Genomic DNA, 57,671 nt, shown 5'->3' with positions numbered 1-57,671 from the left:
CATTTAGGTGTTACCGAAGCAGGTACTATTAAACAAGGTACTATTAAATCTGCTATGGGTATTGGTTCTTTACTGCTTGATGGTATTGGCGATACGTTACGGGTATCTTTAACAGGAGATCCAATTCATGAAATCGAAGTAGGTCGTAGTATTCTAAGTAGCTTAGGATTACGAAACTTTGGTGCCACTATGATATCTTGTCCTACCTGTGGTCGTTGCCAAGTAAATTTATTTGATATGGCTGGCATTGTAGAAGAGCGATTAGCATCCATTAAAGCTCCAATAAAGGTTGCTGTAATGGGCTGTGTTGTAAATGGACCAGGGGAAGCTCGCGAAGCTGACTTTGGTATCGCTGGTGGCGATGGACAAGGTATCGTATTCCGTAAAGGAGAAGTTATTAAGACTGTGCCAGAAGCCGAATTAGTAGATACATTATTTAGAGAAATTGATCAATATTTAGAAAGTTTAGATGAGGAGTCTTTATGTTAGCCACTAAATTATATGCACCTACATTGCGTGAGGTTCCATCCGACGCTGATGTAGTAAGCCAACAGCTCATGCTTCGCGCTGGTTTTATGCGTAAAACTGCAAATGGTTTATATAGCTTTTTACCATTAGGTTGGAGAAGTATTAAAAAAATTGAAGCTATCGTACGTGAAGAAATGGATCGTGCTAGCGCTCAAGAAATTATGATGCCTATTTTACAACCTGCAGAGATTTGGAAAGAGTCTGGCCGTTGGAATGCATATGGCGCAGAAATGATGCGTATTAATGATCGTCATGACAATGAGTTCTGCTTAGGACCAACTCATGAAGAAATGATTACGACCCTCGTAAAAAATGAAATTAATTCCTACCGTCAATTGCCGGTAAATTTATATCAAATTCAAAGTAAATTCCGCGATGAACGTCGCCCTCGTTATGGTTTGATGCGTAGCCGCGAATTTATCATGAAAGATGCTTATTCCTTTGATGTTGATGAAGCCGGCTTAGAAGAATCCTACAAATCTATGTATGATGCTTATACGCGTATCTTTAATCGTTGTGGCCTTACATTCCGTCCTGTAGAGGCTGATAGTGGTGCTATCGGTGGTAGCGGTACTCATGAGTTTATGGCTATCGCTGAAGCTGGTGAAGCGGATATCGTATATTGCACTAAATGCGACTACGCTGCGAATATTGAAATCGGCAAGCCTGGCATCATGAAACAAGCAGAAGAAGCTCTTCAAGAGTTATCTGTTGTAGACACGCCTAATGCTAGCTCTATTGAAGCTGTTGCAGAAATGTTAAACTTACCACTACATAAAACTATTAAAGCTGTAGTGTTCTCTATCGATGGTAAAGTAGTATTAGCTATCGTTCGTGGCGATCATGAAGTCAATGAGGTTGCTGTACAACATGCCGTACTTGGTTCTGTAGAGCCAGAAATGGCTACACCTGAAGAATTGGAAAAAGTAGGTTTAACAGCTGGATTTATCAGTCCTGTAGGCTTAGAACAAACAGAAGAATTTGCTATTGTTGTAGATGAATCTGTTATGGAAACATACAATGTTTGTGGTGGGGCTAACAAAAAAGATGCTCACTATGTAAACATTAATCCTAAACGTGACTTTAATGTAGAAGATATTATTGTTGCTCCCATACGCTTGATCACGAAGGATGATGTGTGTCCTACATGTGGTGGTTCTTTAGAACATGCTAAAGGTATTGAAGTAGGTCAAGTATTTAAATTGGGTACTAAATATTCTGAAGCATTACAAGCTACATTCTTAGATCAAAATGGTCGTCCTAATCCAATGATTATGGGGTGCTATGGTATCGGTGTATCTCGTACATTAGCTGCTGCTATTGAGCAATATCATGATGAAAATGGTATCATATGGCCACGTTCTATTGCTCCATTTGAAGCTGTTATCGTACCGATTAATGCAAAAGATGAAGCTTTGATGTCTACAAGTGCAACTATTTACACTGCATTACAAGAGGCTGGTGTAGATGTATTGCTCGATGATCGTAAAGATCGTGCAGGCGTTAAGTTTAAGGATGCTGATTTAATTGGCTATCCTCTTCGCATTACAGTAAGTAAAAATACGCTTGAAAATAATGAAGTAGAAATTCAAATCCGTAAAACTGGAGAGGCACTTTCCTGTGCTATTGATTCTGTAGCTACAAAAGTAACAGAATTACTTCAAAACTTATAATAAAATTGCGATTCTAGTGAATGCTCATTAGGGTCGCAATTTTTCTTTCTAAACTTGAATTAATAGACTAAATCAGTCATAATTAAAGGATAGAATATTTGTAATGGGAGGTACTATATGCATGTAGATTTTCATATGCATTCCGTTTATTCCGATGGCATTGAAACACCAAAGGAATTATTGCGTCATGCCTTAGATTGCAATGTATCTATGATGGCTTTAACTGATCATGATGAAATTGATGGAATTAAAGCATTGCGTACCGCTCAGCAAGAATTAGATCCTAATGAAACGATTAAAATTATAAACGGCTGTGAATTTAGTGCTGATTATAAAGATAAGTCTATCCACATTTTAGGATATTGTTTTGATGAAAATAATAATGAGTTAAATGAATTTATTTCGTTCTTTAAAAGAAAACGTGAAGAACGCGTCGATGAAATGATAAGACGCTGTAATATCGAAGGTTATCACATTACAAAAGAAGATTTAATCAAACAATTTCCTGATACGAAAGCTTATGGACGTCCACATATTGGTAAGCTTTTAATTGATGGTGGATATGCTAAGGATGTTAATGAAGTCTTTAGAGGGATTCTTCGCAAGGACAGCCGTTGCTATGTGCCTAAGGTAAAAGTTGAGGTTCAATATATTATTGACATTATTCATAAAGCTGGTGGTTTTGCTGTTATGGCACATCCTAAATTAGTATCTAGTGATGAATATGTATTAGAAATGTTAGATTTTGATTTTGATGGTATAGAGGTATATCATTCCAAACATAATGATATAGATGTGGAGAGATATAAAGCATTAGCTAAAAAACATAAATTGTTTATTACTGGTGGTTCTGATTATCATGGAATTCCAGGAAAGGAACCAGATAATTTTGGTGATTACTTAGTAGCTGGTAATGATGTATCAGAATTTATTAGTTTGTTATAAATAATGAGGTAGACTATGGAAGTCATTGCATTTGTTGGTAGTAGTGGCACTGGTAAAAGTCATCGTGCGCTTGTACTGGCTCACGAAAATAAAATTGAATGTATCATCGATGATGGCATTTTAATCCATGATAATAAAATTGTTGCTGGTTTTTCTGCTAAAAAAGAGTCTAGTCGCTTAAAAGCTGTTCGCCGAGCTATTTTCCAAGATGAAGTACAAGTAAAATCAGTACGAGAACAACTTGATAAAATTAATCCTAATAAACTTATGATTATTGGTACTTCCGATAACATGGTTAAGAAAATTACAAAAGCCTTAGGCCTACAAAATCCAGATCGATATATACGTATTGAGGATGTTGCTACGCCTAAAGAAATTGAAAGGGCACAGCATGCTCGTCTTAAAGAAGGCAAGCATATTATTCCGGTCCCAACTATGGAATTAAAGCCTCATTTTAGAGGTTATTTGATTGATCCTATTAAAACAATGTGGCGTCGTACCTTGAAAAAACAAGATCAAGATACATTGGGACAAATAGGTTCTGAAGGCTTTGAACGCTCTGTAGTACGCCCTGCTTTCAGTTATTATGGACGTCTTACCTTTGATGATGATGTAATCATCAAATTAATTCGTAATGGCCTAAAAAAAGTAGCTGGTGTTGATGAGTCTAGTGATATTTCCTTTAAAAAAGGTGATAAAGGTCAAAATGGTCTCATTGTAGATATGGCTGTTGTTATTGAACATGGTTATCCTGTAAAAACATTGATGCAGCAAGTACAAAAATCTGTACGTAATGAAATTGAATACATTACAGGTATGTCGATTGAGCGCATGTCTATTAAAGTTAAAAATATTATTGAAACTAAACGTAAGATTGTTAAAGTGTAGGAGTTAGAATGAAGTCTTATTATATTTACACCTATGGTTGTCAAATGAATACTGCCGATTCTGAGCGCTTATCGCATCAGCTAGAATCTGTTGGGTATACGCCAACAGAGGACGTGGAAACTGCAGATTTAATTTTATTAAATACTTGTGCAGTGCGTGAGAATGCAGAAACTAAAGTCTATGGCCGCATAGGTGAGCTAATGAGACTTAAGCGTAAAAATAAAAACTTGATTCTTGCTGTTACGGGATGTATGGCACAAAAGAATCAAGCTGAAATGTTTAAGCGCGCTCCCCATATCGATATTGTCTTAGGTACTCATAATATTCAACACATTAATGAAATGATTGAAGAAGTACAACGGGGACATACACATCAAATTAGTGTAGATATGGATAACACGGTACTTCCTGAACTAGAAGCCAAGCCAAATGGTACATTCTATGCTTGGGTACCTATTATGAATGGTTGTAACAAGTTTTGTACGTATTGTATCGTTCCGCACGTTCGTGGTAGAGAAATCAGCCGTCCTGTAGAGGCCATCGTAAAAGAGGTGACTGACCTAGGTGCAAAAGGGTTTAAAGAAATTACCTTATTAGGCCAAAATGTAAACTCTTATGGATTAGATTTTAAAGATGGCACTGATTTTGGTACACTCATAGATGCTTTGGATGGCATTCCTGGCATAGAGCGTATCCGTTATATGACAAGTCATCCTCAAGATATGACTAAATCTATGATTGATGCTCTTGGCCGTTCTTCCAACATTGTTACACATTTACATTTACCAATTCAATCAGGATCAGATCGTATTCTTAAAAAGATGAATCGACACTATACAGTAGAGCATTATAAAGAATTACTGTCGTACTGTCGTGAGAAAATTAAAGATGTAGTGGTTACTACAGATATTATTGTCGGCTTCCCAGGGGAAACAGAGGAAGATTTCCAAGCTACATTACAATTATTGAAAGACGTACGTTATGATATGGCGTATACTTTCATCTATTCCAAACGCTCTGGTACGCCAGCAGCGACTATGGATGATCAAATTCCTGAAGAGGTTAAGCGTGTGCGATTGCAAACATTGATGGATGTACAAAACGAAATCTCTTATGAATTGAACAAACCTATGGAAGGACAAGTGTTTGATATTATTGTTGAGGGGCCAAGTCCTCGCGATGAAGATATGTGGTTTGGTCGTACTTCGGGGAATAAAATGGTGTTATTCCCAAAAGACGATTCCTTATCAATTGGTGAAACAGTACCTGCCTATATTGATAAAGCACAAACTTGGGTTTGCTACGGTACAATACAAAAGGGGTAAGTATGGCGAAAAAGCAAACACCTATGATGGAGCAGTATTTAGATATTAAAACTAGATATTCTGATGAATTACTGTTCTTTCGTTTAGGTGACTTTTATGAATTATTTAATGATGATGCATTAGTTGCATCTCGTGAACTAAATATTACCTTAACAGGACGCCCTACAGGAGATGAGGAACGCACACCGATGTGTGGCGTTCCTTTTCATGCTGCTGAAAGTTATATTGAAACACTTGTTAAAAAGGGCTATAAGGTTGCTATTTGTGAGCAATTAGAAGATCCTAAAGCTGTTAAGGGCATCGTTAAACGCGATGTTGTAAAGGTCATTACACCTGGGACGGTAATGACTGAAAATGGTAATGATGCAAGGTCTAATAACTTTTTATCATTGTTTTATATGGTAAAAGACGCATGGATACTCGTGTTTTCTGATGTATCTACAGGGGAGGTTATTTGGCATCGCATTACTAACAGTGACAAACGAAGTGATATGTACGATGCACTCAGTATGTATAGACCAAGTGAAATCATATTGCCTGAAGGGACAACTTTACCGCAAGATATAAAAGATTTCATTGAAAATCAATTTAGTAATGTTGTTTTATCACCATTCACTACGTACTATACACAGCGTGAGGTAGCTGAGAAGGCTGTGAATCACTTTGGTGATTTAGGTCTTATGGAAGAGGATGTATGGGAAGCATTAGGATATATGCTTCTATATTTAGAAGAAATTATTAAGTCTGAAATTTCCCATATTAACTATGTACATCAATTAAGTGTAGGTAATCGTCTGATCTTAGATACATCTTCTTTACGACATTTAGAAATTACCCATAATCTACGTGATGGCGGTCAAAAAGGGACGTTACTCGATGTGCTAGATCGTACATTGACACCTATGGGAGCGCGCCTATTAAAGCAATGGCTTGAAAGTCCGTTGACTGATGTAAATCAAATTCAACGACGTCAAGCGGCCGTGGCAGAACTTATTACACGTGGTGCTGAACGCTCTCATATGCGTAGTTTATTAGATTGTATTTATGATTTTGAGCGCATCGTAGGTCGTGTAGAAACAGGTTCTGTATCGCCTAGAGATTTAACGGCTCTTCGTGAATCTTTGGCGGTATTACCAGATATGAAAGATGTATTAGGTACATGCTCAAGTTTAGCATTAACATCCATTAATGATCGCATCCAAGATCATAAAGACATTTATGATTTATTATGCCATGCTATTGCTGACCAACCAGCATTGACATTAAAAGAAGGCCGCGTCATTAAAGATGGTTTTAATCCGGATTTAGATGAACTACGTTCTTTAGCTACTAATAGCGAGCAGTGGCTAGCTAAGATGGAAGCTGATATTAAAGAGGCTACTGGTTTATCTAAAATTAAAACTGGTTATAATAAGGTATTTGGATATTACTTTGAAGTATCCCATAGTAAATCTGAACAAGTACCTGATTACTTTATTCGAAAACAAACTTTAGCTAATGCAGAGCGTTATATTACGCCTGAGTTAAAGGAGTTTGAAATCAAAATTCTTAGCGCTAAAGACAAGATTATCGCTTTAGAGCATGAATTATATCAACAATTACGAAATGATATAAAACTCGTTATTAAAGATGTACAAGAAACAGCTCGTGCTCTTGCTGAGCTTGATGTATTGTGTTCTTTGGCACTAGTAGGTTACGAAGAGAATTATATTTGCCCTACCATTGTAATGAATGGCCAAATCAATATTCGAGATGGTCGTCATCCTATTATTGAAAAATTCTTGAAGCGTGAAGTTTTTGTACCAAATGATATCGTTCTAAATCACGATGATGAGGAATTCTTGCTCATTACAGGCCCTAATATGGCCGGCAAATCAACATATATGCGTCAAGCTGCTATTTTGATGATTATGGCTCAAATAGGCTCCTTTATTCCTGCCCGTGAAGCATCTATTTCTCCAGTGGATCGCATCTTTACACGCGTAGGTGCTAGTGATGATATTTCTACTGGTCAAAGTACTTTTATGGTGGAAATGAAAGAGGTAGCCTATATCTTAGAAAATGCTACCCATAATAGCTTGATTATTCTAGACGAAATTGGTCGTGGCACTAGTACATTTGATGGTTTAAGTATTGCCCAAGCCGTAGTTGAGCATATTTGTAAGCATATTCACGGCAAGACATTATTTGCTACCCATTATCATGAGCTAATTTGTTTAGAAGAAAGCTATAGTAAATTAAAGAATTACACTGTAGCTGTAAAAGAAAAAGGTAAGGATGTTGCATTCTTGCGCCGTATCATCAGAGGTGGTGCAGACCGTAGCTATGGTATTCATGTAGCGAGATTGGCAGGCTTACCAAATTCTGTGTTAAAACGTGCAGAGGTAATTTTGGAATCATTGGAAGATCAAAGTCATGATACTAGTGATTTAAATAACCGTGTAATTGGTGGACAATCTACTAATGTGGTTAAAACGACTACAAAACAAGCCAGTGATTCACCACTAGGTAACTTATTTACTCATTCTGTAGTCGATAGCTTACTCGAAGTGGATGTAATGAGTATGACACCGATTGAAGCATTAAATAAATTATATGAACTACAAGAGGAGGCTCGTAAAGGAGGCGGGAAATAATGGCAACCATTCATGTATTGGATGAAACCACAATCAATAAAATAGCTGCTGGCGAAGTTGTGGAACGTCCCGCATCAGTTATTAAAGAGCTCATTGAAAACTCCATTGATGCGTCCGCCACTAATATTGAGGTTGAAATCGGCGATGGCGGTGTAGCTTATATGCGGATTACCGATAATGGTATCGGTATGACAGAGGAAGATGCACGCCTGGCAATTTTGCGTCATGCTACCTCTAAAATACAACAGGTAGAAGATTTATTTGATATTGCTTCTCTAGGCTTTCGTGGGGAGGCATTGGCTAGTATTGCCTCTGTATCTCATTTCTCTTTAACTACACGAAAAGCAGACTCCGATTTAGGAACTCGCATTACTGTTGACGGTGGTACATTTACCGATTGTATTCCTTATGGTGCTGCACCGGGTACGACTATTGAAATAAGAGATTTGTTCTACAATACGCCAGCCCGTCGCAAATTCTTGAAATCAGAGCGTACAGAATCTTCTAAAATTCAAGATATTGTAGGCAAACTTGCCCTTAGCAATCCACATATTTCTTTTAAACTCATCGTAGATGATCGGGTAGCTATAGTTACACCTGGCAATGGTAATATTGGTGATACAGTAGCTGCATTATATGGCTATAAAACAAAGGATGACATTTTCACTGTTGCTTATGAAAGTGACTCTATTTATATCGATGGTGTAGTGAGTAAACCTACCCTTCTTAAAAGTACTAGAATTTGGCAAACTATTATCGTTAATAACCGTGTTATTTCCGATAAAACAATAATGAAGGCTATCGATAATGCTTACCATGCATTGTTACCTAAAAACGGTCATCCTTTAGTAGTACTTAATATTACTGTACCTGCTGGTATGGTAGATATTAACGTACATCCTCGTAAGAGTGAAGTTAAATTCTCTGATGATAAGATTATATTTAAAGCAGTTTACCACGGTATTTTAAATGCTTTAAATAATCCACTTCATGAGCGATATGAACGGGAGTCATCTGCCTATATGGGCATAAGTGAGTCATTGTCAAAAGATAGTAGTAATACCCACAATACGGCTATCAACCAAGGAGATGACAATACTAATATCTCTCATGGCAATAGTACATATGATTCGTATAGAACACCTTCTGTTGTACAAGATGAGATGCAGTCTGCTGAGCATATAGCTACTGCGGTAGATTATGACAAAGTATTTGGTAGTCGCCGTACTAAAGGTTACGAAGTCATGCGCGGTGAGACTACACAGTTTGTAGAGAGTCTTAAAACTAAGGGTTTTACACCACCTCCGCCAAAGGCTACTTATGAACAGTCGTCCTTTACAGACGAAAGCTTCGATGCTGTTCCTACTGAATATACTAGTTATACGAAGGAAGACGTTGAGAAATTTAAGTCTTTAGCTCAAGATATTCGTGAAGAAAATATAGAGGAGCGTACCATTCAAAATTCTGGATTCTTACCTATGGGCCAAGTAGCTTCTTGTTATATTTTGGCTAAAAAAGGTGATGATCTCTATATTATAGATCAACATGCAGCACATGAACGTGTACGTTATGATAAGCTTTGTAAGTCTTCTGAATCCATTCCTATGCAATCTATCCTTGTGCCTCAATATAGTGAGGCTACTGACGATGAAATGAATTTGGTAGAGGAAGAGCGAGAAACCTTACTAGATCTTGGATTTGATGTAGAGTTAGGTGGTCCTACGAAAATAAAATTAGTAGGGGCGCCTGTAGATTTAGTAGAGTCAAAGGCTTTTGAAATTCTCCAATATGTATTTTCTTACTTACACGAACATCAACAGCCTACTAAGGCTCAGTTACGTCATGAAATGCTAGCCTATGCATCTTGTAGAGGGGCCATTAAGGCAGGTCATAATTTAAATATGTATCAAATGACTACCTTAATTGAGGATTTATTTAGTACTGAAAAACCGTACGTTTGTCCACATGGTCGCCCAACGATTATAAAATTTACGCCTGATGAATTAGGTAAGTTATTCTTACGGTCTTAACATGAATATTTTAACTACAGCTCAAAAATCTAATGAGGCCATTCAAGAGGAAGCCAAAGTTTTGGCTTCCTCTATGCATATGACCTATATAAAACGAGGCAAAACATCGATACTAGCCTTATTCGGTAAGTATCAATGCGAATATATTGCGGTTCTTGCTGGTTCTGGATTAACGATTCATTTTCCAGAAAATCAACAACATACCTTTCATTTGTCTATGGCTCAATTACGTATATTACGTTTACAACGTGGTGAAGGCGATCATCTAGTTAATGCGGTACAAGTCATATTAGATAAAAAAGGATTATCTAATAAAGCTAGATTTACGTTTTTAGATTGTACAATTGGCCTTGGTAGTGACAGTATTATAGTGAGTTATGGTTACCCACAGGCTCAAATAACTGGCCTAGAAGGGTCTTTACCTATATGGCTTGCTACTAGTCATGGTTTAGCTCATTATATTCATAGTGAGGATAGTGTAACGAATGCATTGCGACGTATTAAAGTAAATCATGATACCTTTGAACACTATTTACCAAATCTATCTGACAATAGTATTGATATTATTTATTTTGATCCTATGTTTGAAGTTCCTGTAGAGGAAAGTCCTCAATTCAAACCTCTTCGAGGACATACTGTGGAAAGTCATATAGATGATAAAATCATGGCACAGGCTATGCGTGTTGCCACGTATGGTGTTATTATTAAAGAACGACCATTTAGTTCGGTCTTTCAAAACTATCCACCCCATCAATGGGTGGGCGGAAAATATAGTCGTATAGGCTATGGTGTATATATGAAGGAGTTAATGTGAATCCCTTAATTACCATCGTTGGACCAACGGCGGTAGGTAAAACAGATCTTACCTTGGACTTAGCAGAACAGCTACATGCTGAGGTTATTTCTGGTGATGCTTACCAAGTATATAAACAACTCAATATTGGTACTGCTAAACCATCAGCGGATGAACTTAAGCGGGTAAAACATCATCTTATCGATATATTAGAACCAAATGATTCATATTCAGTGTCTATTTTCCAAAATCAAGCTAAAGAGATAATTGGTAGATTAAATGACAGGAATATTCTACCTATTTTATCTGGTGGTACCGGGTTATATGTTCAATCGTTATTAGAGAACTATAACTTTAATGACGTTAAGCCTGATGAAAATTTACGATTAGAACTAGATGAGCTATTTAATACTAAAGGTATTGATGGTTTACGAGAATATGCTTTCACATTAGGAACAAAACACAATATAGAAATTCAATATAATGATAAGCATCGTTTATATCGAGCTATTGAAATATTGCATCATGGCGATGTAGATTCGTTACGTAATCAGACTAAAGATGGCATATCTTATAAAGGGCCTGTTATTGGTCTTATGAGAAATCGTGATCAGTTATATGAACGCATTAATTTACGCGTCGATATGATGTTTGCTGCAGGCTTAATTGAAGAGGTTGAGCAACTTGTTAAGTCCGGTGTAAATCCTGATTGCCAAGCCTTTAAGGGGATTGGTTATAAAGAGGTTGTAGACTATATAAATGGCACTATTAATCTTGATGAATGTAGAGATTTGATCAAGAAAAATACTCGTCACTTCGCAAAGCGACAAATCACTTGGTATAAGCGCATGCCATATATTGAATGGATTCATATTGATAATAATACATCTAAAGATTTTATATTTAATAAAGCTATGGAATTAATTCGTAGAGAAGGATTAGCATGACATTAGAAGAAATACGTAGTAAAGCCCTTGAGATGGCTGAACCTGAATTTAAAAAGTTTGAACCTATTGCATTAGCCAATACAAAAAAGGTATTAGAAGCCTTTAAAGAGTGCCAAGTATCTGACTATCATTTTACAGGTACTACTGGTTATGGTTATAACGATGTGGGCCGTGAGAAGTTAGACGAAGTATTCGCTTATGTATTTAAAGGTGAAAAAGCCATCGTTCGTCCCCATTTTGTATCTGGTACTCATGCACTAGCAACAACGTTGATTTCTTTAATGGGGAATGGTTCAAAAGGGACTGAGTTTATCTATGCAGTAGGGGCTCCATACGACACGATGCAGTCTGTTATCGGTGCATCTCGTGAGGTGCGTGGCTCTCTAATAGAAAAGGGGTTTACCTATACTGAGGTACCGTTAAAGGACAATACCTATGATGTAGAAGCCATTGCTAATGCTGTTAATGACAATACGCGAGTAGTAGTGATTCAACGCTCTCGTGGTTATAGTACGCGTGAACCATTATCTATTGCAGATATTAAGATTATTGTAGATGCTGTAAAAGCTAAAAACTCGAATACGATTTGTTTTGTAGATAATTGTTATGGTGAGTTTACAGAACTGCAAGAACCTTTAGAAGCTGGTGCAGATATTATGGCTGGTTCACTCATTAAGAATGCAGGGGGCGGCTTAGCACCAACAGGTGGCTATATCGTAGGTCGTGAAGACTTAGTAGAAGATGCAGCGTACCAACTCACTGCTCCAGGACTTGGTGATCATATGGGCTCATATGCGCCTGGTTACCGTTTATTCTTCCAAGGCTTGTTTATGGCTCCTCACGTAGTATTACAAGCTCTTAAAGGGGCTGTATATACAGCTGCAGTAGGTGAATTGTTAGGGTATGATGTATTCCCTAAGGTAAATGCTGATCGCTATGATTTAATTCAAGCTATTAATCTAAAAAATGGAGAAGAAATGGAGCACTTCTGTGTAGGTATGCAAGCATATTCTCCTGTAGATGCTCACGTACATCCTATTCCTGGTGATATGCCTGGGTACGAAGATAAAATCATCATGGCTGGTGGTACCTTTGTACAAGGCTCTTCTATTGAATTAAGTGCAGATGGTCCTGTTCGTCCTCCGTATACAATTTTCATGCAAGGTGGACTTGTATTTGAACATTCCATGCTAGGTATTTTAGGTGCTGCAGAAGAATTACTAAAACATAGATAATAATTAGAATCTCTTTCTTTTGATGAAAGGGATTCTTTTTATTTCAAATCTTTTCAATGTACCTAATTCTAGGCTATAATATAAGTTGCTATAATTTCATAGCAATACTACTCGGACTTTTACACCGAACTAGTGTTTTACACGTCAGGCTTTCACCCTGATTAGTTTTATGATCAAGAGATCATTAAAAGGAGAAAGTATGGAAAAAGTTATCGCTGTAGCTATGAGTGGCGGCGTAGATAGTTCTTTAACTGCTGCAATGCTACTAAAACAAGGCTATAAAGTATTTGGTATTACCCTATGGTTGTGGGTGAGTGGTACACCTTATGATTCAGTACCTCTCGCTGTAACAGATGCTAAGAAGATGTGTGATTTTCTTGGTATTGAGCATCATGTTATTGATGCTCGCGATGTATTCTACGAGAATGTAGTAGATTACTTTGTAAAAGAATATGCCTATGGTCGTACACCAAATCCTTGTGTATTCTGTAATAAAAATATCAAATTTGATTTGATGCTCAACCGTGCTCTTGAACTTGGAGCCACTCATATGGTTACAGGTCATTATGCACAAGTTAATTTCAATGAAGAAACAGGTTTATATGAATTACATAAAGGCGTTGATCCTACCAAAGACCAAAGCTATGTCATGTACAATATGAACCAACGCATTTTGAGTCACCTCATGTTCCCACTAGGTGGACAATGTAAGACTGAAACACGTAAACTAGCTGCTGAATATGATTTACCAGTAGCGAAGAAACCAGATAGCGTAGATATTTGTTTTTTGCCTCATGGTAACTATCAAAAGCTGGTAGTAGAAGAAATGAAGGCAAAACCAAAAACTGGTAATATTGTTACTGAAGATGGTGAGGTATTAGGTAAGCATAATGGCTTATTTAATTACACTATTGGTCAACGTAAAGGTCTTGGTATTGCATATAAGCACCCATTATACGTTATTGGCTTTAACGGTGATCGCAACGAGGTTATCGTAGGTCCTAATGAACGACTCTTTACAAATCGTATGATTTGTAAGTTCTATAATTTCCTGGATGATACAATTCATAAAGAATTAAAAGCAGAAGGTAAAATTCGCTATGCAGCAAATCCTTCACCTTGTACTGCACGTATCTTAGATGATGATACGATGGAAGTTATCTTCGAAGAACCACAACGGGCTATAACCCCAGGTCAGTCCGTAGCCTTTTATAATGGCACTCAACTATTAGGAGGTGCTGTTATCGATCGCGTATGTTAGAAAGGAGAATACAAGTTCCTTGAACTTGTTTACATAGTATGTCAACGAAAAAGATTCGAAACTTCTGTATTATAGCTCATATTGACCATGGTAAATCTACCATAGCCGATAGATTAATTGAATATACTGGCACATTACAAAAGCGTGAAATGGAGGCTCAAGTTTTGGACTCCATGGATTTAGAACGAGAACGTGGTATTACTATTAAAGCGCAATCTGTTCGAATTTTGTATAAAGCACAAGATGGAGAAGAGTATACTTTGAATCTCATCGATACTCCGGGTCATGTGGATTTCAGCTATGAAGTTTCTCGTTCTCTTGCAGCTTGTGAAGGTGCATTACTAGTAGTAGATGCTGCACAAGGTGTAGAGGCTCAAACGTTGGCAAATGTGTATCTCGCTTTAGAACATGATCTTGAAATTATTCCTGTTATCAACAAAATTGACTTGCCTTCTGCAGATCCTGATCGAGTAAAACATGAAATTGAAGATATCATTGGTTTAGACGCATCTGATGCTGTATTATGTTCTGCTAAATCTGGTATCGGTATCCCTGATATTTTAGAAGCTATTGTAAATAAGGTGCCTGCGCCACCAGATAAATCCGATCAACCTACGAGAGCTTTGATTTTTGATAGCCGCTTTGATTCCTATAAAGGTGCTATTGCGTATGTACGCGTAAAAGAAGGCACTATCAAGGCAAAAGATACCATTCGCATGATGCATGATAATAAGGATTTTGATGTAACTGAGCTCGGTATCTTTACACCAAATCTTGTGCCTGTTCAGGAATTACCATGTGGTTCTGTAGGTTGTATTGCGGCAAGTATTAAGAATGTAGCAGACTGTCATGTAGGTGATACGGTAACATTGGCAAACAATCCTGCAACAGAACCATTGCCAGGTTATCGCAAAGCTGTATCTATGGTATACTGTGGTCTCTATCCGACAGAGTCTAAAGATTACGAAAATCTTCGTGATGCATTAGAAAAATTACAGCTTAATGATGCTGCCTTAGAATATGAAGCCGAAACATCCTTGGCATTGGGTTTTGGTTTCCGTTGTGGCTTCCTTGGACTTTTACATATGGACGTTATTCAAGAACGGTTAGAGCGAGAATATAATTTAACGCTCATTACGACCGCTCCATCTGTAAACTACAAGGTATATAAAACAAATGGAGAAATGCTAGAAGTAGATAATCCTGCTAAATTGCCACCTCCTACAGAAATCGACTACATTGAAGAACCTTATGTAAAAGCTACTACTATTGTACCTAAAGACTTTGTTGGTACTATTATGGAGTTATCTCAAGATAAACGTGGTGAATATCAATCTATGGAATATTTGGATGAAACACGTGTATCTGTTGTATATCACTTGCCATTGAGTGAAATTATTTACGACTACTTTGATAAATTGAAATCTGCTACCAAGGGTTATGCTTCTCTTGACTATGAATTGATTGGCTATAAACAGTCTCCAATGGTTAAGATGGATATTCTGTTAAATGGTGATCCAGTAGATGCGTTATCCATTATCGTACATAAGGATCGTGCTGCAACACGTGGTCGTGCATTAGCAGAAAAATTAAAAGAACTCATTCCTCGTCAAATGTTTGAAATTCCTATTCAAGCAGCAGTAGGTACAAAAATTGTGGCTCGTGAGACTGTAAAAGCGTGGCGTAAAGACGTTTTGGCGAAGTGTTACGGCGGTGATATTTCTCGTAAACGTAAACTCTTAGAAAAACAAAAAGCTGGTAAGAAACGTATGAAGTCTGTGGGCTCTGTAGAGATTCCACAAGAAGCATTTATGGCTATTCTCAAGGTTGAGGACTAATATAATGAAAACAGATTCTAATATCCTGAATCTGTCTACACTTGGGGATATGGGCTTGTATGTCCATATCCCTTTTTGTAAACAGAAATGTATGTATTGTGATTTTCCAGCCTATCAAAATTTACAAGATTATTACGAAACTTATGTATATGCATTAGTACAAGAAATGGATTTGTGGGTTTCGGAACACCCAGAGTCTAAATCTAAACCTATTGATACTATTTATTTTGGTGGTGGTACACCTACTGAATTATCAATTCAACAGTTACAGATGATTGTAGATAAAATCAAAAGTACTTTTACTATTACTGACGATTGTCATATGACTATAGAGTCTAATCCTGGTGAAATAGATCTACAGTATCTAACTCAGTTAGTTAAACTAGGTTTTAATCGCATTAGTTTTGGTGTTCAAACCTTTGATGATAAGGCGCTTACCATGCTGCATCGCAGTCATAATGGGGAAAAGGCTAAACAAGCTGTTTATGAAGCTAAAGAGGCAGGCTTTACAGATATCAATATAGATTTGATTTATGGTTTGCCACGACAAACATTAGAAGATATTCAACATAATTTACATATCCTTAAAGATTTACCAATTAATCATATTTCTACGTATGGCTTACAAGTAGAGGTAGGAACATATTTATATCATTTAGTTCAAAAGAATCTTATTTCTATTCCTAGTGAAAGCATTGATGAAGCGATGTATGATACAATGATGGAAGGATTGAAAAATCAAGGTTTTGAACGATACGAAATTTCTAATTTTGCTAAAGATAGTTCTTATAGCTGTCATAATTTAAAATATTGGCACTATGTAGACTACTTAGGATTTGGTGCTGGTGCTCATTCCTTCTATGATGGTATTCGCCGTAGCAACAACCGAAATGTGATGCCTTATATACAAGCGGTTGATCGATATACTATGCCTACTATCGATACAGAGACTATTACTGTAGAGCGCGCGCAAGAGGACTTTTGCTTCTTAGCGCTTCGCACTAAGTGGGGCCTTGATGAGCAAAAATTTGAGGATAGATTTGGCGTATCTGTTCATAATTTATTTGGCAATATATTAGAAGATTTAGTTACTAAAGGCTTATTAGAGTATCAAAATGGTAGTTATCATTTAAGTTTTGAAGGGGCTAAGCATGGTAACTATGTATTTAGTCAATTTATTCGAGAGTAATTTCTCACAGTTTCTCAAAATCTAATATGTTAGTATAAATAGGATGATGATGAATAAGCATGCTAGATTTGAGGAGGAACGATGAAGACATCTGTCATAATACACGGTTTACATAATGAATTTACTTTAGATCAAATGAAGGCATGCATAGAATTAGCTGAAAAATATGGTGGATCTTTCCGCCATGTAGTAACTGGTTTACAAATTACCGGTATTGAAAAAGACGATAAGGAAAAACTTATCTCTGAATTACCAGAAGGCGTGACTACAGTTGTTCATAGAGGTGTAAATTCTTTAATTGCCTGCGTAGGTAAAGGCTATTGTAAAAATGGCCAAATGGAAACTAAAGAATTGGCTGATTATGTAGAGAGAAAACATTACGGACGAAAAACATCACACAAGTGCAAAATTGGCATCAGTGGATGTGGTCGTAATTGCCCAGATGCAATGGTAAAAGATATTGCCTTTATTGGAACCTCTAAAGGTTATATGCTTGCAGTTGGTGGTAATACAGGAATTAAGCCTGAAGCAGGGACTATATTAGCTAGAAATCTAACAGTAGAACAAGCTAAAAAAGCTGTCGATATTTTAGTTGATTGGTACGCTGAACACGGTGAACCTCGTGAGCGTATGGGTAAATTATTAGCTAGATTAGGGAATCCACTGGAAGGTATAGAGCTATAATTATTTAGTTGTAATAGTAATAAAACATCATAATCGAATAGTCCCAAATTTTTCCGTAACGATAACAATTTAATCCAATACATTAAAACACTTATACTATTTTATAGGTTTACCAAATTTATTAATTAGATTAAATCAATTTAATTAATAAATTTAGAAGATGACATAAAGTGAGATAGTATAAGTGTTTTCTTATTGCTATACTTTGATTTTTTGACTAATTACTTGAAAATATATAATTGTCTTTTTGACTAAACAGATATTATTTGACTTTTTCGGTATTTTTTTCGCTTGACAATTTTTACCAATGTGATAATATTATACATGCGATTAGCACTCAAAGTTTATGAGTGCTAACAAGAGGTGTCATTATGGATGAAAGAAAACAGCGCATCTTGCGAGCCATAATTGAAGACTACGTTAAATCCGCAGAACCTGTAGGGTCTCGAACGATTGCTAAGAATTATGATCTTGGTATTAGTCCTGCTACAGTACGGAACGAAATGTCCGATTTAGAGGAATTAGGCTATTTAGAGCAACCTCATACATCGGCTGGACGTATTCCTTCAGCTAAGGGCTATCGCTTATATGTTGATTCCATGTTGAGTCAACAACCTGTTCCATTACAGGATGCTGAAAAAATTGAAATGTTATGGAAACATTCCAATGGATCGACGAGTGAGCTCTTCTTAAATATGGCTAAACTACTTTCACAAGTGAGCCATAGCATGAGTTTATTCTTGGCACCAGCCCATGATAGAGCATTAATTAAATACATTCATGTATTACCGCTAGATAGTCATCAAGCCATTATGGTAGTTATCACCGAAACAGGTGCACTTGATAATGAGCTGATGTACTTTGGTGAAAGTATTTCACCAGAACTTTTACAAAGTCTAGCTATGCAATTTAGCAATGCATTACAGAATGTAAGTATTGGTCATGTAACGGCTGAAGCACTTGGAAACTTATTGATTCATATGGAAGGTCCGCAGGGGATTTTATTAATCCTTTCGGAAACATTATTACGAGCTATTAATAAACGTAAGTTGTTCTATTCGGTAGGTACCACAGAGTTGTTAAATCAACCAGAGTTTAAGTCTGTTGAAAAGGTACAACCCTTGCTTTCATTAGTGGAAGAACAAAATCAATTGGGACAGTTATTAAAAGATGATTCACCAACACCAGTTAAGGTTAAGATTGGTATAGAGAATGAAACAGAAGCACTACAATCGATGAGTGTGGTACAAGCTGATTTTACTAATCAAGATCAGCCTATAGGAACTCTTGCTATTCTAGGACCAACGCGAATGGAATACGGCCGAATTATCGGTATGCTATCTCATATGAAACATATAATGGAAACTATGGTAAAAGAACAAAATAGAAAGGGCATATAATGGCTGAAGAACAAGACATTAAACAAGAAACAGTTGATGAAACAGTTGATGCTACAAATGTAGAGGAAACAACTGTGGAAGCAACTGAAGAAGTTGTGGCTGATGCTGCTCAAGTATTAGAAGAACTTAAAGCCGACTTTGATAATCGCTATAAGCGTTTACAAGCGGACTTTGAAAACTTCAAGCGGCGTACTAACCAAGAAAAAGAGCAACTTGCTGGATATGTTAAAGGGGATGTATTAACAGATCTTCTTCCTGTATTGGATAACTTTGAACGGGCTGTTCAAAGTCCAGCAGAAGGGGAAGCAAAATTATTCCTCGATGGATTTATTATGATTCATCAAAACTTGATGGCAATGTTATCTAAACATGGATTAGCTGTTATTGAAGCAGTAGGTCAACCATTTGATCCAAATTTCCATCAAGCAATCATGCGAGTACCTTCAGATGAATTTGAATCTGATACGGTATGTGAAGTATTACAAACTGGCTACACTGTTGATGGTCGTTGTATACGTCCAGCAATGGTAAAAGTTGTTGAATAGATTATAAAGTTTTAGGAGGCATATATTATGGCAAAAGTAATTGGTATTGACTTAGGTACTACAAACTCTTGTGTTGCGGTTATGGAAGGCGGCGAGCCTACGGTTATTACTAACCAAGAAGGCGCTCGTACAACTCCTTCCGTTGTTGGTTTCGCTAAAAATGGCGAACGTTTAGTTGGTCAACTGGCTAAACGTCAAGCTGTATCTAACCCAGAAAACACAATCATTTCTATTAAACGTCACATGGGTACAGACTACAAAGTAACTGTAGAAGATAAGTCTTATACTCCTCAAGAAATTTCTGCAATGATTCTTCAAAAAATCAAAGCTGATGCAGAAGCATATTTGGGTGAACCTGTTAAACAAGCAGTTATCACAGTTCCTGCATACTTTACAGACTCCCAACGTCAAGCTACTAAAGACGCTGGTGCTATTGCTGGTCTTGAAGTACTTCGTATCATCAACGAACCTACAGCAGCAGCTCTTGCATATGGCGTAGATAAAGATGAAGATGGTAAAGTTCTCGTATTCGACCTTGGTGGTGGTACATTCGACGTATCTATCCTTGAACTTGGCGATGGCGTATTCGAAGTATTAGCAACATCTGGTAACAACCACCTTGGTGGTGATGACTTCGACCAACGCATTATGAACTACTTAATCGAAGAATTCAAAAAAGAATCTGGTATCGATTTATCCAATGATAAATTAGCTGATCAACGTTTAAAAGAAGCGGCTGAAAAAGCAAAAATTGAATTGTCTGGCGTAGCTAGCACAAACATCAACTTGCCATTCATCACAGCTGATGCTACAGGTCCTAAACACTTAGACGTAACATTAACTCGTGCTAAATTTGAAGAATTGACTGCTGACTTGGTACAAGCAACAATCGAGCCTACTCGTAAAGCTATGCAAGACGCTGGTCTTTCCGCTTCTGATATCGATAAAGTATTGTTAGTTGGTGGTTCTAGCCGTATTCCAGCTGTACAAGATGCTATTAAAAAAGTATTAGGTAAAGAGCCAACTAAAAACGTTAATCCTGATGAATGTGTTGCTATCGGTGCAGCAATTCAAGGTGGTGTATTAGTAGGTGAAGTTAAAGACGTATTGTTGCTTGACGTAACTCCATTATCCCTTGGTATCGAAACAATGGGTGGTGTATTCACACGTATTATCGATCGCAACACTACAATTCCTACATCTAAATCCCAAGTATTCTCCACTGCTGCAGATAATCAACCATCTGTAGATATCCATGTTTTACAAGGTGAACGTGAGTTCGCAGCAGATAATAAAACATTGGGTCGCTTTAACTTGGATGGTATTCCAGCAGCTCCTCGTGGGGTTCCTCAAATCGAAGTAACATTCGACATCGATGCTAACGGTATCGTACATGTAAAAGCAAAAGATTTGGGTACTCAAAAAGAACAAAAAATTACAATCACTTCTTCTAGCGGATTAAAAGAAGACGAAATCGATCGCATGGTTAAAGAAGCTGAAGCACATGCAGCAGAAGACAAAGCTAGAAAAGAAGAATTAGATATTAAAAATAATGCAGATTCCTTGGTATACCAAGCTGAAAAAGCATTGAAAGAACTTGATGGTAAAGGCGACACAGCTTTGTTGAAAGAAGTTGAAGAAGCAAAAGATAAATTGAAAAAATCTATCGAAGCAGGCAACATCGAAGATATCAAAAAAGACAGTGAAGCTTTGGAACAACCATTACACAAATTAGCTGAACAAATGTATGCAGCTGCTCAACAAGCACAACAAGCTGCTGGTGGTGCTGAACAAGGCCAACAAGCAAAAGCTGATGACAATGTAGTTGATGCTGATTACACTGTAGTGGATGACGAAAAGAAATAAGAAGGGTTGGTAACTAATGGCACGAGATTATTATGACATCCTAGGGGTTAGCAAAAACGCCTCTCAAGATGAAATTAAAAAAGCCTTCCGTAAAAAGGCACGCCAATACCACCCTGACGTAAATAAAGACAATCCAAAGGAAGCAGAAGCGAAGTTTAAAGAAGCAAACGAAGCTTACGAAGTATTGTCTGACGAAACTAAAAAAGCTCAATATGACCAATTCGGCCACGACGCCTTCAAACAAGGAGGCGGCGCTGGCGCCGGTGGTTTCCAAGGCGGCTTTGGTGGTTTTGGCGGTCAAGCTGGTGGCTTTGGTGATATCTTTGGCGATATTTTTGGTGGCATGTTTGGCGGTGGTCGCCAACAACAAGGTCCTCAAAAAGGTAATGACTTGCGTGAAGATATCGATATTTCCTTTGAAGATGCAGCCTTTGGTAAGTCTATGGAAATCGAAGTGCATCGTCATGAAGAATGTGATCACTGTCATGGTACTGGTGGTGAGCCAGGCTCTCGTGTCGATACTTGTCCAAACTGTCATGGTTCTGGTCAAGAAGCGGTTATTCAAAATACTCCATTTGGGCGTATGCAATCCGTTCGCACTTGTTCTCGCTGTCATGGTACTGGTAAAAGCATTGAAAAACCTTGTTCTAAATGCCGTGGTACAGGTGAAATGCTTGCAAAACGCAAGATTTCTATCAAGATTCCAGCAGGTGTAGATAGTGGTTCTCGCTTACGTGTAGCTAATGAAGGGGAACCAGGTATTTTGGGCGGTCCTAAGGGTGACCTTTACGTATATATCTTTGTTCGTCCTCATAAGGAATTTGAGCGAAATGGTAATGATGTTATTAGCCGTGCGAATATTAGCTTTGCTCAAGCTGCTCTTGGTGCGACTATACAAGTTAACACCTTAGATGGTAAAGTAGAGTTAAAGATTCCGGAAGGTACTCAAACGGGAACGGCATTCCGCGTAAAGGGCAAAGGTATTCCATATTTGCGTAACCCTAACCAAAGAGGGGACCAACATATTGTGGTAACTGTCCAAACGCCTAAGAAGTTGACCGATACTCAACGTGAGTTATTATTACGCTTTGCAAACGAAAGTAACGAAGATGTAAATAACTTACAAGTGAGCAAAAGTCTCTTTGAAAAAATTAAGGACGCTTTGACTAAATGAACAGCTCATGTGAAGGAATGGTTTGTTCCATCACATTCCCTATAAAGGAGCATATATGCAGTGGATAGAAATATCCATTGTCTGTGAAAGAGTAGCCACCGATGAGGTGACTACTCTTTTTGACGATTACGCAGACAATGGAATTATAGAAGAAGATATTGAAAAACAACCTAATTTAATAAAATTAACGCTCTACGCTGATCCAACACTTGATGCCGATATGATTAAAGAAGACTTAGAAAAACGTCTTACAGAGGCAAATATTACGGTGAAATCAATAGATGCTCATATACTAGACGAATCTACGTGGTTAAATTCTTGGCAACAATATATTGAGCCTACAGAAATATTACCAAATATAGTAATTAAACCTGCATGGCAAGAATATGATAACGTCGATAATAAAACAATTATAGAAATCGATTCAGACATTTCCTTTGGCACTGGTTCCCATGAAACGACTAGAACGTGTGCAGAGCTGTTAAAAGTTTATAGTGAATCTATGGATCTTGATAAGGTTACATGTTTAGATATCGGTACAGGTACAGGGATACTTTTATTAGTAGCCGCCCAATTAGGTATAAAACATTTAGTAGGTATTGATATTGAGGAATACGCAGCCAATCAAGCAAAAATTAACTGTGAAAACAATGAAGTACATGCCGAAATTATTTGTGGTAATTTAGATACGGACTTTGAAGGTACTGCTCAATTAATTTTAGCTAATTTAACGGTAGACCCTTTGAAGATATTGTTACCACAAATAGGTAAGAAACTTGAAGATAATGGCATTTTAATCATTAGTGGTATTATTGATGATCGGTATGATGAAATCTTGCCGTATATCACTGAACATTGGCATATTATAGAGGAACGCGTGGCGGGCCCTTGGCATACCTTTGCGTTAGAAAAGCTATGAAGAAAATATTTATCCCTACACCATTAGATGAAATAATACAATTACCAAAAGATGTGACACATCATGTGTTACATGTATTTCGTCATAATATGGAGAAACCCATTACTGTAACGGGCAGTGATAATCGTTGTGGTATTTATCAGATTACCGAAGAAGTTGATGGTCTAGCACAAGCTAAACTTATTGAATATGTCGAGTCTGATGCATCATCATATCGAACTATTCTTGTTCAATCCTTATTGAAAGGCGAAAAGTTAGAATGGGTATTACAAAAGGCGACAGAGTTAAATGTAGATACCATTTATCTTGTATCTACGGCAAACTGTGTAGCTAAATATGATGATAAGAAACTACAATCAAAAGTCAGTCGTTGGGAAAAAATTATGCTAGAAGCAGCCCAACAATGTGGGCGTAATCAACTGCCCACACTTGTGGTAGGTGAAAAGCTTTCACAAGTACTTGCAATCGAGGATGATGCATTTAAACTAGTAGCTTATGAAAATGAAGAGGGTCATACTATTAAGACTGCACTTGAATCAATACATAGTAATCAAAATATAACTGACATTCTCATTTGTATTGGTCCTGAAGGGGGCTATCAAGAGAAGGAAATCAATGCTATTATAGAGAGTGGTGGAAAATCAGTTTCTCTTGGTAATACTATTTTACGAGCAGAAACTGCTGCCATTGGATCATTAGCGATGATTCAATATGAATTAGAACTATAAATTAAACAAGAATAGAGAGGTGCAATGAAAACCGTTGCTTTTACAACCTTAGGCTGTCGTGTCAATCAGTATGACACAGATGCTATGAAAGGTTTATTTTTACAAAATAATTACGAAGCCGTAGACTTCGATGAAAAAGCTGATATATATGTAATTAATACATGTTCTGTAACCAATATGGGGGAAAAGAAATCCCGTCAATTGATTCGGAAAGCAAAACGCCAAAATGAAGATGCTTATGTAATCGTTACTGGTTGTTATGCTCAGCTTGATCCAGATGCGATTGCGGCTATTGACGGTGTTAACCTTGTTATTGGTACAAATAATCGATCTAAAATCGTTGAGCTAGTGGAGCAATTAGAATCTACAGAACGTCAAATCAATGCTGTTAGAGATATTATGAAAGAGTCTAATTTTGAGGAAATGCCATTATTTGGTAATGAATCAGATAAGGCTCGAGCTTTCATGAAAATTCAAGAAGGATGTAATAACTATTGCTCTTTCTGCATCATTCCATATACTCGTGGTAAACTGAAATCTCGTAAAATTGAAGATATCGTAGAAGAAGCTAAGCGTTTAGTAGACCATGGCTTCCACGAAATCGTACTAACAGGTATTCATTTAGGTAATTATGGTGTGGAATTACCAGGTAGACCTACCTTGGCTGATGTAGTAAAAGCCTTATTAGAAATACCTGAGTTATATCGTATTCGTTTTGGATCTATTGAATCTGTTGAGGTTTCTGATGAGCTAGTAGAATTAATGGCTACAGATAAACGAGTATGTCCAAATCTTCACCTGCCATTACAAGCGGGTTCAGACCATGTATTACAATTGATGAGACGTCATTATACATTACAAGAGTATAAAGATCTCATTGCCAAGTTGCGTTCTCGCATTAAAGATTTATCTATTACGACTGATATCATTGCAGGTTTCCCACAAGAAACAGATGAAGATTTTGAAGAAACATTGAATACAGTACGTGAAATTGGGTTTACCCATATTCACGCTTTCCCATATTCTATTCGTGAAGGTACACCGGCTGCAACTATGCCTGATCAAGTACCTGAGGCCGTTAAAAAGACTCGTGTTGCACTGTTAAATGGTCTTAGTGAATCAGGTTATGAAGCATACGCTAAGTCTCGCATTGGTAAGCCTGGTGAGATTCTCATCGAAAAGGAAGAGAATGGATACTATATGGGCTTAACAAATGAGTATGTAAATGGTAAAGTAAAGTCTGATGGATTACATAAGATTGGTGATCTAATCGGAGGTACTGTTATAGGTTTAGAAGATAATTATTTAATTATTGAATAAGGAGTCTAATTATGAGCGATTGCATTTTCTGTAAAATTATTAATGGTGAAATTCCTTCCAATAAAGTATTAGAAAACGATAAATTCTATGCATTCCATGATATTCAACCGGTGAAAAAGGTCCATGTTTTAATCGTGCCTAAAAACCATGTATCTAATATTGCACATCTTACAGAAAAGAATGCTGACTATGTAGAAGGTTTGCTACCATTTGTTCGTGATGTAGCTAAAGAATTAGGTATTTCTAAAGATGGTTATCGCTTGATTTTTAACACTGGCGGTAAAGCTGGTCAAACTGTATTCCATATGCATGCCCATCTATTAGGTGGCGAGGAAATGGGCTGGCCAGAAGCTTAACATTGTGTATAATGTATTATTTTTATAATACTTATTAAAATTCCTATAAAATATACCGGAAAATATTGACAACATCTATACCTATACATATAATATTATATGTGCGTATGTAAATTATCAGCACTTCCCGAGATTAATTTTGGAGGGAGGGATATAGATGTCTGAAATCAAAGTCGGTAAAAACGAAACGCTTGAAAGTGCTCTTCGTCGATTCAAACGCTCCTGCCAAAAAGCGGGTGTTTTGTCTGAAGTAAGAAAACGTGAACACTACGAAAAACCAAGCGTAAAAAGAAAGAAAAAATCTGAAGCAGCAAGAAAACGCAAATTCAGAGCATAAGATGATTACCCTAATTCTGCCTTTTCATGGCTTCATGAAATCCAGAATTGGGGTTTCTTTATTTTATAAACAAGGAGGAACTATGAGCTTAAAAGATCAATTAAAAGAAGATATGAAAGCGGCTATGAAAGCTCGTGAAGAAGGAAAAACTGCTTTATCTGTAATTCGTATGGTTAATAGCGCTATTAAAAATACAGAAATTAACGACAAGGTAGAACTTGATGATAATGGTATTCTTGGTATATTGGCAAAAGAAATGAAAACTCGTCAAGACTCTTTAACCGAGTTTGAAAAAGCTGGTCGTGAAGATTTAATTAGTCATGTTAAAGAAGAAATGGCAGTATTACAAAAATACTTACCAGAACAGCTTTCTGAAGATGAAATTCGCACAATTGTACAAGAAGCAATAACTGCGTGTGGTGATAGCGTAAATATGGGTAATGTTATGAAACATGTTATGCCTAAAACTAAAGGCCGTGCAGATGGTAAAGTAGTTAATAATATTGTTAAAGAATTGCTTGGTTAATGATATTGTTAAATTTACTATGACTAACTAATTGTACTGAAAATACATTGATTCTAATATAGCTTTTAAAAGATAAAAATTCTATAGAAGTTTATTGACATATATTTTCAACATATGATAATATGAATTCAACAAAATAATTAGTCAACGAAGACTCCACTTTAGATATATGTAAGCGTATATCTATTTGTTGGAGTCTTTTTTATTTTAGGAGGAACAGATATGGCTACTACTAATCATGAATTATTGTATTATATTCCTGCAGGCCAATACGGTAAAGAAGGTGTACTCGCATTATTAGAACAGCATCCAGAAATTAAATTCGTATCTTTAGTAGGTATTGATTTAGCAGGTAATGATACAGATGAAAAAATTCCTATGTCTGCCTTCTTTGATGACTATGAATCCTTCTTTGAAGGTCGTGCAGTTCAAACAGATGGTTCTTCTGTAGTATTAACAAATATTGCTACATTAAATAATGCTCGTGTAGATATGTGGGGTGACCCAAGTGTAAACTGGTTCGTAGATTACAACTATGAAAATATTGATCCTGCAACAGGCTTACCAACTGGTACACTACGTATTCCTGCTTTCTTGATGCACAATTACCGTTACGTAGATTCTCGTTCTATTTTGAAACGCAGCTGTGACTATGTAAAAACTGAATTATTAAATTTAATTAAAGAACATGGCTTGCCAGGTATGCCACATGTTAAATCTGATGATGTAGTAGATATTATTTTTACATCCGCTACAGAGTTAGAGTTCTGGGTTAAAACGCCTGCTAGAACAGTTACTAAGAAAGAATTATCTGTATCTCAAAAATTACAAGAACAATATTGGCAACGTACACATGGCACCGTTCGTACTGCTTTAGAACAAGCTGTTGAACGTCTTGATAAATATGGCATGGTTGCTGAAATGGGCCATAAAGAGGTAGGCGGCGTTAAAGCTAAACTTGACGAGTTCGGCCATGAAGCTGTTGTACTTGAACAATTAGAAATTGACTGGAAATTCTGTAATAATCCATTACAAACTGCAGACAATGAATTGCAAGCCAGAATTATAGTACGTGAAGTATTCCGTGAAAACGGTCTTGATGTAACTTTTAATGCTAAACCAATTATCGGTGTTGCTGGTTCTGGTGAACATACTCACTTTGGTGTAATGGCAAAACTTAAATCTGGTAAATTAGTTAACTTATTTAGCCCAGAAGATATGCGTAAAGAGGCTTGTAGCTCTTTGGGTATTGGTGCAATTATGGGTCTCTTAAAACATTATGAGGCTATTAATCCATTCATTAGCTCCACAACAGATGCTTTAAACCGCTTAAAACCAGGCTTCGAAGCACCAGTATGTATTGTAACATCCTTTGGTACCGATCCATCCGAACCAAATCGTAACCGTACAATTCTTTGCGGTTTAATTCGCGATATCGATAATCCAATGGCTACACGTTTTGAATTGCGTTCTCCAAATCCATACACTAATACATATACTGCATTAGCATTGATTTTCGTTTCTGCTTTTGATGGTATGAAATATGCTATTACTTGTGGTAAAACTCAAGCTCAATTATTAGCTGAGATTTCTAAAGAGGTTGGCGAATCAGCAGATTATCTTGATACTAATCGCGCTTACCGTACAGAAAAAGATGTATTTGATGATTTCACACAAGAAGAACGTAATCAAATGTTCGGCGTAGCTCCTGCTACGGTATGGGAAAATGTAAAAGGTTACTATAACAATCCTGAATTAGTAGAAACATTATCTCAAGGTGATGCTTTTGCTAAAGATTTGATGGAATCCTTCATCGCATCTATTTTAAAACGTTGGGAACTTGTTCTAGCTAATCGTTTGATCCCAAATAATCTCGATGCAGTTCGTAATATGGTTGCTATTCACACAGATAGTCGTAACAGCGTAGATGATAAACGTTTTGCTGAAGTTAACGATTTACGTTTCTACCTTGCTAAAGATAGTGATGATCGCAAATCTTTATTCACACGTTTAACAGAAGCTTTAAATGCTAGTGAATATGATTTAGCTTCCAAATTACAAATTGAAATGAATGATAAAATGGAAGAACTAGAGGCTAAATACGCTAATTACGCTAAAAATATTTTCTAAGATAGTAGGCCATATTTAAATCACATAACATGAAAATGAAAAAGAGACTCTACCAATAGGTAAAGTCTCTTTTTCATTAGTCATATAATATGGTCTTTATATATAGACGAACAAATATATAATATTATTCTTTATTATTAAGGAATCTTTCTACTAAAACTAAACAACATACTAATACAAAAATAGAAATAGACCATAATAACATATCTAAAGCCGATTCATGATCTATAATGAGTAACCGAACTAATGCAGTAATGCCAATATATAAGAAAAAATCAAGAGGGAAATGGAAGTTGTTCTTAAAATACTTTACGATGAGTGCAATAAACTCAAAGTAAAGGAAGAAGGTAATTAATTCTTCAATCAATAAATCATATGTGCTATAGCCTTGAATATTAGCCCATGCAATGAAACCAAAGTTTATTAAACTATTAATCATTGCAATGCATAGACCAATGCCCACACCTATAAGGGCAATATTTTTAATGGTTAATAGAAGACGAGAAATACGAATCCACATAAATACTCCAATTAAAATATAATTACAACACAACACATAAAAAAGACCGTACACCGTACGGTCTTTTTAACGTCTATATAATATAAACGAATTAATAATCCAACAATTAGATATCAGCTTTAATAGCTTCTAATGCAGCGTCAAAGTTAACTGCTTGAGTTACTTCAGGTACGTATTCAACATAAGTTACTTTGTTGTCTTTGTTGATTACTACAACACCACGAGATAAAAGACGAAGTTCTTCGATCAAGAAACCATAGTTTTCACCGAAGGAAGCATCTCTGTGGTCGGATAAAGTAATAACTTTATCTACGCCAGCAGCACCACACCAACGTTTTTGAGCGAATGGCAAGTCCATAGATACTGTCAATACTACAACGTCTTCGGAAAGAGAAGTTGCATCTTGGTTGAACCAACGAGTTTGAGCGTCACAAACGCCTGTATCAAGGGAAGGAACAACGGAGATAACTTTTACTTTACCTTCGAAATCTTTTAATGTTTTAGGTTGTAAGTCATTGCCAATTACTGTGAAGTCTGGAGCTTGTTGACCTACTTTAACTTCTGGACCAACTAATGTGATAGGGCCACCTGCAAATGTTACTACGCCAGTACGTTTTTCCATGTTGTATTCCTCCTAAGAGTTTTAATTCCAATTTATTAAAGATACGTTTTGTATCTATGCATAGTATAACACTTACATTACTATAAGTAAACTAAAAAATTCGATATAGTGTAATTATACGTATAGGTGTATTAATGAATAGCCGAAAAATGTGTATACTATAAAGAGTACATTTACATCAATATTACTTTAATTTATATATACTAATTTATGATTCGAATTTTTATTCTATTCAATTAGTAGTAAATCACTATTAAGGTATCTAATATTTAAAAACATAGTGTGTTTGAGAGGGCCTATGAAACCTATAAATTTATTTATGCAATTTTTCCGCCGTGAGGGGTGGATATATGCCATTGGTTTAACAATGCTGATAGCTATAGATGTAGCTTTTTTATTTGTACCTCAATTTATCGGCAATGCCATAGATACATTGAGCAATAATAAAGAAGGTTTAGTGAATTATATTTTTTATTTTATTTTTTTATTTATCATTATTACAATTTTAAAGGTAATCTCTCGTAGAACCTTATTAGGCTCTATTCGACGTATGGAATATCTTTTTCGTGAAATTCTATGTAGCCAAGCTTTACAAGTAAAAACAACTTATTATGAATCTAATGGGCCAGGTAAGGTTATGGCGCTTATGACCAATGATGTTACATCATTACGCGTTGCACTTGGTTTAGGTGTAATGATAATAGTAGATATTATTTTCTATTCCATTGTAGGATCTATAATTTTAATTCAAAAAATAAATGGTGTCTTAGCGTTTAAAATCATGACACCTATATTTTTTATTATCGTTGCAATATTTGTATTAGGTAGAAAATTAAGAGCTAAACAACGTAGTGCTCAAGCTACGTATAGTGATATGACAGAGTTTGGGCAAGAACTATTTCAGGGAATGGATGTTATTCGCGCTTTTAATCGTGAAAGCATCATTTCAAAGTCCTTTGAAAAAATCAATAAACTTAACTATAAGAAAAATATGGATGTTGCCTTGTTGGATGCTATATTAACTCCACTTACTAGAATTGCTCCGTTCATCTGTATTAGTATAAGCATCTTTATTTGCGGACACTTGGCTGTAGAAGGCAAAATGACTATAGGTGAGTTTGTAACTATCAATTCATTCATCATGTTAATTGTAGGCCCTTTGATTGGTTTTGGTGGTCTTATTTCAATTGTTCAAAAAGGTTTAGCCTCCTTAGATCGCATTACGGATTTCTTGCAGTTGCCCACTGAAACAATAGAGGATAGTGTAGATGTATTAGCCCTTGAAGATATTCACGTTCGCTATTTAGATTTTAATTATGAAAACTCTAAAGGTCATGCATTATCTCAAGTGACTACCACCATACCTAAAGGTTCTTTTATCGGGTTAGTGGGTAAACCAGGTTCTGGTAAAAGTACTTTATTTAAATTGCTAATTGGATTACAAGAATGTCCTGAAAAATCTATCTATTTTGGCAATCAAGATTTGACGAATATACCATTAGCGAAACTTCGGAATTCCATTGCCTATGTACCAACTCAATCTTACTTATTAAGTACTACCATTTCAGATAATATAAAATTCGGTAAAGAGTTACCCATGCATGAAACTATGGAAGTAGCAGCGAAGAAGGCCGATTTATACAGAGATTTGGGCGATTTGCTAAACAATGATTTACATAAGTTAGCTGAAGAAGGTCAAGACTTATCAGGTGGACAAAAGCAACGTATTAATATGGCACGTGGTTTCTACAAAAATGCACCATATTTATTGCTAGATGATTGTTTTTCTGCTTTAGATGCTGTAACAGTTACAACCATATTAGATACTTTAAATAATGTAAAAGATCAAACTATTCTATGTATTTCACAGCGTTTAGAGGTTATAGAGAAAGCAGATAAAATCCTTGTATTTGATGAGGGTCGTATTGTAGAAGAAGGTACTCATGAAGAATTATTAGCTAATAAGGGCTTATATTTCACCTTATATGAAGCGCAGAAAGGAGGGGCTCATCATGAAAAAGCGTAATTTAAAAAATGATTGGGCTTTATTCTCCTATATAACTGCGTATATTAAGCCTTATTTGGGTATTTTATTGTTAGCTACCATTGCGCTAGCCGGCAATTTAATACTTTTGCTTTTAAGACCTTATTTAACTAAGCAAGTTATTGATCTCGGCTTTGCTACTAATGATATTAATGTTATCGAATATTATGCTGTAATATATGGTCTTACTATTATTGGTAGTGTGTTATGTATATTTGTAGAAAATTATTTTTTGAAAAGCTTTGGACAAAAGATTATTTATAATATACGTGCCATTATATTTCAAAAGATACTTCATAAGTCCCATGATGAGTTTTATAAATTACCCATTGGTAATTGGGTGACTCGTATCACAAATGATGTAGAGTCATTGCGCACTTTATATACAGATGTATTACTGAATTTAGCGAGTAGCGGTTTAATGATCATCGGTATTTTAGGATTCATGTATGCTATTAATGTACCTTTAGCAATTATCATGACGATTTTATTACCAATAATGGGCGTAATTATTTGGGTATTCCAAAAGTTTTCTCGTAAAGCATTCCGTCAAGTTCGCCGATCTGTAGCGGCCTCTAATGCGAGCATTAAAGAGCTATTAAACTACATAGTCATTGTCAAATCTTATGGCGGTGAAAAAGACATCGAAGAACGTTACAATACGGTTAATAAAGGCTTTTTAGAAGCAGGCCTTTTTGAAGTTACTACGTTTTCTATTTTTAGACCGCTCGTAGATGGTCTATTCTTTGTGGCACTAATCGTTATTTTTACTACTACAAATGTAATAGATTCGGTGGCCGATGCTGGTACTGTTTTTGCGTTCATCCAATACATGGATCGATTCTTCCAACCATTAAAAGAAATTGCTGATAAATATAATTCTCTACAAAGTGCATTAGCTGGGGCGGAAAGATTAGTTCCTTTATTAGAGGAAGAGGATCGTCAAATCGCCAATGAAGTTCCTCGTGAATTTAAACATATAGAATCTATTGACTTTGAACATGTATGGTTTTCTTATGACAATAACGATGTATACGCATTGGAAGACTTTACGTTAAGCATTAAGGCTGGTGAATTTATAGGCATCGTAGGCCCTTCAGGTAGTGGTAAATCAACGCTTTTATCCTTGTTAATGGGTCTTTATAAACCTACTAAGGGAGCAATCTATATCAATGGCATTGATATTGCAAATTATGATAGTTCCGTACTGCGTCATTTGATGGGGTATGTTTTCCAGCAAGCGTATCTATTTAAAGGTTCTATAAAGGATAACTTAACACTTTTTGATACTTCTATTTCATATGATGATATGGTAGATGCAGCAAAACAAGTAAATTTGGATAGTATGATTGAACAATTGCCAGAGGGTTATCATACACCTGTAGGTTATTTAGGTTCTTTGTTATCTGATGGACAAAAGCAATTATTGGCATTTGGACGCACTCTAATTAGAAATACACCTATTTTATTGTTAGATGAAGCTACAGCCAATATTGATAGTCATACGGAGAAGCAAATTCAAGCTAGTATTGAAAATATTCGTGGTAGCAAAACTATTGTAAGCATTGCTCATCGACTTTCTACGGTACAGGATGCTAATAAAATAGTGTATATGGAATATGGTAAAATAATAGAAAAAGGATCTTTTGAAGAACTTATCAATTCAAAAGGTGCCTTTTATAATCTCTGGAGTAATCAACAAAGCGGGAGTTAGTATGGAATTTATTCAATCGAAAGATAATAAAACTATAAAGCACATTATCGCTTTAGGTCAGCGTAAGAATCGTCAAAAAAGTGGGGAGTATATTGTTGAAGGCATCCGCTCTATACGTGATATTGCAGCTATGGGTGCAGTCAAAACAGTTGTTATTCGTGAGTCTAAAGCACAAGATAAAAATGTATTAGATTTATTAACCTTAGATTCTGTTCAATCTGCACATACGTATATAGTTCAAGATCCTGTGTTTGATAAAATAGATAATACTGTAAATGGGCAAGGTGTTGTGGCCATAGTATCAAAACCTAAACACAATATTGAAAGTGTTTCTATCGAGGATGGACTATACATTACATTAGATGGTGTTCAAGATCCTGGTAACCTAGGTACCATTATTCGTACCGCAGTTGCAGCAGGTGTAAAAGGCATTTTCTTAATGAAAGGGACTGTAGATCCTTTTAATGATAAAACGGTACGTAGTACAATGAGTGCTTTACATAAAATACCTTTATACGAGGATGTTACTTTGTCTATGTTACATGATATTGTGGCTGAATCAAATATGACTACCTATGTTACGGCTTTAGAAGATTCAGAGCCTTATCATTCTGTGACGTATGCTAAACGAACTATGCTAGTATTAGGTAATGAAGGTAATGGTGTGACACCAGAGGTGATGAATCTATGCACTAATCGCATCATGATTCCTATGTATGGAGATATGGAATCATTAAATGTAAGTGTAGCAGCTGCATTATGTATGTATAAGGTTCAAGAGCAATTGATGAGTTAAATTCGTACTAATAAATACTACTGTATTTTTTATATAGTATTAATTTATATAGGACATAACACCTATAATTTATGCTTCGTAAAATGTATTTAATTTTATATTTATTATAAAAATTTATAGCATTATAAAAAGTCCTCTACTAGTATACAAGTAGAGGGCTTTTGTATTGATTTATTAGTTGTGTATTTGGTACAATAACATATATCCTTTGTGGGAGAACAAAGTTCTCCCTTTTTTTAATGAAAAGGAAGATAACTATGTCCAAATTAATAGTAAATGCAGACGATTTTGGCCTTCATAGTGCGGTTAATGCTGGAATTATTGATGGTCATCGTACAGGTATTATTACTAGTACCTCTTTATTAGCAGGAGGAGAAGCTTTTACAGAAGCCGTAAGCATGGCAAAAGAAAACCCTAAGTTGGGCATTGGTATTCATATTGCTTTAGTTGGTGGACTAAAACCAGTATGTGATCCAGCTGAAGTTCCTTCACTCGTAACAGCAGAAGGTGTTTTTCCAGAGAGTTATATTGATTTTATAAAACGCATTTACTCTGGCAAAATCAATTATAGTGAATTACGTAAAGAGATTAATGCACAGATTACACAAATTTCAGACACTGGATTAAAGGTTACTCATATTGACGGTCATCAACATATGCACGTGTTACCTACGGTTTTACCTATTGTCATTGAACAGGCAAAATCCTTTGGTATAAATGCTATTAGAGTACCTGATGAACCTACAAGCTTTATGAACTACATATATTCTCCAACTCGTTTTTTAGGTAAAGTTGGTTTATCAACTGTTGCTGCTAATGCAAGGCCAATAGTACGCAATAACAATATGTTGACCACCCAATACTTCTGGGGAATGGTGAATGGCGGAAATATAGATCAAAAATCATTAATGGGTATTTTGAAAAAGGTAAATAATAATTCTGGTACCCATGAATTGATGGTTCATCCTGGTATTAATAATACAATTCTAGGTAAGCGTTATAATTGGGGATATCACTGGGAAGATGAGTTGCATGCACTATGTTCTAGTCATACCCGATTGTATATAAGACAACATGGTATAGAGCTAATTAATTATGGAGACTTGATATGAGCAAAATGATGAAGAGAGGCATTTTTATGTTTCTCTTGTTATTAGCCGTATCTATAGGAATTATTTACTATACCATCGATTTAGAATCATTAAAAACTATATCGTCTTTTAATAGTGTATCTTTATTGTTGGCAATCGTAGCACTAGCGGCTGGTATGTATTTTGATGGACTCCGCTTGCAACGTCTTGTAAAAATTGGTGGCTACAAACTATCTATCCAAGCGGTACTGCGTGTTATCTTTAGTAACTATTTTATGGCCATGTTAACACCTGGTGCCAGTGGGGGTGCCGTAGCACAAGTACTAGTACTAAAAAGTTATGGTGTACCCATATCTAAAGGTACGCCAATCGTATTAATACGAACCGTATTTTCCATTATGTTTTTAGTCATTATGTTGCCTTTAGTATTTTTACGTGATGCTATTGAGATTCCTTATATTTCACGAGATATGTTGTTGTTATTTGCGGTGCTTGCCGTTATAGCAACTCTACTAGGAACATATATCTTACAGACTAAATATATGAGACAGTTTGTCTATAATTTAGCACAGCGCTTTAAAGCTCATAAAACGAAGGATTGGCTTTCTAAGTTAGAAACGTTAAATCAAGGCCTAGGTTTACTCTATAAAGAGCCAATTCAATCTATCATAGTATTTTTTGAATCTGGTTTAAGTTTATTATGCTTGTATTGTATTGCACCAGCATTAATGTACGCTTTTACACCAGATATTCCTATCATCGATATTTTAGATCGCATGATTCTATTAAATCTTATTTTATATTTTGCACCAACTCCAGGGGGAACAGGGATTGCAGAAGGACTATTTGTAGTATTGTTTAGTGCCTTTGTACCAAATGGAACAGTTGGTATTGTTGCTGTAGCATGGCGTGTTGTGGCTGAATATTTGCCATTTTTTATCGGTATGTATGCAGTATTAACATTATATGGGCGTCAATTTGTAGCCCAAGAAACTTCAAGAGAACAATAAGGGAGTGTACTCTATGTCTAAACCAAAAAAAGATAAGTTTTATCTGGTGCAAGAAGATATTTTACCAGAAGCGATTAAAAAGACGATTAAAGTAAAAGAAATTCTTAAATTAGGTGAAGTTAAAACAATCAATGAAGCTGTTGAAAAAATGGATTTAAGCCGTTCTGCGTATTACAAATACAAAGACTATGTATTTCCATTCTTTGAAATTGCTCAAGGGAAAATAGTTAGTATTTATGTTTCCATGTCTAATGAATCAGGCATGTTGTCCAGTGTTTTGAAAGCTATTGCTGAGCGTAATGGCAGTATTTTGACAATCAATCAAGATATTCCCTTACAAGGTATTGCAAATAGCAGTATTTCTTTTGAAACAAAGGACTTACAAGGCTCATTAGAAGACTTATTATTGGATATCCGCTCCATGAAGGGCATTATTAAAGTAGAGATTTTAGGCCAAGCATAGGCTAGTTAAGAGAGTAGGACTATTATGACCACTATAAAAATTGCTTTATTAGGTTTCGGTACTGTTGCACAAGGTACATTTAATTTATTGCAAGATAATGCTGAACTTATTAAAAATCGTACTGGAGTAAATGTTGAAATTTCTAAAATCTATGTGCGTAATCCAGAAAAATATAGCCATATTACTTTGCCTGAAACAGCTCAATATGTAACAAATATTGATGATGTATTACAAGATGAAAATATTCAAATGGTTGTTGAGCTAATGGGCGGTACAACCTTTGCTAAGGAATGCGTTGAGGGAGCTCTAAAAGCAAAGAAAAATGTTGTGACAGCTAATAAAGATTTATTGGCTGAATCTGGTCCATATTTATTAGATTTAGCTAGTAAGAATGGAGTAGATTTACGTTTTGAAGCTTCTGTATTGGGCGGCATTCCTATTATTCGCACATTGTATGAGTCTTTAGCCGGTAACCGTATAACCGAACTTATCGGTATTATGAATGGTACGACAAACTTTATTTTGACTAAAATGTCCGAAGAAGGTTTAAGTTATCAAGATGTTTTAAAAGAGGCACAAGATTTAGGTTATGCTGAAGCTGATCCTACTGCTGACGTAGAAGGTCTTGATGCAGCTCGTAAATTAGCTATTCTTGCATCTATTAGCTTTAACCGTCGTATTTTCTTTGAAGATGTAACGGTAGAAGGTATTACAAGTATTGATACAGAGGATATTAAATTCGGTAAAGAGTTTGGTTACAATATCAAATTATTAGGTATTGCTAAGGAAACTGCTCAAGGTTTGTCCCTAAATGTGTATCCTGCATTTATTCCTACCACACATCCATTGGCATCTGTTCGTGGATCCTATAACGCTATTTATGTTAAAGGTAATGGTATTGACGATGTAATGCTTTATGGTCGTGGTGCAGGTAGCTTACCAACAGGTAGCTCAGTCGTATCTGACATTATGGAAGTAGCTAAAAATGTTTCTTATAATGAAACAGGTCGTTTGAAACCATTCTATTACGATCAAAAAGATATTTACTCTCCAGGTAAAATTCAATCTAGCTACTATTTACGTTTAGCTGTGGATAATAAAACAGGTGTATTGGCAAAAATTTCTGCAAAATTAGCAGAACAAAAGATTTCTGTTCTATCTATCGTTCAACGTAATATGGATCCAGAAACTGCAGTACTGGCTATTGTAACATCTAAATGTCCTAGTTCTTATATTTCAAATCTTATCGATTCCTTTAATAGCTTACGTTCTGTTAAGTCTGTTAATAGTGTAATTCGTATTATGGAAGTTTAAACTATGAACACTGTTCGTGTACAAGTACCTGCCACTAGTGCAAACTGTGGCCCTGGTTTTGATTGCTTAGGTTTAGCCTTAAACCTTTATAATATTTTTAGCTTTACACCCGATGTTAATGCTACAGAATATACATATACTTTTGAGGGCTTCGGTGCAGATATTTTACGCGCCGAAAATCCAAAAAAGAACCTTATTGGTTTTGCAATGGATCAAGTTTTTGCTACAGTTCAAGAACCAATTCAATACGGTCATATTACGTCTGAAACCTTAATTCCACCATCTCGTGGTTTAGGTAGTAGTAGTACGGCTATTGTAGGGGGACTTTTACTTGCGAATGCGTTAGTAAAACATCCTCTTTCAAAGGAAGAGTTACTTGTTATTGCAAATCGCATGGAAGGTCATCCAGATAATGTAGCACCTGCTATTTATGGCAATCTATGCTGTGCAACTGGGTTAAAAACTAAAGTACTTAACACAGTTATTTCTGTACCCTCTGAGTTACATTTTGCTGTTGTAGTACCTGAAGTCATGGTATCTACTGAATATGCTCGTTCTGTTTTACCTAATCATGTGCCATTTAAAGAGGCCGCACAAAACGTAAGTCATGCGTCTTTATTTGTTACAAGCCTTATTACGCATCAATTAAGTAATTTATCTGTCGCATTAGATGATAATTTACATGTACCTTACCGTAAGACCTTGATTCCACATTGTGATAAAGTATTTGAGGCTGCAAAAACTGCTGGTGCTTATGGTGCCACTATTAGTGGTTCTGGTTCTACACTAATTGCTTATGTAGATAAAGCACATGTACAAGATGTGGCCGATGCGATGGGGGCCGTATTTACTGCTAATGGTATTGATAATAAAACCTATTGCTTAGAAGCAGATACAACAGGAGCGTCCATTATATAGTTTATGATATAATTATAGTGTTAGGCACAGTCCATAACTATAATTGGAGGAAACTATGAACAGTATGAAAACAACGCTTTTATTAGCGACTCTAACGGCCATTTTAGTGGTCTTAGGTGATATGATCGGCGGTAGAACAGGCATGATGGCTATGTTCGTTGTATCTATGGGCATGAATTTTATGTCCTATTGGTTTAGCGATAAAATCGTATTAGCTCAATATAATGCTCAACAAGTTACTGCACAATCTAATCCGAAACTATATGGAATGGTAGAAAAATTGGCTAAAAATGGTAATTTACCAATGCCAAAGGTATATATCATTCCTAGTGAAGTGCCTAATGCATTTGCAACAGGTAGAAATCCAAGTAATGCTGCAGTTGCAGTTACTGAAGGTATCCAACGGTTATTAACTGATGATGAATTAGAAGGTGTATTAGGACACGAATTAACACATGTTAAGAATCGCGATACTTTAATTAGTACCATTGCTGCGATGATGGCGGGGGCTATTTCTATGATTGCTCACGTACTTCAATTTTCTGCAATCTTTGGTCGCTCCGATGATCGAGAAGGTTCTAATCCTTTAGCATTAATAGGTGCCATAATTATTGCTCCTATCGCAGCAGGTCTTATTCAGATGAGTATTTCTCGTGCCAGAGAATTCTTAGCGGATGAAGGTGGTGGAGACATGTGTCGTAATCCACTAGCCTTGGCTTCTGCTCTTGCTAAAATCGATTACTATTCTAAACATGGTGCATTGCCGAATGCTAGTAATGCAACTGCCCATATGTTTATTATTAACCCTATGATGGGTATTGGTGAAAGCTTGAGTAATCTTTTTAGTACACATCCTCGTACAGAAGAACGTATTGAAAAGCTAAAAAAACAAGCCATGAATCCTAAATATAAAGAAAAGGCAAAATTCTAATTAATATCTACAGGAGGATATCATGCAAGAAACATTAGTTTTAATTAAACCAGATGCTGTTAAGCGTCAATTAAGCGGTGAAATTCTTAGTCGCTATGAACGTAAAGGTCTTGTTATTAAAGCGCTAAAATTATTACAGGTACCTCGTGAACTCGCTGAAGAGCACTATGCTGAGCACAAAGAAAAACCGTTCTTTGGTGAATTAGTTGACTTTATTACATCTGGTCCAGTTCTCGCTTTTGTTTTAGCTGGTGAGAATGCAATTGTATCCGTACGTGCTTTAAACGGGGCAACAAATCCTGTAGATGCTGCCCCTGGTAGTATTCGTGGTGACTATGCCTTAACAATGGACGCTAACGTAGTACATGCTTCTGATTCTCCAGAAGCTGCTGCTCGTGAAGTTAGCCTTTGGTTCCCAGAATACAAATAATCTCTAGGTTGAGATCATTTAGCTTTTATTTCTACATCCATGTATATCTATAGGAGGTAATAATATGGCAAGTAGTGTTTATACAAAAACAGGTGATGCTGGTACAACTGGTTTATACACAGGTGAACGTGTACAGAAGTCATCTTTACGCGTAGAAGCTTATGGTACAATCGATGAATTACAAGCTTTCTTAGGCTTGGCTCGCTCCTATGCTGAAAATCCACGTGTTGCAGCGGAGTTATATGATATTGAGCGTAATTTATGGACATTAATGGCCGATATTGCTAGTCTAAATGTGGCTCCAGTAATTACTGATCAACATGTAAAACATTTGGAAAAAGTCATCGATCGCTTCGATGAAAAGCTAGAACCATTATCTAGTTTTGTTATTCCAGGTGAAAAACAATCTTCTTCTTATTTACACGTAGCTAGAACGATTACTAGACGCGCTGAACGTGCTTTATGGCGTGTATTAGATGCCGGTGAAAGTGTTCACGAATCTAATTTGAAATACTTAAACCGTCTATCCGACCTTTGCTTTATTATGTGTCGCGTAGAAGAGGAACTTGGAGCTGAATAAACAAAAAAAAGCTATGTATTTTACATAGCTTTTTGCTCGTTATAGACCTTATTGTGAAATCGTTTGATTTAACACATCTTGAGGGCTTGGATAATAGAAGAAGATATGAGGAATTTCGTAGCGAAATTTCTCTCTTAATAAATCGGCTAGTGTTGCTTCGAAGTTTATAATTTTATCAGCACCAAAATCAAAATCTTCTACTAGTACTAATAGTTGAGGTTCTACTTGTGGTGCATTTTCAGGTAATGCTTCTGGCGGTAGTGGAACATTCACTACTACGCGTACAGTACCAATATATTTTCCTTGTCCATCATCGATGGCAACACGATAGGTATTATCCCATAAAGTAGCCATCATTTTTAGTTTCATATTCATAATTTCCATAGTATCGCTCCTTTGTTATACTTATAATGATACTGAAATTATAAATTCTTGTATAGGTGCATTATGAAATCCCAAATTATATTGTGTTCCGGTGGGGCACGAAGTGGAAAAAGTGAATTTGCAGAACGATTAGCCCTTGCTACAGAAGGTCGAAAAGCTTATGTAGCAACAGGACAAGCTTTTGATGATGAAATGATTGATCGTATTAAAAAACATCAAGAGCGACGTGGTGAGATATGGAATAATTTTGAAGTACCATTACATTTAGCTATAGAATGGCAAAATATTAGCCAATCTGCTGATGTAATTCTTATAGATTGTTTAACTATGTTTACTACTAATCACATGATGGCCCATGGTTCTATACAAGGACAACAAGATGCCAATCAATTAGAGGCAACTGTTCTTACTGAATTAGAAACATTGCTGGCTTCTATAAAATCGTGTGAAGGTAAAACAGTTATATTTGTAACTAACGAAATTGGTTTAGGCATTGTGCCTGACAATAAACTTGCTAGATATTTTAGAGACATTGCTGGTCGAGTAAATCGAACTGTAGCGACGGCCGCAGATAAACTATTTTTAACAATTAGCGGTGTTACCATTGAATTAAAATCACAGGAGGTTCATATAAATGGCTAAGAAAATCATGTTCCAAGGGACAAGTTCTAATGTAGGTAAAAGTATTCTTTGTACTGCATTATGCCGTATCTTTTACAGAAAAGGTTTTAAAACGGTTCCTTTCAAAGCGCAAAATATGGCCCTCAATTCATACGTTACAAAATGGGGCGATGAAATTGGTCGTGCTCAAGTAGCACAAGCGGAAGCAGCAGGTATCGATCCAATTGTTCAAATGAATCCTGTTTTATTAAAACCAACAGGGAATCAATCATCTCAAGTTGTTTTAATGGGTAAACCAGTAGGCGTCTATAGTGCTAAAGAATACCATACAAAATACTCTTTAACTGCCCTTGATAAAGTAAAAGAATCTATTGATTTCTTAGATTCTAATTTCGATGTTATGGTTATCGAAGGTGCAGGTAGCCCTGCAGAAGTTAACCTTAAAGCTAATGATATTGTTAACATGCGCATTGCTAAAATGACGCAAGCTCCTGTATATTTAATTGCTGACATCGATCGTGGTGGCGCCATTGCTTCTATCGTAGGTACCTTAGAACTACTCGAGCCAGAAGAACGTGACCTCATTAAAGGTATTGTTATCAATAAATTCCGTGGGGATATTAAATTATTAGAACCAGCGCTTACTTTCATTGAAGAAAAAACAGGTAAAAAAGTGGTAGGCGTTATTCCTGCTATTGAAAAACTTGATATTGATGAAGAAGATTCTGTGGCATTAGAAAATAAACGCAACAGTGGCTCTAAAGAAATTCAAGTTGTAGTAATGCAAACACCTAAAATTTCTAATTTTACAGACTTCGATGCTCTTAATTACGAGCCAGATGTATCTGTTCGATTTGTAGGCCCTGGAGATGTTATTGGGAAACCTGATTTAATTATTCTACCAGGCTCTAAAAATACATTGGCAGATTTAACGTATTTACGCGATACAGGTTTTGCTGAGGAAATTAAAAAATTGGCTGCTCAAGGAACTCCAGTTATTGGTGTTTGTGGAGGCAACCAAATGTTGGGTAAAACCATCTATGATCCGCATCATATGGAAGGGGATATTGAGGAGATAGAAGGACTTGGCCTTGTAGAATCTTCAACGACTATGAAGGATCAAAAAACGACGCATCAAGTACAATTTGATGTGTCTAATTTGAAATTCTTAAATGGTACTTTCACTGGTGAAAATTTAGTAGGCTATGAAATCCATATGGGCGATACTACACCATTAGTAGATACAGTAACGCGTTGCTTTACTATTACAAGCCGTAGCGAAGAGGCTGTTAATGTTATCGATGGTTTTATCGATGGCAATCATCAAGTAATGGGCACATATATTCATGGTGTATTTGATAATGATGAATTTAGACGATTTATTATCAATCAATTGCGTGAGCGTAAGGGATTAGAACCATTAGATGTAGTATTCCATTATTTTGACCATAAAAATGCAGCATATGATCGTTTAGCTGATATTGTGGAGGAACATTTAGATATGGATTACATTATGTCTACCTTGGGTTAGTAGGGGAGATATATGGAACATTTAGATATTTTGCACTGGTTTTCAAAGTATAGCTTTGTATGTATTCCAGCCTTAGCATTCATGCTGGATTTAATTATTGGTGATCCCAATAGTAAGTACCATCCGGTTGCCATAATTGGTCGCATTATATCCTTTTTTGAAGCAGTTCTTTATAAGGATACTGACAATGATACAAAAAAATTATGGTACGGTGGTATTGCTGTTGGTTTAATACTTGTATCAGTATATATTATAGTATCTCTAATATTATGGCTTGGTGCCGTTGTTAATGAGTGGGTGGCGTATGCTCTAGAGGTCATCATACTGTACATTGCAATTTCTCCAAGATCATTAGCTGGAGCAGGTTTTACTATTAGCCAACTTATCAAACAAGATAATATTGTAGAAGCTCGTCAAAAACTATCTTGGATTGTAGGCCGTGATACAGAAGATTTAGATGAAAGTGAAATTACTCGTGCTACAGTAGAAACAATTGCTGAAAATACTGTGGATGGTATTATTGCACCTTTATTTTTCTTTATTTTAGGTGGTCCTATGGGGGCTATTCTATATAGAACTGCCAATACTATGGACTCTATGTTAGGCTATAAAAATCAAAAGTACTTATATTTTGGCCGTGTCGCAGCTCGCTTTGACGATGCATTAAACTGGATTCCTGCACGCATTACCTTTATATTATTTGTTATTTCTGCGTTCTTTTTACGCTTTGATGCTAAAAAAGCAGTACAAATTGGCTTGCGTGATGCAAAAAAACATCCTAGTCCAAATGGGGGCTATGCTGAAGCACCTGTTGCAGGAGCTTTACATATCCGTTTAGGTGGTTACAATCAGTATTTCAAAAAAATGACCTTCCGTGAATATATGGGAGATCCTATTGAAAAACTAAATCGTAATCATATTACGCGAACAATTTATATGATGTATGTTACGACTATACTAATGGTTATCATTAGTACAGTTATTACCTATGGGATGAATGTATAATGACACCTTTTTTTATAGCATTACAATTTTTAACACGTTTAAAACTTGTAAACCAAACAGAGTGGACCGTAGAAGACTTTGGTAAATCTGTTATAGCCTTTCCTTATGTAGGCCTTATTATTGGTCTCATTTTAGCATTACTCTATGGCGTATTATCTCCATTTATTCCTATCATGCCGTTGATGTTGATTATCGTTGTGTCCGAGTTTTTACTGACCGGTGGACTTCATGCGGATGGGCTGATGGATACTAGTGATGGTTTGTTTTCTGGTCGTGAAAGAGAACGAAAACTAGAAATCATGAAAGATAGCCGTATAGGCTCCTTTGGGGTTGTAGCTTTCGTATTTGTCACTCTTTTAAAATGGCAATTATTAGCTGCTATTCCTACTGCTGAATTTATTCCTATGGCACTTATTATGATGCCTTTAATGAGTCGTTGGTCTATGGTATTTAGCATTCGTTCCTATCCTTACGCTAGAGAGCAAGGAATGGGGGCAGCATTTGCTAATTTAGCACCTAAACATGTTATATCTTACAATACCATTTCTACATTCTTTATGCCTATTGTATTACTATTAATTGGCATTTTATTATACACCTTGTTATACGGTGCTTTTGCAATTTTTGCCGTTCCTGATGTAGGGTATGTTGTAGGTTTAGGCGTATTAGTATATGCCACAATAGGAGTTTTCCAAATCAATATTATTAGCATGATAATTACTTATATTATCAACCGTTTCTTAAACCGTTATATTGTAAAAGAATTAGGTGGCACTACTGGTGATACATACGGATTTGTTGTAGAGGTAACCGAAGTATTATTGATTTTAGTATACCTTATTATTCTATCCATATTATCTGCTACAGTTGTGGCAAATCCAACTATGTTCTAATAGGCTCATAATTTTATCTAGTTATTTACCAATAAGAGTTATTTAATACTTTATTTAGTTTAATGTGAAAGGAGTTTAATGTGACCTATTATGTAAGAGCCCCAGGAACATGTGGGGAATTTCTACAAGGTTCTATTGATGGACAATCATTTTTAGTCACATGTCCGATCAATCGATACTCCTACGCATTAAGTAATGTAGTGCATCCCTTTTCACAAACTTATTGTGCGCTACAACCTAAGTCAGCTCAAGCTAGAAAGCTAGTCAAACAATTAGTGTATTCTAAAAAAAATACTAGTATATGTCCTCCTGTATATGTTCGGTCTGATATTATACAGGGGAAGGGCATGGCATCTAGTTCAGCTGATATTTCTGTAACGGCTATGGCTACCGCTTTAGCAATGGATTACGAATTATCATTTAAAGAGCTAGAACAAATCTGTTTGTCTGTAGAGCCTACAGATGCTTCTTTTTATCAAGGTGTTACGCAGTTTGATTATATTAAGGGAACCATATCCCAACCGCTAGGTATGTGCCCGCCTTTAAAAATACTCGTATTTGATGAAGGTGGCAGTATTGATACTGTAAGCTTTAATAAACAAGCGGATTTACAAAATAAAATATTAGAAAAAGAATCGATTATACGAGAGTCGCTAGAGTTATTTAAACATGGTCTTATTACTCATGATATTAAGCTCATAGGTCAAGCAGCTACATTAAGTGCCTTTGGTAATCAAAGAATCTTGTATAAACCGAATTTATATGACTTTCACGATATAGGTAATTACTATAACAGTGTTGGTACAATCATCGCTCATAGCGGTACCATAATGGGATTATTATTTCCTGTTGATTATGGACGAATTGATGATTGTAAAAATGAAATTATACGTAAGTTGCCACAATTATCTTACGTAGATACAGTAGAAACTACAAATGAAGGATTAACTTATATTAAACGGTAACGTATTTTATAGAAAGAGAATAGAATGTCTAACATACATGGGGGCAATATATTTCAATTTGCCCATGAACAACGAATTGAACCGTACGAGGTTATTGATTTTAGTGCTAATATCAATCCACTAGGTCCTAGTCAACGAGGATTGTCTTCATTAGAGGCTCAATTACGTTATATTTCACATTATCCAGATGCTACCAATGATGATGTGTTAAATGCTATTGCAGATACCTATGGTATGAATAAACATCAAATTGTAGTTGGTAATGGGGCGGCAGAGCTATTATATGCAATATGCCGTTTACCTGGGTATACAGGTGCTTTTGTACCAGCGCCAGGCTTCTCCGAATATAAAGAAGCATTAGAGGCTAGTCGAATTTCTGTACGCGATATTTATTATCGACCACGGGAGGATGACAATGGAAAACCTTATTTTGAGGTTCCTTATTTAGCGCTCGAAACCTTTGCCGCTGAACTAAAAGGGCAAGATGGTCGTATCATCGTATTTTTAGGAAATCCAAATAATCCAGACGGGACATTACTTGATAAAAATCATATCCGCACTGTTGCAAGTATGCTTAAAGATGCTAATAGCTTACTTGTTATTGATGAGTCCTTTATCGACTTTGTGGGAAATGATACATTACAAGATAATGAATACTCTATGCGTTCCTTAATAAATGAATTCGATAATATCATCGTCGTTCATTCCTTTACAAAATTTTATGCTGTTCCAGGTCTACGAATTGGAGCTGCTTTCAGCAACCCTCAAATCATTGACCAATTAAATAAATTTATTCCTACATGGTCTGTTAATACATTGGCCCAAGCATATACAGAATCTGCTTTAAACGATGTAGAGTATGTAAAGCGTACAAAACAAGTATTGTGCGAAGAACAACACTACATGTATAACGCATTAGATGCTATAGCAGGTATTACTGTTTATCCGCCTTCAGCTAACTTTATCTTGTTCCATATCGAACAAGATGGGGTGACGGCAGATACAATTAATGAAGCTCTAAAGAAACATAACATAATTGTTCGCAATTGTGATTCCTATATGGGCTTAAGTAATCAATGGGTTCGCATTGCTATTAAAGACCATGATAATAATGTTAGATTAGTTGATACACTAACAGAAATTTTGAAAGTATAGGTAGATCATGAAGACATTATATATTGTGCGCCACGGTGAAACAGATTGGAATAAAATGGGGAAATACCAAGGTATTACCGATGTTCCACTCAATGAAAATGGTTTAAACCAAGCAAAAGCATGTGGTCAAGCTCTTAAAGATGTAAAGTTTGATCGTATATTATCTAGTGATTTAAGTCGTGCTTTAGTTACTGCCGAAGCTATTCGTGGTGATCGTACAACACCGATTACTGTAGATGAACGTTTACGAGAATTAAATTTTGGTGATTGGGAGGCTATGCTATTCTCCGATATTGAAGCTCGTTGGCCTGGTTTAATCGATGAAATGTATTTGAGGCCTCATCTAGTTAAGGTGCCTAATGGTGAAAGCTTTAAAGATTTGCAAGACCGTGCGTGGGCAGGCCTAGAGGAATTTATTAATGCTAATGATGAGGAAGAAACTCTTCTCATTGCTTGTCATGGTGGTACAATACGAACATTACTATGTAAATTATTAGATATCTCTATTAGTCACTGTTGGAACTTTAGTCAAGGCAACACGGCTATTAATCGTATTTTCTACAATGGAATGGGCGAATTTGATCATAATGTTTTGAATTTGCTTAACGATACTGCTCATGTAGATGTATTACAAGGACATGAATAATGCGACTCGATAAATTATTAGCTAATAAAGCATTTGGTAGTCGGAAAGAAGTTCATCAAATTATAAAGGATAGAAGAGTTACTATTAACGGTGAGATTACTACAAAAAAAGATATTCATATCGATATCGACATTGATGCAGTAGCCGTAGACGGTCAAACTGTTAATACCACACAACTATATTACGTTAAATTTCACAAACCTAAGGGCTATGTTACGGCTGTAGAAGATTCTACTCATCCCGTCGTTATGGATTTATTGCCGCCTGAGTATTTAAAAATGGGCGTAGTTCCCGTTGGGCGATTAGATAAAGATACAGAAGGCCTTTTACTACTTACGAATGATGGAGTATGGGGACACTCAATCATCAACGGTCATAAGCATGTACCTAAAGTTTACTACGTAGAATTTGAAGGAGAACTCTCTGAGGAGGGCATCCAGCGCATTAAAGAGGGTATTGTATTAGGTGATGGAACTCAATGTAAACCGGCTTTAATTGAATTATTATCAGATCAATCAGCCACCATTACTATTGAAGAAGGAAAGTATCATCAGGTAAAACGCATGATAGGTGCTGCTGGTGGTACCGTATCGTATTTAAAGCGTCTTACTATAGGCCATGTAGATTTAAATGGTATTGAAGAAGTCGGCTCTGTAATGGACTTGACTATTGATGACGTAGAGGGCTTCAAAAAATAGCATAAAATTCTATTCAATATAGGCATTTTATGGTAAGATTAATTGTAATTTATAGACTAGGAGCACGATTATGAATGGATTAAATCTGCTACAACAGTATATTAAAGAGCAAGAATTAACAGGCGTTATTTTGTTAAGCCCTATAAATTTACATTATTTTGCTGGTTTCACTGGTACTACAGGCTTTGCTATTATTACAGAAGATAAAGCTTTTATGATTACCGACTTCAGATATACTGAACAAGCTACAAAACAATGTGAAGGGTATACGGTTATTCAATATGAAACAACTGTTATGGATACTCTTGTAGATATATTCAATGAACATCATATTCACGAAGGTTTATTCGCTATAGAGGGCAAACAAATGCCTGTAGATACTTATGAATCTTTATGTGATACATTAGATGAAAACTTTGACTTTACATCTGTTAATTTCGCCAAACTTCGAGCAGTAAAGCGAGAGGATGAATTAGAGTTATTACGCATCGCGGCTAATATTGGTGATGAATCTTTTGCTGCATTGTTACCACAACTTAAAGTGGGAATGACGGAAAACGAAGTCCGTATCATTTTAGAAACAGAAATGTTAAAACGTGGTTCTGAGGAGCCTTCCTTTGCCACTATTATTGCTTCAGGTAGTCGTTCTAGCATGCCTCATGGTGTAGCTAGTGATAAGGTTATTGAAGCAGGTGATTTTGTAACTATAGATTTCGGCTCTGTTTACAAAGGTTATCATTCTGATATGACAAGAACCATTGTAATGGGCCCTGCCTCTGACTTACAAAAGAAATTGTATAGTATAGTTTTAGAAGCACAAAAACGTGGCGTTGCAGCTGTTCGCGCTGGTATTACTGGTAAAGAACTAGATGCAGTTTGTCGTGATTATATTAAAGAGCATGGATATACCAAGGAATTTAATCACGGTACTGGTCATGGCTTAGGCCTTGAAATTCATGAAGAACCAGTAGCCAATACTAAATCCGATACGGTATTTACAGAAAATATGATCATCACGGTGGAACCAGGTATTTATATTACCGGTACTATCGGATTGAGAATAGAGGATAGTGTCATCGTCAAATCTGACGGCTATGAGGTGTTGACACATAGTCCAAAAGAGTTAATTGAGATAAGTATTTAGAAGGAGAAGAGTTAGATGATTTCCAGTAATGATTTTCGCCCAGGTGTAACCGTTGAAATCGACGGTAATGTATGGCAAGTAGTAGATTTCCAACACGTTAAACCAGGTAAAGGTGCTGCATTCGTACGTACTAAAATGAAAAACTTGCAAACTGGTTCTGTAGTAGAGCGTACATTCAATGCAGGTGAAAAAGTGCCTAAAGCACATGTTGATCGTCGTCGTATGCAATACTTATATGAGTCTGATGGCGCTTATACATTCATGGATAACGAAACTTATGATCAAGTTGAACTTACCCTTGAACAATTAGGCGAAGCTAAAAACTTCCTTCTTGAAAATATGGAAGTATCCATTATGTTCTTCCAAGGTATCGTAATCGGTCTTGACTTGCCTGTAGCTGTAGAGCTTCGCGTAGTTGAAACAGATCCTGGTATTCGTGGTGATACTGCAACTGGTGGCAACAAACCAGCTGTATTAGAAACAGGCTACACTGTAAAAGTACCTCTCTTCATCGAAGTTGACGATGTACTACGTATTGATACTCGTACAGGTCAATACATCGAACGTGCCTAATACTCATTGATATGTATTGGGACTAGATCTTTTCATGGAATCTTATTCCCATATATCGTAACATTTGCACTGTAAGCACTTGTCGTCTATGTAATTATATATAGGGACAAGTGCTTTTTTTGAAAGAGGCCAGTATGACGAAGAAAAATACTGAACTAGAGTCTGGTAAAATTAAGATTAATGAAGATGTATATGCAACAATTGCTACAATGGCAGCACTTGAAACAAAGGGTATACATCACATGAGCTCCACCTTTAACGATGGAGTTAATACCTTTTTTAGACTTAAGTCTGATCATGAAGGTGTAAAGATTTCCTTTAACGATGAAGGGGCTATTTCAGTTACACTATATGTATGCATACAATATGGATACCGTATTCCTGACGTGGCTTTACGACTACAAGAACGAATTAATACAGCCTTAGTATCTTACACAGAAATTGAGGTTCAAACTATTGATGTAGTTGTACAAGATATCATTTTTGATGATTTAGTTACGCCACAACTACCATAGGAGGCATCTATATGAGTTCAGACAATCAATTAAATTATGGCTTAGATACGGATACTATTGATATTGCCGACTCTGTCATCATTGATGTGGCAACCAAAACTTTAGGTACAATTCCTGGTATTCATTCTTTAAGCCCACGCTTTTACGATGAGTTAGTAGAAGGTATTACTCATGCTTTTGGGCAACGTAGCTTACCAGGTATTAACGTAAAACATCGTAAAGGTTTTATTGAAATAAATATTTATATTAAAGCATTGTACGGATATAATCTCATTGAATTATCTAAACAATTACAATCAGAAATCAAACAAACCTTAAAAAATATGCTTGACCTAGATCATGTAAAGGTTGATGTGCATATTGAAGGTATTGTAAAAGAAAAGGAGCCAGTTTTACATGGTAACTAAGCGAAATCGACGAGAAGCACGTCAATACGCATTCCAAATGTTATATGCTAATGAATTTCATAGTGATAAAAATGATGTTCAATTTCCTGAAGGTCATATTCAAAAAGCTATGGATAAAGCATATGCCAATAGTATTATTCAAGGTGTAATAGCAACAGCTGAGAAAATAGATGCAGATTTACAACCATTCTGTAAATCTCGTAAAGTAGCAAATCTAGATAAAGTTGATCGCGCTATTTTACGTATTGCCGTATGGGAAATGACTAACGAAGTAGAACCATTAGAACCATCTATTGCCATTAACGAAGCCATTCAGCTAGCAAAAGAATTTGGCTCTGATGCTTCTTATAAATTAATTAATGCAATCTTAGATGCATATAACAAGAGTAGATAATGAAACGATATTACTTAGGCATTGATACCAGTTGCTATACCACTAGTTGTGCCATTATAGATAGTGACTTTCACATCGTAGGAGAGGCACGTAAACTATTAGAGGTTAAACCTGGTGAGCGAGGACTACAACAATCAAATATGGTCTTTCAGCATACAAAGGCATTGCCTAAGCTAATGTTAGAGTTACCTCAAGTACCAATTAGCGGTATCGGTGTTAGTGGCTTTCCACGACGTGAGGAAAATTCTTATATGCCCGCCTTTATGGTTGGTTTAGGCCAAGGGGAAACCTTGAGTCATATTTTAAATGTGCCTTTACATATCTTTGCGCACCAAGAAAATCATATTTTAGCAGCACTGAGAGATTTAGAACATATTCCGACTGAGCCATTTTTGGCCTTACATTTGTCAGGTGGTACTACAGAGTTAGTCTATTGCCATTATCAAGGTGAAGGAATTTTTGAATCTCACATCATTGGCGGTTCTAAAGATTTGCAAGGCGGTCAATATGTTGATCGCATCGGTGTCGCTATGGGTTTACCATTCCCTGCAGGCAAACACCTAGAGTCATTAGCATTACAAACTACAGAGTATGAGCCATTACCATCATCTATGAAAGATGGATGGATTAGTTTTGCCGGTCCTTGCAGTGCAGCTATGCGACGTATAAATGAAACCATGAGTGATCTGGATAAATCAAATTTAGCTAGAGCTGTTTTTACTTCTATGGGAAATGCTTTAGAAAAAATGATTACCTATCATATTAAAGAAAAACCAGTTCATACAGTTATCGCTGTAGGTGGTGTGATGAGCAATAGTTTACTTCGTAAGCGAATGGAAACCTATTGTAAACGGAATCGTATGACATTGCATGTGGCGCAGCCACAATATTCTGTTGATAATGCTACAGGCAATGCTTTTGGCGCTGCTTATTTACAAGAATCTAGAGGATCATCGTGAATGTATTAACCATTACACAATTGAACAATCTCATAAAGCGCACCCTAGATAGGGAATATCTACTAAAAAATGTTTATGTTAGCGGTACTATCATCAATGCTAAACGTCATAGTAGTGGACACATGTATTTTTCTTTGAAAGATGAGGAGTCTGCCATTGATGTAACCATGTGGTCTAGCACTGTTGTGCAAAAAGGGTTGGCTAATGCCATTCAAAATGGTTTATTAGTAACTGTAAAAGCATCTGTTAATTTTTACAATAAAATGGGCCGTTTAAATCTAATTGCATCTGATATGCAAATAGGTTCTAAAAGCCCGTTACAGCTTGAATTTGACGCTTTAAAACGAGAATTAACTGCTTTAGGATACTTTGATGATGGACACAAACAAAGTTTACCGTATATGGCGAGCTGCATTGGAATAGTCACGTCGCAATCTGGCGCCGTATTACATGATATTTTGCATGTCAGCGAGCGACGTAACCCATTAGTTCAATTTAAATTATTCTCTGTTCCTGTACAAGGTAATACTGCTGGCCCCATTATTGCCAGAGGTATTGCTGCTGCTGATGCAGATCCTGATGTAGATCTTATTATCGTTGGTCGTGGTGGCGGTTCTATGGAGGACTTGTGGTGCTTCAATGATAGAGCTGTAGTAGAAGCTATTTATATGGCTAACACGCCAGTTATTTCTGCTGTAGGCCATGAAACTGATTACACTTTATGTGATTATGTGGCAGATGCACGTGGTGCTACGCCGAGTCATGCTGCAGAGATGGCGGTCTTGCCACTTACTACATTACAAGATCAGTTAACAGAAAAAGAAGAGTATTTACACGAATATATACGTTATACACTACAACAAAAACGAACAGATTTGACATTACTCTTTAATCGCAGACTCGGTATACCAGCACTTCAGTTTTTACATAAGCAAAAATCACATTTACAAGAACTTTCACAAACATTAACAAATATTACTAAAGAGAGATGTAATACTGAAAAGCATAGTTTAGCATTATTAGCCCAACAGTTAGAGTCTTTAAATCCATTACAAATGATGGTTAAGGGATTCGCTAAGGTAGAGCATAATAATGAACCTATAACTTCGGTGTCCCAATTGCAACCGAATGATGATATACGAGTTACATTAGCAGATGGTTATGTTACTGCCAAGGTAAAGGAGGCGCACAAAGATGGCCGCATCACTAAAAAGTTATGAGAAAAAATATAAAGCCTTAGAAGATATTGTTAAGCAGTTAGACGATGGTGACATGACTATCTCTGAACTCTTAACTCAATATAAAAAAGGGCTAACCTTAGTTAAGGAATGTGCAGAAATGCTTGATTCCGTTGAGGCTGAGGTACAACAAATTATCGAAGAAGTCCGCATCAGCGAATAAGGAGATTCTATGTTCAAAGAATATTTAGCGGCTAGCAAACAAAATATTGAACAATGGTTAGATGAGGTATTAACTAGTCCAAATCAAGAATTTAAACCTCTGTATGAATCCATGAATTACAGCTTAATGCAGGGCGGTAAACGAATCCGACCAATCTTATCTAAAGCTGTATTAGAAATGCTTCATAAAGATCCTGCTGATTATAAAGAGTTTCTATGTGCAATGGAGTGTATCCATACGTATTCCTTAGTACATGATGATTTACCGGCCATGGATAATGATGATTATCGTAGAGGTAATTTAACAAATCATAAAGTTTATGGTGAAGGCTTAGCTATTTTAGCGGGCGATGGTTTATTGACGTACGCCTTTCAATTAATGACCGCTAATAATAAGGCCTCTGCTCAAGATAAACTCGATGCTATACAATGTGTGGCAATTGCTGCAGGCCCAGAAGGTATGGTCGGCGGTCAAGCCTTTGATATGCTTAGTGAAGATAAACACATTCCATTAGAAGAGTTAAAAGTTCTCCATCGCGGTAAAACGGGCGCTTTATTTAATGCTTCTGTAGAGTTAGGTCTCATTTTAGGCAATGCAGATACTGTTACGCGAACTGCATTAATGGAATATGCTAATTGTTTAGGATTGTTATTCCAAATTACTGATGATATTCTAGATGTAACAGGCACTATTGAAGAATTAGGAAAAACTCCTGGAAGTGATATTCGCCAACATAAATCTACTTATGTATCTTTACTTGGTTTAGAGGGCGCAAAAGAGCAAGCCGCTGCAGTAGGTGAACAAGCTCATGATGCATTAAACTCTGTTTCTTATGATACATCTATATTGGCAGCATTAATTGATTATCTTTTAAAACGTACGAATTAATATGTATTACCTGTAGAAGGTACAAAGAATGATTGATATATTACCACAAATAGCACATAACTACATAGCGCAAGCCGCATTTTGGGGCTGGTTTACTGCTCAAGCTATCAAATTTGTATGGCAACTGGTAAGACATGGTAAATTTCGCCCAGAACGCCTTGTAGGCTCCGGTGGATTTCCTAGTTCCCATACATCATTTGTCATTGCTACTACTACGGCTATTTATCTAAAAAATGGTGTATCAGATCTCTTTATCTTGTCCTTAGTATTCTCTATAGTCGTTATGTATGATGCATCTGGTGTCCGATTAGAGGCGGGAAGACAAGCGCAGATTCTTAATCAAATTGTGGAATATTTTACAAAGAAAAATATTCCTGTTCAAATTACTCGTAAAGAAGCGCTAAAAGAGTTATTAGGACATACCCCTGTAGAAGTATTTGGTGGTTTAATCCTTGGTATTCTCGTTGCCTATATTCAGTTTTATTATATTTATAATGGTGTACTATGAGCAGTAAAGAACGGTTAGATATACTCCTTGTCAATCGAGGACTTTTTGAAAGCAGAGAAAAAGCAAAAGCCGCTATCATGGCGGGACTTATCTTTATTGATACTACGCGCATTGATAAAGCTGGCACAAAAGTACCTGTCGATGCTAATATCCTTGTAAAAGGCAATAGCTTGCCTTATGTAAGTCGTGGTGGACTTAAATTGGAAAAAGCTATCCAAACATATCCTATCGATTTACAAGATGCTGTCATGGTTGATATAGGCGCTAGTACAGGCGGTTTTACTGACTGTGCATTACAAAATGGCGCATCTAAAGTATTTGCCATTGATGTGGGATATAACCAATTAGCTTGGAAATTACGTCAAGATCCACGTGTTATCAACATGGAAAAACAAAATATCCGTACTGTCACACCAGAGCAATTAGGTGAACTTGTCGATTTTATTTCTATTGATGTAGCCTTTATTTCTTTAGACAAAGTTCTACCAGTTGCTACCACCTTATTAAAAGATACAGGTTCTCTTGTAGCCTTAATTAAACCTCAATTTGAGGCGGGCAAAGAAAATGTTGGAAAGGGTGGTATAGTACGAGATAGCGCCATCCATAAAGAGGTTTTACACCGAATATTACAAGTGGCTTATGACTGTGGACTGTATATCCATGGTTTAACCTTCTCACCAATTAAAGGAATGGAAGGAAATATTGAGTTCTTAGGTTATTTTAAAAAGTACGAAGAAGGAGCTTTAACTATTAACGACGAATTAATTGATGCAGTCGTTACCGAAGCTCATTCGTTATAGGAGATTACTATGCGTATCGGATTCTTCCCGAATATGGGGAAAAGCAACATTATGGCAGTTCTAAAAATGGCTGCTCATATTTGTAAAGAAGAAGGTATCGAAGTATTTTTGCCAGATGATCTCGAATCAGATGCACCTGCACGAGTACTTAAGATTCCAAAAACTCATATTGTAAGCCGTCCAGAAATCTTTAAACAAATAGATATTGCTTTTAGTTTTGGTGGAGATGGTACAATTATCCATTTAGCACGACAAATCTATCCGTATAATGTACCAGTGTGCGGTATTAACTTAGGTGAACTAGGATTCTTAAATCAAATAGAAATTCACCAAATGCAAAGTCATATAAAACGTATAGTTCAAGGTGACTACAAAATAGAAAAGCGTGGTCACTTATATGCTTATATTGACCGTAATGATGGGAATGAAGAGGAGTTAGTACCAATTATTAATGAAATTGTTATCACTCGTGCAGAAC

At 36.2% G+C, this 57,671-nt stretch carries 59 protein-coding genes (1 of these 59 running past the window's edge); 56 read left to right on the top strand and 3 right to left on the bottom strand.

The features are described 5' to 3' along the window. The 25 genes from ispG to RYM16_RS00850 all read left to right on the top strand — a co-directional run. On the top strand, window positions 1-489 hold the end of the coding sequence (gene ispG, locus RYM16_RS00970; protein WP_314981815.1) for a flavodoxin-dependent (E)-4-hydroxy-3-methylbut-2-enyl-diphosphate synthase. The gene continues 597 nt to the left of window position 1, outside the view; the window shows 489 of its 1,086 coding nt (coding positions 598-1,086); the start codon falls outside the window, past its left edge; the stop codon is at window positions 487-489. Then, window positions 483-2,201, top strand: a complete 1,719-nt coding sequence (locus RYM16_RS00965) for a proline--tRNA ligase (RefSeq protein WP_314981813.1) — start codon at window positions 483-485, stop codon at window positions 2,199-2,201. The genes ispG and RYM16_RS00965 overlap by 7 nt, the downstream gene beginning before the upstream one ends. Window positions 2,202-2,318: 117 nt before the next feature. Continuing rightward, window positions 2,319-3,146, top strand: a complete 828-nt coding sequence (locus RYM16_RS00960) for a PHP domain-containing protein (protein ID WP_314981812.1) — start codon at window positions 2,319-2,321, stop codon at window positions 3,144-3,146. 15 nt (window positions 3,147-3,161) lie between these two features. Beyond that, window positions 3,162-4,034 carry an Asp23/Gls24 family envelope stress response protein gene (locus RYM16_RS00955; protein WP_314981810.1) on the top strand — a complete coding sequence of 291 codons (873 nt, stop codon included), beginning with the start codon at window positions 3,162-3,164 and terminating at the stop codon, window positions 4,032-4,034. Window positions 4,035-4,042: 8 nt separating this feature from the next. Then, window positions 4,043-5,359 (top strand): tRNA (N6-isopentenyl adenosine(37)-C2)-methylthiotransferase MiaB, encoded by a 1,317-nt coding sequence (miaB, locus tag RYM16_RS00950; protein WP_273298016.1) that lies wholly within the window; start codon window positions 4,043-4,045, stop codon window positions 5,357-5,359. A 2-nt stretch (window positions 5,360-5,361) separates the two neighbouring features. Continuing rightward, window positions 5,362-7,995 carry a DNA mismatch repair protein MutS gene (mutS, locus tag RYM16_RS00945; RefSeq protein ID WP_314981808.1) on the top strand — a complete coding sequence of 878 codons (2,634 nt, stop codon included), beginning with the start codon at window positions 5,362-5,364 and terminating at the stop codon, window positions 7,993-7,995. Continuing rightward, entirely contained in the window at window positions 7,995-10,025 is a 2,031-nt protein-coding gene (gene mutL / locus RYM16_RS00940) for a DNA mismatch repair endonuclease MutL (RefSeq protein WP_314981806.1), read from the top strand. Before mutS ends, mutL begins: the two co-directional genes overlap by 1 nt. A 1-nt stretch (window position 10,026) precedes the next feature. Then, a complete protein-coding gene (locus RYM16_RS00935) occupies window positions 10,027-10,839 on the top strand; it encodes a class I SAM-dependent methyltransferase (RefSeq protein ID WP_314981804.1) in 813 nt (270 codons plus the stop codon). Next, window positions 10,836-11,765 (top strand): tRNA (adenosine(37)-N6)-dimethylallyltransferase MiaA, encoded by a 930-nt coding sequence (gene miaA, locus RYM16_RS00930; RefSeq protein WP_314357768.1) that lies wholly within the window; start codon window positions 10,836-10,838, stop codon window positions 11,763-11,765. The genes RYM16_RS00935 and miaA overlap by 4 nt, the downstream gene beginning before the upstream one ends. Then, entirely contained in the window at window positions 11,762-13,000 is a 1,239-nt protein-coding gene (locus tag RYM16_RS00925) for a methionine gamma-lyase family protein (RefSeq protein WP_314981802.1), read from the top strand. Before miaA ends, RYM16_RS00925 begins: the two co-directional genes overlap by 4 nt. Window positions 13,001-13,199: 199 nt before the next feature. Continuing rightward, a complete protein-coding gene (mnmA, locus tag RYM16_RS00920) occupies window positions 13,200-14,261 on the top strand; it encodes a tRNA 2-thiouridine(34) synthase MnmA (protein WP_314981800.1) in 1,062 nt (353 codons plus the stop codon). A gap of 38 nt (window positions 14,262-14,299) precedes the next feature. Continuing rightward, the gene (gene lepA, locus RYM16_RS00915; RefSeq protein ID WP_009351505.1) at window positions 14,300-16,099 is read left to right on the top strand and encodes a translation elongation factor 4; all 1,800 of its coding nucleotides are present in this window, start codon (window positions 14,300-14,302) and stop codon (window positions 16,097-16,099) included. Window positions 16,100-16,103: 4 nt separating this feature from the next. Then, window positions 16,104-17,288: a radical SAM family heme chaperone HemW gene (gene hemW / locus RYM16_RS00910; protein ID WP_314981798.1), complete on the top strand. Its 1,185-nt coding sequence runs from the start codon at window positions 16,104-16,106 to the stop codon at window positions 17,286-17,288. A gap of 81 nt (window positions 17,289-17,369) precedes the next feature. Continuing rightward, window positions 17,370-17,972, top strand: coding sequence for a nitrite and sulphite reductase 4Fe-4S domain protein (locus RYM16_RS00905; protein WP_009351445.1), 603 nt, complete (start codon window positions 17,370-17,372; stop codon window positions 17,970-17,972). A gap of 371 nt (window positions 17,973-18,343) precedes the next feature. Then, window positions 18,344-19,372 carry a heat-inducible transcriptional repressor HrcA gene (gene hrcA / locus RYM16_RS00900; RefSeq protein ID WP_009351507.1) on the top strand — a complete coding sequence of 343 codons (1,029 nt, stop codon included), beginning with the start codon at window positions 18,344-18,346 and terminating at the stop codon, window positions 19,370-19,372. Beyond that, complete coding sequence (gene grpE / locus RYM16_RS00895) at window positions 19,372-19,917, top strand: nucleotide exchange factor GrpE (protein ID WP_288991476.1); 546 nt, start codon at window positions 19,372-19,374, stop codon at window positions 19,915-19,917. Before hrcA ends, grpE begins: the two co-directional genes overlap by 1 nt. Before the next feature lie 27 nt (window positions 19,918-19,944). Then, window positions 19,945-21,783 (top strand): molecular chaperone DnaK, encoded by a 1,839-nt coding sequence (gene dnaK / locus RYM16_RS00890; protein ID WP_009351438.1) that lies wholly within the window; start codon window positions 19,945-19,947, stop codon window positions 21,781-21,783. A gap of 16 nt (window positions 21,784-21,799) precedes the next feature. Further along, complete coding sequence (gene dnaJ / locus RYM16_RS00885; RefSeq protein WP_314981796.1) at window positions 21,800-22,957, top strand: molecular chaperone DnaJ; 1,158 nt, start codon at window positions 21,800-21,802, stop codon at window positions 22,955-22,957. A gap of 55 nt (window positions 22,958-23,012) precedes the next feature. After that, complete coding sequence (locus RYM16_RS00880) at window positions 23,013-23,876, top strand: 50S ribosomal protein L11 methyltransferase (RefSeq protein ID WP_314981795.1); 864 nt, start codon at window positions 23,013-23,015, stop codon at window positions 23,874-23,876. Beyond that, entirely contained in the window at window positions 23,873-24,604 is a 732-nt protein-coding gene (locus tag RYM16_RS00875) for a 16S rRNA (uracil(1498)-N(3))-methyltransferase (RefSeq protein WP_265137250.1), read from the top strand. The genes RYM16_RS00880 and RYM16_RS00875 overlap by 4 nt, the downstream gene beginning before the upstream one ends. Window positions 24,605-24,628: 24 nt before the next feature. Further along, window positions 24,629-25,924, top strand: a complete 1,296-nt coding sequence (mtaB, locus tag RYM16_RS00870) for a tRNA (N(6)-L-threonylcarbamoyladenosine(37)-C(2))-methylthiotransferase MtaB (protein WP_314981793.1) — start codon at window positions 24,629-24,631, stop codon at window positions 25,922-25,924. A gap of 11 nt (window positions 25,925-25,935) precedes the next feature. After that, complete coding sequence (locus RYM16_RS00865; protein WP_009351489.1) at window positions 25,936-26,280, top strand: histidine triad nucleotide-binding protein; 345 nt, start codon at window positions 25,936-25,938, stop codon at window positions 26,278-26,280. A gap of 157 nt (window positions 26,281-26,437) precedes the next feature. Continuing rightward, complete coding sequence (rpsU, locus tag RYM16_RS00860; RefSeq protein WP_004695751.1) at window positions 26,438-26,617, top strand: 30S ribosomal protein S21; 180 nt, start codon at window positions 26,438-26,440, stop codon at window positions 26,615-26,617. Between the two features lie 82 nt (window positions 26,618-26,699). Next, a complete protein-coding gene (locus tag RYM16_RS00855; protein WP_288991472.1) occupies window positions 26,700-27,143 on the top strand; it encodes a GatB/YqeY domain-containing protein in 444 nt (147 codons plus the stop codon). A gap of 222 nt (window positions 27,144-27,365) precedes the next feature. Beyond that, on the top strand, window positions 27,366-29,273 hold the full coding sequence (locus RYM16_RS00850) for a glutamine synthetase (protein ID WP_314981791.1): 1,908 nt from the start codon (window positions 27,366-27,368) through the stop codon (window positions 29,271-29,273). A 124-nt stretch (window positions 29,274-29,397) separates the two neighbouring features. On the opposite strand, the gene RYM16_RS00845 is transcribed toward RYM16_RS00850, so the two are convergent. Next, window positions 29,398-29,793, bottom strand: a complete 396-nt coding sequence (locus RYM16_RS00845; protein ID WP_105097987.1) for a phosphate-starvation-inducible protein PsiE — start codon at window positions 29,791-29,793, stop codon at window positions 29,398-29,400. A gap of 106 nt (window positions 29,794-29,899) precedes the next feature. Next, window positions 29,900-30,415 carry a thiol peroxidase gene (gene tpx, locus RYM16_RS00840; protein ID WP_273298053.1) on the bottom strand — a complete coding sequence of 172 codons (516 nt, stop codon included), beginning with the start codon at window positions 30,413-30,415 and terminating at the stop codon, window positions 29,900-29,902. Between the two features lie 298 nt (window positions 30,416-30,713). Here tpx and RYM16_RS00835 point away from each other — a divergent pair, with 298 nt between their 5' ends. The 11 genes from RYM16_RS00835 to RYM16_RS00785 all read left to right on the top strand — a co-directional run bounded on the left by RYM16_RS00835 (window position 30,714) and on the right by RYM16_RS00785 (window position 41,706). Continuing rightward, entirely contained in the window at window positions 30,714-32,441 is a 1,728-nt protein-coding gene (locus RYM16_RS00835; protein WP_314981789.1) for an ABC transporter ATP-binding protein, read from the top strand. After that, a complete protein-coding gene (locus RYM16_RS00830; RefSeq protein ID WP_314981787.1) occupies window positions 32,428-34,173 on the top strand; it encodes an ABC transporter ATP-binding protein in 1,746 nt (581 codons plus the stop codon). The genes RYM16_RS00835 and RYM16_RS00830 overlap by 14 nt, the downstream gene beginning before the upstream one ends. Window position 34,174: 1 nt before the next feature. After that, entirely contained in the window at window positions 34,175-34,969 is a 795-nt protein-coding gene (locus tag RYM16_RS00825) for an RNA methyltransferase (protein ID WP_314981785.1), read from the top strand. A 257-nt stretch (window positions 34,970-35,226) separates the two neighbouring features. After that, the gene (locus tag RYM16_RS00820; protein ID WP_314981783.1) at window positions 35,227-36,081 is read left to right on the top strand and encodes a ChbG/HpnK family deacetylase; all 855 of its coding nucleotides are present in this window, start codon (window positions 35,227-35,229) and stop codon (window positions 36,079-36,081) included. Then, entirely contained in the window at window positions 36,078-37,070 is a 993-nt protein-coding gene (locus RYM16_RS00815; protein ID WP_009352599.1) for a lysylphosphatidylglycerol synthase transmembrane domain-containing protein, read from the top strand. Before RYM16_RS00820 ends, RYM16_RS00815 begins: the two co-directional genes overlap by 4 nt. A gap of 13 nt (window positions 37,071-37,083) precedes the next feature. Next, the gene (locus tag RYM16_RS00810; RefSeq protein ID WP_004695770.1) at window positions 37,084-37,533 is read left to right on the top strand and encodes an ACT domain-containing protein; all 450 of its coding nucleotides are present in this window, start codon (window positions 37,084-37,086) and stop codon (window positions 37,531-37,533) included. A 24-nt stretch (window positions 37,534-37,557) separates the two neighbouring features. Next, on the top strand, window positions 37,558-38,847 hold the full coding sequence (locus RYM16_RS00805; RefSeq protein ID WP_287291403.1) for a homoserine dehydrogenase: 1,290 nt from the start codon (window positions 37,558-37,560) through the stop codon (window positions 38,845-38,847). Window positions 38,848-38,850: 3 nt separating this feature from the next. Beyond that, window positions 38,851-39,765, top strand: a complete 915-nt coding sequence (gene thrB, locus RYM16_RS00800; protein ID WP_273298612.1) for a homoserine kinase — start codon at window positions 38,851-38,853, stop codon at window positions 39,763-39,765. A 55-nt stretch (window positions 39,766-39,820) separates the two neighbouring features. After that, window positions 39,821-40,696: a zinc metalloprotease HtpX gene (htpX, locus tag RYM16_RS00795; protein WP_009352580.1), complete on the top strand. Its 876-nt coding sequence runs from the start codon at window positions 39,821-39,823 to the stop codon at window positions 40,694-40,696. A 22-nt stretch (window positions 40,697-40,718) separates the two neighbouring features. Continuing rightward, a complete protein-coding gene (gene ndk / locus RYM16_RS00790; RefSeq protein WP_054747500.1) occupies window positions 40,719-41,126 on the top strand; it encodes a nucleoside-diphosphate kinase in 408 nt (135 codons plus the stop codon). A gap of 64 nt (window positions 41,127-41,190) precedes the next feature. Further along, window positions 41,191-41,706, top strand: coding sequence for a cob(I)yrinic acid a,c-diamide adenosyltransferase (locus RYM16_RS00785; RefSeq protein WP_265137227.1), 516 nt, complete (start codon window positions 41,191-41,193; stop codon window positions 41,704-41,706). Window positions 41,707-41,754: 48 nt separating this feature from the next. Here RYM16_RS00785 and RYM16_RS00780 read toward each other — a convergent pair whose 3' ends face one another. After that, the gene (locus RYM16_RS00780) at window positions 41,755-42,090 is read right to left on the bottom strand and encodes a hypothetical protein (protein WP_009352614.1); all 336 of its coding nucleotides are present in this window, start codon (window positions 42,088-42,090) and stop codon (window positions 41,755-41,757) included. A 63-nt stretch (window positions 42,091-42,153) separates the two neighbouring features. On the opposite strand from RYM16_RS00780, the gene cobU reads away from it, so the two are divergent. The 20 genes from cobU to RYM16_RS00680 all read left to right on the top strand — a co-directional run. Next, on the top strand, window positions 42,154-42,732 hold the full coding sequence (gene cobU, locus RYM16_RS00775) for a bifunctional adenosylcobinamide kinase/adenosylcobinamide-phosphate guanylyltransferase (protein ID WP_314981781.1): 579 nt from the start codon (window positions 42,154-42,156) through the stop codon (window positions 42,730-42,732). Continuing rightward, window positions 42,725-44,242, top strand: a complete 1,518-nt coding sequence (locus RYM16_RS00770) for a cobyric acid synthase (protein WP_314981779.1) — start codon at window positions 42,725-42,727, stop codon at window positions 44,240-44,242. The genes cobU and RYM16_RS00770 overlap by 8 nt, the downstream gene beginning before the upstream one ends. Before the next feature lie 12 nt (window positions 44,243-44,254). Then, a complete protein-coding gene (cbiB, locus tag RYM16_RS00765; RefSeq protein WP_314981777.1) occupies window positions 44,255-45,247 on the top strand; it encodes an adenosylcobinamide-phosphate synthase CbiB in 993 nt (330 codons plus the stop codon). Then, on the top strand, window positions 45,247-46,140 hold the full coding sequence (gene cobS, locus RYM16_RS00760) for an adenosylcobinamide-GDP ribazoletransferase (protein WP_314981775.1): 894 nt from the start codon (window positions 45,247-45,249) through the stop codon (window positions 46,138-46,140). The genes cbiB and cobS overlap by 1 nt, the downstream gene beginning before the upstream one ends. 80 nt (window positions 46,141-46,220) lie before the next feature. After that, window positions 46,221-47,105, top strand: coding sequence for a GHMP kinase (locus RYM16_RS00755; RefSeq protein WP_314981774.1), 885 nt, complete (start codon window positions 46,221-46,223; stop codon window positions 47,103-47,105). Between the two features lie 24 nt (window positions 47,106-47,129). Then, complete coding sequence (locus RYM16_RS00750; RefSeq protein ID WP_314981771.1) at window positions 47,130-48,260, top strand: threonine-phosphate decarboxylase; 1,131 nt, start codon at window positions 47,130-47,132, stop codon at window positions 48,258-48,260. Between the two features lie 7 nt (window positions 48,261-48,267). After that, entirely contained in the window at window positions 48,268-48,906 is a 639-nt protein-coding gene (cobC, locus tag RYM16_RS00745) for an alpha-ribazole phosphatase (protein WP_105081158.1), read from the top strand. Next, entirely contained in the window at window positions 48,906-49,604 is a 699-nt protein-coding gene (locus tag RYM16_RS00740) for a pseudouridine synthase (protein ID WP_314981769.1), read from the top strand. The genes cobC and RYM16_RS00740 overlap by 1 nt, the downstream gene beginning before the upstream one ends. Window positions 49,605-49,674: 70 nt before the next feature. Next, on the top strand, window positions 49,675-50,748 hold the full coding sequence (locus RYM16_RS00735) for a Xaa-Pro peptidase family protein (RefSeq protein ID WP_314981767.1): 1,074 nt from the start codon (window positions 49,675-49,677) through the stop codon (window positions 50,746-50,748). 15 nt (window positions 50,749-50,763) lie between these two features. Further along, a complete protein-coding gene (gene efp, locus RYM16_RS00730; protein WP_009352604.1) occupies window positions 50,764-51,321 on the top strand; it encodes an elongation factor P in 558 nt (185 codons plus the stop codon). Between the two features lie 134 nt (window positions 51,322-51,455). Then, window positions 51,456-51,836, top strand: coding sequence for an Asp23/Gls24 family envelope stress response protein (locus RYM16_RS00725; RefSeq protein WP_314981765.1), 381 nt, complete (start codon window positions 51,456-51,458; stop codon window positions 51,834-51,836). An 11-nt stretch (window positions 51,837-51,847) separates the two neighbouring features. Then, window positions 51,848-52,243, top strand: coding sequence for an Asp23/Gls24 family envelope stress response protein (locus tag RYM16_RS00720; RefSeq protein WP_314981764.1), 396 nt, complete (start codon window positions 51,848-51,850; stop codon window positions 52,241-52,243). After that, window positions 52,233-52,637: a transcription antitermination factor NusB gene (gene nusB, locus RYM16_RS00715; RefSeq protein ID WP_274205002.1), complete on the top strand. Its 405-nt coding sequence runs from the start codon at window positions 52,233-52,235 to the stop codon at window positions 52,635-52,637. Before RYM16_RS00720 ends, nusB begins: the two co-directional genes overlap by 11 nt. Then, entirely contained in the window at window positions 52,637-53,596 is a 960-nt protein-coding gene (locus tag RYM16_RS00710) for a metallohydrolase (RefSeq protein ID WP_314981762.1), read from the top strand. The genes nusB and RYM16_RS00710 overlap by 1 nt, the downstream gene beginning before the upstream one ends. Further along, window positions 53,593-54,816 (top strand): exodeoxyribonuclease VII large subunit, encoded by a 1,224-nt coding sequence (gene xseA / locus RYM16_RS00705; RefSeq protein WP_314981760.1) that lies wholly within the window; start codon window positions 53,593-53,595, stop codon window positions 54,814-54,816. Before RYM16_RS00710 ends, xseA begins: the two co-directional genes overlap by 4 nt. Continuing rightward, entirely contained in the window at window positions 54,791-54,997 is a 207-nt protein-coding gene (gene xseB, locus RYM16_RS00700) for an exodeoxyribonuclease VII small subunit (protein WP_314981758.1), read from the top strand. The genes xseA and xseB overlap by 26 nt, the downstream gene beginning before the upstream one ends. Window positions 54,998-55,006: 9 nt before the next feature. Then, a complete protein-coding gene (locus RYM16_RS00695; protein ID WP_314981756.1) occupies window positions 55,007-55,885 on the top strand; it encodes a farnesyl diphosphate synthase in 879 nt (292 codons plus the stop codon). Window positions 55,886-55,913: 28 nt separating this feature from the next. Then, complete coding sequence (locus RYM16_RS00690) at window positions 55,914-56,393, top strand: divergent PAP2 family protein (protein ID WP_314981754.1); 480 nt, start codon at window positions 55,914-55,916, stop codon at window positions 56,391-56,393. Beyond that, window positions 56,390-57,193, top strand: coding sequence for a TlyA family RNA methyltransferase (locus RYM16_RS00685; RefSeq protein ID WP_314981752.1), 804 nt, complete (start codon window positions 56,390-56,392; stop codon window positions 57,191-57,193). Before RYM16_RS00690 ends, RYM16_RS00685 begins: the two co-directional genes overlap by 4 nt. A 9-nt stretch (window positions 57,194-57,202) precedes the next feature. Beyond that, on the top strand, window positions 57,203-57,671 hold a 469-nt coding region (locus RYM16_RS00680), incomplete at its 3' end, for an NAD(+)/NADH kinase (protein WP_314981750.1).

The organism is uncultured Veillonella sp. (assembly GCF_963524655.1).
Classification (GTDB): Bacteria; Bacillota; Negativicutes; order Veillonellales; family Veillonellaceae; genus Veillonella.
The sequence above is the reverse complement of the archived record's forward strand: the minus strand, read 5'-3'. Positions and strand labels throughout refer to the sequence as shown.

What these genes read in the sequence shown, in the direction of transcription:
- RYM16_RS00725 (WP_314981765.1), top strand. Translation starts at nt 51,456, where the DNA reads ATGACGAAGAAAAATACTGAACTAGAGTCTGGTAAAATTAAGATTAAT.
- RYM16_RS00880 (WP_314981795.1), top strand. Translation starts at nt 23,013, where the DNA reads ATGCAGTGGATAGAAATATCCATTGTCTGTGAAAGAGTAGCCACCGAT.
- miaB (WP_273298016.1), top strand. Translation starts at nt 4,043, where the DNA reads ATGAAGTCTTATTATATTTACACCTATGGTTGTCAAATGAATACTGCC.
- RYM16_RS00710 (WP_314981762.1), top strand. Translation starts at nt 52,637, where the DNA reads ATGAAACGATATTACTTAGGCATTGATACCAGTTGCTATACCACTAGT.
- mutL (WP_314981806.1), top strand. Translation starts at nt 7,995, where the DNA reads ATGGCAACCATTCATGTATTGGATGAAACCACAATCAATAAAATAGCT.
- RYM16_RS00955 (WP_314981810.1), top strand. Translation starts at nt 3,162, where the DNA reads ATGGAAGTCATTGCATTTGTTGGTAGTAGTGGCACTGGTAAAAGTCAT.
- tpx (WP_273298053.1), bottom strand. Translation starts at nt 30,415, where the DNA reads ATGGAAAAACGTACTGGCGTAGTAACATTTGCAGGTGGCCCTATCACA.
- RYM16_RS00830 (WP_314981787.1), top strand. Translation starts at nt 32,428, where the DNA reads ATGAAAAAGCGTAATTTAAAAAATGATTGGGCTTTATTCTCCTATATA.
- RYM16_RS00960 (WP_314981812.1), top strand. Translation starts at nt 2,319, where the DNA reads ATGCATGTAGATTTTCATATGCATTCCGTTTATTCCGATGGCATTGAA.
- cbiB (WP_314981777.1), top strand. Translation starts at nt 44,255, where the DNA reads ATGGAACATTTAGATATTTTGCACTGGTTTTCAAAGTATAGCTTTGTA.
- RYM16_RS00905 (WP_009351445.1), top strand. Translation starts at nt 17,370, where the DNA reads ATGAAGACATCTGTCATAATACACGGTTTACATAATGAATTTACTTTA.
- RYM16_RS00695 (WP_314981756.1), top strand. Translation starts at nt 55,007, where the DNA reads ATGTTCAAAGAATATTTAGCGGCTAGCAAACAAAATATTGAACAATGG.
- RYM16_RS00835 (WP_314981789.1), top strand. Translation starts at nt 30,714, where the DNA reads ATGAAACCTATAAATTTATTTATGCAATTTTTCCGCCGTGAGGGGTGG.
- lepA (WP_009351505.1), top strand. Translation starts at nt 14,300, where the DNA reads ATGTCAACGAAAAAGATTCGAAACTTCTGTATTATAGCTCATATTGAC.
- cobC (WP_105081158.1), top strand. Translation starts at nt 48,268, where the DNA reads ATGAAGACATTATATATTGTGCGCCACGGTGAAACAGATTGGAATAAA.
- RYM16_RS00850 (WP_314981791.1), top strand. Translation starts at nt 27,366, where the DNA reads ATGGCTACTACTAATCATGAATTATTGTATTATATTCCTGCAGGCCAA.
- hrcA (WP_009351507.1), top strand. Translation starts at nt 18,344, where the DNA reads ATGGATGAAAGAAAACAGCGCATCTTGCGAGCCATAATTGAAGACTAC.
- RYM16_RS00720 (WP_314981764.1), top strand. Translation starts at nt 51,848, where the DNA reads ATGAGTTCAGACAATCAATTAAATTATGGCTTAGATACGGATACTATT.
- RYM16_RS00965 (WP_314981813.1), top strand. Translation starts at nt 483, where the DNA reads ATGTTAGCCACTAAATTATATGCACCTACATTGCGTGAGGTTCCATCC.
- xseB (WP_314981758.1), top strand. Translation starts at nt 54,791, where the DNA reads ATGGCCGCATCACTAAAAAGTTATGAGAAAAAATATAAAGCCTTAGAA.
- hemW (WP_314981798.1), top strand. Translation starts at nt 16,104, where the DNA reads ATGAAAACAGATTCTAATATCCTGAATCTGTCTACACTTGGGGATATG.
- grpE (WP_288991476.1), top strand. Translation starts at nt 19,372, where the DNA reads ATGGCTGAAGAACAAGACATTAAACAAGAAACAGTTGATGAAACAGTT.
- mutS (WP_314981808.1), top strand. Translation starts at nt 5,362, where the DNA reads ATGGCGAAAAAGCAAACACCTATGATGGAGCAGTATTTAGATATTAAA.
- efp (WP_009352604.1), top strand. Translation starts at nt 50,764, where the DNA reads ATGATTTCCAGTAATGATTTTCGCCCAGGTGTAACCGTTGAAATCGAC.
- RYM16_RS00820 (WP_314981783.1), top strand. Translation starts at nt 35,227, where the DNA reads ATGTCCAAATTAATAGTAAATGCAGACGATTTTGGCCTTCATAGTGCG.
- RYM16_RS00685 (WP_314981752.1), top strand. Translation starts at nt 56,390, where the DNA reads ATGAGCAGTAAAGAACGGTTAGATATACTCCTTGTCAATCGAGGACTT.
- RYM16_RS00780 (WP_009352614.1), bottom strand. Translation starts at nt 42,090, where the DNA reads ATGGAAATTATGAATATGAAACTAAAAATGATGGCTACTTTATGGGAT.
- htpX (WP_009352580.1), top strand. Translation starts at nt 39,821, where the DNA reads ATGAACAGTATGAAAACAACGCTTTTATTAGCGACTCTAACGGCCATT.
- RYM16_RS00770 (WP_314981779.1), top strand. Translation starts at nt 42,725, where the DNA reads ATGGCTAAGAAAATCATGTTCCAAGGGACAAGTTCTAATGTAGGTAAA.
- cobS (WP_314981775.1), top strand. Translation starts at nt 45,247, where the DNA reads ATGACACCTTTTTTTATAGCATTACAATTTTTAACACGTTTAAAACTT.
- dnaK (WP_009351438.1), top strand. Translation starts at nt 19,945, where the DNA reads ATGGCAAAAGTAATTGGTATTGACTTAGGTACTACAAACTCTTGTGTT.
- cobU (WP_314981781.1), top strand. Translation starts at nt 42,154, where the DNA reads ATGAAATCCCAAATTATATTGTGTTCCGGTGGGGCACGAAGTGGAAAA.
- RYM16_RS00810 (WP_004695770.1), top strand. Translation starts at nt 37,084, where the DNA reads ATGTCTAAACCAAAAAAAGATAAGTTTTATCTGGTGCAAGAAGATATT.
- dnaJ (WP_314981796.1), top strand. Translation starts at nt 21,800, where the DNA reads ATGGCACGAGATTATTATGACATCCTAGGGGTTAGCAAAAACGCCTCT.
- RYM16_RS00735 (WP_314981767.1), top strand. Translation starts at nt 49,675, where the DNA reads ATGAATGGATTAAATCTGCTACAACAGTATATTAAAGAGCAAGAATTA.
- RYM16_RS00925 (WP_314981802.1), top strand. Translation starts at nt 11,762, where the DNA reads ATGACATTAGAAGAAATACGTAGTAAAGCCCTTGAGATGGCTGAACCT.
- RYM16_RS00865 (WP_009351489.1), top strand. Translation starts at nt 25,936, where the DNA reads ATGAGCGATTGCATTTTCTGTAAAATTATTAATGGTGAAATTCCTTCC.
- RYM16_RS00845 (WP_105097987.1), bottom strand. Translation starts at nt 29,793, where the DNA reads ATGTGGATTCGTATTTCTCGTCTTCTATTAACCATTAAAAATATTGCC.
- RYM16_RS00875 (WP_265137250.1), top strand. Translation starts at nt 23,873, where the DNA reads ATGAAGAAAATATTTATCCCTACACCATTAGATGAAATAATACAATTA.
- nusB (WP_274205002.1), top strand. Translation starts at nt 52,233, where the DNA reads ATGGTAACTAAGCGAAATCGACGAGAAGCACGTCAATACGCATTCCAA.
- RYM16_RS00690 (WP_314981754.1), top strand. Translation starts at nt 55,914, where the DNA reads ATGATTGATATATTACCACAAATAGCACATAACTACATAGCGCAAGCC.
- ndk (WP_054747500.1), top strand. Translation starts at nt 40,719, where the DNA reads ATGCAAGAAACATTAGTTTTAATTAAACCAGATGCTGTTAAGCGTCAA.
- mnmA (WP_314981800.1), top strand. Translation starts at nt 13,200, where the DNA reads ATGGAAAAAGTTATCGCTGTAGCTATGAGTGGCGGCGTAGATAGTTCT.
- RYM16_RS00855 (WP_288991472.1), top strand. Translation starts at nt 26,700, where the DNA reads ATGAGCTTAAAAGATCAATTAAAAGAAGATATGAAAGCGGCTATGAAA.
- thrB (WP_273298612.1), top strand. Translation starts at nt 38,851, where the DNA reads ATGAACACTGTTCGTGTACAAGTACCTGCCACTAGTGCAAACTGTGGC.
- RYM16_RS00750 (WP_314981771.1), top strand. Translation starts at nt 47,130, where the DNA reads ATGTCTAACATACATGGGGGCAATATATTTCAATTTGCCCATGAACAA.
- RYM16_RS00815 (WP_009352599.1), top strand. Translation starts at nt 36,078, where the DNA reads ATGAGCAAAATGATGAAGAGAGGCATTTTTATGTTTCTCTTGTTATTA.
- RYM16_RS00785 (WP_265137227.1), top strand. Translation starts at nt 41,191, where the DNA reads ATGGCAAGTAGTGTTTATACAAAAACAGGTGATGCTGGTACAACTGGT.
- RYM16_RS00935 (WP_314981804.1), top strand. Translation starts at nt 10,027, where the DNA reads ATGAATATTTTAACTACAGCTCAAAAATCTAATGAGGCCATTCAAGAG.
- RYM16_RS00825 (WP_314981785.1), top strand. Translation starts at nt 34,175, where the DNA reads ATGGAATTTATTCAATCGAAAGATAATAAAACTATAAAGCACATTATC.
- RYM16_RS00805 (WP_287291403.1), top strand. Translation starts at nt 37,558, where the DNA reads ATGACCACTATAAAAATTGCTTTATTAGGTTTCGGTACTGTTGCACAA.
- mtaB (WP_314981793.1), top strand. Translation starts at nt 24,629, where the DNA reads ATGAAAACCGTTGCTTTTACAACCTTAGGCTGTCGTGTCAATCAGTAT.
- RYM16_RS00740 (WP_314981769.1), top strand. Translation starts at nt 48,906, where the DNA reads ATGCGACTCGATAAATTATTAGCTAATAAAGCATTTGGTAGTCGGAAA.
- rpsU (WP_004695751.1), top strand. Translation starts at nt 26,438, where the DNA reads ATGTCTGAAATCAAAGTCGGTAAAAACGAAACGCTTGAAAGTGCTCTT.